This window comes from Chryseobacterium sp. 27AL (assembly GCF_057815395.1).
The window spans coordinates 1-57671 of record NZ_JBYRIW010000009.1; the positions used below are offsets into that span (position 1 = coordinate 1).

At 35.5% G+C, this 57671-nt stretch carries 58 protein-coding genes (1 of these 58 running past the window's edge); 21 read left to right on the plus strand and 37 right to left on the minus strand.

Going from position 1 to position 57671, the window contains the following annotated elements:
• The 6 genes from AC3WV0_RS12885 to AC3WV0_RS12910 all read left to right on the plus strand — a co-directional run.
• Nucleotides 1-1091: RHS repeat domain-containing protein (locus AC3WV0_RS12885; RefSeq protein ID WP_488846504.1), on the plus strand; the 1091-nt coding region annotated here is incomplete at its 5' end.
• Nucleotides 1088-1615: a hypothetical protein gene (locus AC3WV0_RS12890; protein WP_488846505.1), complete on the plus strand. Its 528-nt coding sequence runs from the start codon at nt 1088-1090 to the stop codon at nt 1613-1615. The genes AC3WV0_RS12885 and AC3WV0_RS12890, both read left to right, overlap by 4 nt.
• Entirely contained in the window at nt 1615-2139 is a 525-nt protein-coding gene (locus AC3WV0_RS12895) for a hypothetical protein (RefSeq protein ID WP_488846506.1), read from the plus strand. The genes AC3WV0_RS12890 and AC3WV0_RS12895 overlap by 1 nt, the downstream gene beginning before the upstream one ends.
• 83 nt (nt 2140-2222) lie before the next feature.
• Nucleotides 2223-3152: an RHS repeat domain-containing protein gene (locus tag AC3WV0_RS12900; RefSeq protein ID WP_488846636.1), complete on the plus strand. Its 930-nt coding sequence runs from the start codon at nt 2223-2225 to the stop codon at nt 3150-3152.
• 446 nt (nt 3153-3598) lie between these two features.
• Nucleotides 3599-3784, plus strand: a complete 186-nt coding sequence (locus AC3WV0_RS12905) for a hypothetical protein (protein WP_488846508.1) — start codon at nt 3599-3601, stop codon at nt 3782-3784.
• Nucleotides 3785-3886: 102 nt separating this feature from the next.
• Complete coding sequence (locus tag AC3WV0_RS12910) at nt 3887-4351, plus strand: hypothetical protein (RefSeq protein ID WP_488846509.1); 465 nt, start codon at nt 3887-3889, stop codon at nt 4349-4351.
• Here the strand turns inward: AC3WV0_RS12910 and AC3WV0_RS12915 are convergent.
• The 6 genes from AC3WV0_RS12915 to AC3WV0_RS12940 form a co-directional block, all read right to left on the minus strand.
• On the minus strand, nt 4344-5255 hold the full coding sequence (locus tag AC3WV0_RS12915; protein ID WP_488846511.1) for a TIGR01777 family oxidoreductase: 912 nt from the start codon (nt 5253-5255) through the stop codon (nt 4344-4346). The genes AC3WV0_RS12910 and AC3WV0_RS12915 overlap by 8 nt on opposite strands.
• Nucleotides 5256-5329: 74 nt before the next feature.
• Entirely contained in the window at nt 5330-5752 is a 423-nt protein-coding gene (locus AC3WV0_RS12920; RefSeq protein ID WP_488846513.1) for a hypothetical protein, read from the minus strand.
• 137 nt (nt 5753-5889) lie between these two features.
• Entirely contained in the window at nt 5890-6273 is a 384-nt protein-coding gene (locus tag AC3WV0_RS12925; RefSeq protein WP_488846514.1) for a hypothetical protein, read from the minus strand.
• An 81-nt stretch (nt 6274-6354) separates the two neighbouring features.
• Nucleotides 6355-6858 (minus strand): GbsR/MarR family transcriptional regulator, encoded by a 504-nt coding sequence (locus AC3WV0_RS12930; protein ID WP_089860010.1) that lies wholly within the window; start codon nt 6856-6858, stop codon nt 6355-6357.
• Between the two features lie 276 nt (nt 6859-7134).
• Entirely contained in the window at nt 7135-8241 is a 1107-nt protein-coding gene (locus tag AC3WV0_RS12935) for a hypothetical protein (RefSeq protein ID WP_488846516.1), read from the minus strand.
• An 11-nt stretch (nt 8242-8252) separates the two neighbouring features.
• Entirely contained in the window at nt 8253-8771 is a 519-nt protein-coding gene (locus tag AC3WV0_RS12940) for an RNA polymerase sigma factor (protein WP_488846517.1), read from the minus strand.
• Between the two features lie 336 nt (nt 8772-9107).
• On the opposite strand from AC3WV0_RS12940, the gene AC3WV0_RS12945 reads away from it, so the two are divergent.
• A complete protein-coding gene (locus tag AC3WV0_RS12945; RefSeq protein ID WP_488846518.1) occupies nt 9108-9383 on the plus strand; it encodes a hypothetical protein in 276 nt (91 codons plus the stop codon).
• 104 nt (nt 9384-9487) lie between these two features.
• Entirely contained in the window at nt 9488-10690 is a 1203-nt protein-coding gene (locus tag AC3WV0_RS12950; protein WP_312902255.1) for a C1 family peptidase, read from the plus strand.
• 469 nt (nt 10691-11159) lie between these two features.
• Here AC3WV0_RS12950 and AC3WV0_RS12955 read toward each other — a convergent pair whose 3' ends face one another.
• Nucleotides 11160-12221: an NADH:flavin oxidoreductase gene (locus AC3WV0_RS12955; protein ID WP_488846519.1), complete on the minus strand. Its 1062-nt coding sequence runs from the start codon at nt 12219-12221 to the stop codon at nt 11160-11162.
• Nucleotides 12222-12542: 321 nt separating this feature from the next.
• Between AC3WV0_RS12955 and AC3WV0_RS12960 the strand changes: the two genes are divergently transcribed.
• Nucleotides 12543-12932, plus strand: coding sequence for a winged helix-turn-helix transcriptional regulator (locus AC3WV0_RS12960; RefSeq protein ID WP_488846520.1), 390 nt, complete (start codon nt 12543-12545; stop codon nt 12930-12932).
• 35 nt (nt 12933-12967) lie between these two features.
• Here AC3WV0_RS12960 and AC3WV0_RS12965 read toward each other — a convergent pair whose 3' ends face one another.
• Together AC3WV0_RS12965 and AC3WV0_RS12970 are read right to left on the minus strand one after the other, a co-directional pair.
• Complete coding sequence (locus AC3WV0_RS12965) at nt 12968-13714, minus strand: HNH endonuclease (RefSeq protein ID WP_488846521.1); 747 nt, start codon at nt 13712-13714, stop codon at nt 12968-12970.
• Nucleotides 13715-13817: 103 nt separating this feature from the next.
• Nucleotides 13818-16250 carry an alpha-ketoacid dehydrogenase subunit alpha/beta gene (locus tag AC3WV0_RS12970; RefSeq protein ID WP_488846522.1) on the minus strand — a complete coding sequence of 811 codons (2433 nt, stop codon included), beginning with the start codon at nt 16248-16250 and terminating at the stop codon, nt 13818-13820.
• A 137-nt stretch (nt 16251-16387) separates the two neighbouring features.
• On the opposite strand from AC3WV0_RS12970, the gene AC3WV0_RS12975 reads away from it, so the two are divergent.
• The gene (locus tag AC3WV0_RS12975) at nt 16388-16681 is read left to right on the plus strand and encodes a hypothetical protein (protein ID WP_488846523.1); all 294 of its coding nucleotides are present in this window, start codon (nt 16388-16390) and stop codon (nt 16679-16681) included.
• Between the two features lies 1 nt (nt 16682).
• On the opposite strand, the gene AC3WV0_RS12980 is transcribed toward AC3WV0_RS12975, so the two are convergent.
• The 6 genes from AC3WV0_RS12980 to queA all read right to left on the minus strand — a co-directional run bounded on the left by AC3WV0_RS12980 (nt 16683) and on the right by queA (nt 22575).
• Nucleotides 16683-17660 (minus strand): polyprenyl synthetase family protein, encoded by a 978-nt coding sequence (locus AC3WV0_RS12980; RefSeq protein ID WP_488846524.1) that lies wholly within the window; start codon nt 17658-17660, stop codon nt 16683-16685.
• Between the two features lie 188 nt (nt 17661-17848).
• A complete protein-coding gene (locus tag AC3WV0_RS12985; protein WP_488846526.1) occupies nt 17849-18727 on the minus strand; it encodes a hypothetical protein in 879 nt (292 codons plus the stop codon).
• A 310-nt stretch (nt 18728-19037) separates the two neighbouring features.
• Nucleotides 19038-19976, minus strand: a complete 939-nt coding sequence (locus AC3WV0_RS12990) for a sterol desaturase family protein (protein ID WP_488846527.1) — start codon at nt 19974-19976, stop codon at nt 19038-19040.
• Between the two features lie 74 nt (nt 19977-20050).
• Nucleotides 20051-21085: a dual-specificity RNA methyltransferase RlmN gene (gene rlmN / locus AC3WV0_RS12995; RefSeq protein ID WP_488846528.1), complete on the minus strand. Its 1035-nt coding sequence runs from the start codon at nt 21083-21085 to the stop codon at nt 20051-20053.
• Nucleotides 21086-21127: 42 nt separating this feature from the next.
• Complete coding sequence (locus tag AC3WV0_RS13000) at nt 21128-21475, minus strand: four helix bundle protein (RefSeq protein WP_488846529.1); 348 nt, start codon at nt 21473-21475, stop codon at nt 21128-21130.
• A 50-nt stretch (nt 21476-21525) separates the two neighbouring features.
• Entirely contained in the window at nt 21526-22575 is a 1050-nt protein-coding gene (queA, locus tag AC3WV0_RS13005; protein ID WP_066439669.1) for a tRNA preQ1(34) S-adenosylmethionine ribosyltransferase-isomerase QueA, read from the minus strand.
• A 174-nt stretch (nt 22576-22749) separates the two neighbouring features.
• On the opposite strand from queA, the gene AC3WV0_RS13010 reads away from it, so the two are divergent.
• Complete coding sequence (locus tag AC3WV0_RS13010; protein WP_488846530.1) at nt 22750-23442, plus strand: AIM24 family protein; 693 nt, start codon at nt 22750-22752, stop codon at nt 23440-23442.
• A 52-nt stretch (nt 23443-23494) separates the two neighbouring features.
• Here the strand turns inward: AC3WV0_RS13010 and AC3WV0_RS13015 are convergent, their stop codons facing one another.
• From AC3WV0_RS13015 to AC3WV0_RS13045, 7 genes are all read right to left on the minus strand, one after another.
• Nucleotides 23495-23986 (minus strand): DNA-deoxyinosine glycosylase, encoded by a 492-nt coding sequence (locus tag AC3WV0_RS13015; RefSeq protein WP_488846531.1) that lies wholly within the window; start codon nt 23984-23986, stop codon nt 23495-23497.
• Between the two features lie 83 nt (nt 23987-24069).
• Nucleotides 24070-26064 carry a S9 family peptidase gene (locus AC3WV0_RS13020; RefSeq protein ID WP_488846533.1) on the minus strand — a complete coding sequence of 665 codons (1995 nt, stop codon included), beginning with the start codon at nt 26062-26064 and terminating at the stop codon, nt 24070-24072.
• A 149-nt stretch (nt 26065-26213) separates the two neighbouring features.
• A complete protein-coding gene (locus AC3WV0_RS13025) occupies nt 26214-26558 on the minus strand; it encodes a phage holin family protein (protein WP_090002394.1) in 345 nt (114 codons plus the stop codon).
• Between the two features lie 70 nt (nt 26559-26628).
• Complete coding sequence (locus AC3WV0_RS13030; protein ID WP_488846535.1) at nt 26629-27051, minus strand: PaaI family thioesterase; 423 nt, start codon at nt 27049-27051, stop codon at nt 26629-26631.
• Nucleotides 27052-27107: 56 nt separating this feature from the next.
• Nucleotides 27108-27884 (minus strand): alpha/beta fold hydrolase, encoded by a 777-nt coding sequence (locus AC3WV0_RS13035; protein WP_488846536.1) that lies wholly within the window; start codon nt 27882-27884, stop codon nt 27108-27110.
• Between the two features lie 150 nt (nt 27885-28034).
• Nucleotides 28035-30152: a type IA DNA topoisomerase gene (locus tag AC3WV0_RS13040; protein WP_488846537.1), complete on the minus strand. Its 2118-nt coding sequence runs from the start codon at nt 30150-30152 to the stop codon at nt 28035-28037.
• A gap of 433 nt (nt 30153-30585) precedes the next feature.
• Nucleotides 30586-32202: a reverse transcriptase/maturase family protein gene (locus tag AC3WV0_RS13045; RefSeq protein ID WP_488846538.1), complete on the minus strand. Its 1617-nt coding sequence runs from the start codon at nt 32200-32202 to the stop codon at nt 30586-30588.
• Between the two features lie 455 nt (nt 32203-32657).
• Between AC3WV0_RS13045 and AC3WV0_RS13050 the strand changes: the two genes are divergently transcribed.
• A complete protein-coding gene (locus AC3WV0_RS13050) occupies nt 32658-33854 on the plus strand; it encodes a hypothetical protein (protein WP_488846539.1) in 1197 nt (398 codons plus the stop codon).
• Nucleotides 33855-33934: 80 nt separating this feature from the next.
• Here AC3WV0_RS13050 and AC3WV0_RS13055 read toward each other — a convergent pair whose 3' ends face one another.
• From AC3WV0_RS13055 to AC3WV0_RS13095, 9 genes are all read right to left on the minus strand, one after another.
• Nucleotides 33935-34810, minus strand: coding sequence for a pirin family protein (locus AC3WV0_RS13055; protein ID WP_488846540.1), 876 nt, complete (start codon nt 34808-34810; stop codon nt 33935-33937).
• Between the two features lie 338 nt (nt 34811-35148).
• The gene (locus AC3WV0_RS13060; protein ID WP_488846541.1) at nt 35149-35733 is read right to left on the minus strand and encodes a Crp/Fnr family transcriptional regulator; all 585 of its coding nucleotides are present in this window, start codon (nt 35731-35733) and stop codon (nt 35149-35151) included.
• Between the two features lie 10 nt (nt 35734-35743).
• Nucleotides 35744-36055, minus strand: a complete 312-nt coding sequence (locus tag AC3WV0_RS13065) for a hypothetical protein (RefSeq protein ID WP_488846542.1) — start codon at nt 36053-36055, stop codon at nt 35744-35746.
• 322 nt (nt 36056-36377) lie between these two features.
• The gene (locus AC3WV0_RS13070) at nt 36378-37988 is read right to left on the minus strand and encodes a Na+/H+ antiporter (RefSeq protein WP_488846543.1); all 1611 of its coding nucleotides are present in this window, start codon (nt 37986-37988) and stop codon (nt 36378-36380) included.
• A 143-nt stretch (nt 37989-38131) separates the two neighbouring features.
• On the minus strand, nt 38132-38479 hold the full coding sequence (locus AC3WV0_RS13075; protein ID WP_488846544.1) for a cupin domain-containing protein: 348 nt from the start codon (nt 38477-38479) through the stop codon (nt 38132-38134).
• Between the two features lie 42 nt (nt 38480-38521).
• Nucleotides 38522-39142 (minus strand): alpha/beta hydrolase, encoded by a 621-nt coding sequence (locus AC3WV0_RS13080; RefSeq protein WP_488846545.1) that lies wholly within the window; start codon nt 39140-39142, stop codon nt 38522-38524.
• A gap of 3 nt (nt 39143-39145) precedes the next feature.
• Nucleotides 39146-40099 (minus strand): VOC family protein, encoded by a 954-nt coding sequence (locus AC3WV0_RS13085; protein ID WP_488846546.1) that lies wholly within the window; start codon nt 40097-40099, stop codon nt 39146-39148.
• 53 nt (nt 40100-40152) lie between these two features.
• On the minus strand, nt 40153-40449 hold the full coding sequence (locus AC3WV0_RS13090) for a GNAT family N-acetyltransferase (RefSeq protein ID WP_090002045.1): 297 nt from the start codon (nt 40447-40449) through the stop codon (nt 40153-40155).
• 110 nt (nt 40450-40559) lie between these two features.
• Nucleotides 40560-41489, minus strand: a complete 930-nt coding sequence (locus AC3WV0_RS13095; protein ID WP_488846547.1) for a ring-cleaving dioxygenase — start codon at nt 41487-41489, stop codon at nt 40560-40562.
• A 438-nt stretch (nt 41490-41927) separates the two neighbouring features.
• Between AC3WV0_RS13095 and AC3WV0_RS13100 the strand changes: the two genes are divergently transcribed.
• From AC3WV0_RS13100 to AC3WV0_RS13115, 4 genes are all read left to right on the plus strand, one after another.
• Nucleotides 41928-42956: a methionine ABC transporter ATP-binding protein gene (locus tag AC3WV0_RS13100; protein ID WP_488846549.1), complete on the plus strand. Its 1029-nt coding sequence runs from the start codon at nt 41928-41930 to the stop codon at nt 42954-42956.
• Nucleotides 42949-43605 carry a methionine ABC transporter permease MetI gene (locus AC3WV0_RS13105; RefSeq protein WP_488846550.1) on the plus strand — a complete coding sequence of 219 codons (657 nt, stop codon included), beginning with the start codon at nt 42949-42951 and terminating at the stop codon, nt 43603-43605. Before AC3WV0_RS13100 ends, AC3WV0_RS13105 begins: the two co-directional genes overlap by 8 nt.
• Nucleotides 43606-43767: 162 nt before the next feature.
• A complete protein-coding gene (gene metQ, locus AC3WV0_RS13110) occupies nt 43768-44577 on the plus strand; it encodes a methionine ABC transporter substrate-binding lipoprotein MetQ (protein ID WP_488846552.1) in 810 nt (269 codons plus the stop codon).
• 204 nt (nt 44578-44781) lie between these two features.
• Nucleotides 44782-47046 (plus strand): glycoside hydrolase family 3 C-terminal domain-containing protein, encoded by a 2265-nt coding sequence (locus tag AC3WV0_RS13115; RefSeq protein WP_488846554.1) that lies wholly within the window; start codon nt 44782-44784, stop codon nt 47044-47046.
• Nucleotides 47047-47288: 242 nt separating this feature from the next.
• Here AC3WV0_RS13115 and AC3WV0_RS13120 read toward each other — a convergent pair whose 3' ends face one another.
• On the minus strand, nt 47289-48038 hold the full coding sequence (locus AC3WV0_RS13120) for a metallophosphoesterase (protein ID WP_488846555.1): 750 nt from the start codon (nt 48036-48038) through the stop codon (nt 47289-47291).
• 70 nt (nt 48039-48108) lie between these two features.
• A complete protein-coding gene (locus AC3WV0_RS13125) occupies nt 48109-49500 on the minus strand; it encodes an MFS transporter (protein WP_488846557.1) in 1392 nt (463 codons plus the stop codon).
• A gap of 143 nt (nt 49501-49643) precedes the next feature.
• Here AC3WV0_RS13125 and AC3WV0_RS13130 point away from each other — a divergent pair, with 143 nt between their 5' ends.
• Nucleotides 49644-50114 carry an Lrp/AsnC family transcriptional regulator gene (locus AC3WV0_RS13130; protein WP_488846558.1) on the plus strand — a complete coding sequence of 157 codons (471 nt, stop codon included), beginning with the start codon at nt 49644-49646 and terminating at the stop codon, nt 50112-50114.
• Between the two features lie 146 nt (nt 50115-50260).
• A complete protein-coding gene (locus tag AC3WV0_RS13135) occupies nt 50261-50896 on the plus strand; it encodes a response regulator (protein WP_488846559.1) in 636 nt (211 codons plus the stop codon).
• Here AC3WV0_RS13135 and AC3WV0_RS13140 read toward each other — a convergent pair.
• Complete coding sequence (locus AC3WV0_RS13140; protein WP_488846560.1) at nt 50893-53835, minus strand: sensor histidine kinase; 2943 nt, start codon at nt 53833-53835, stop codon at nt 50893-50895. The genes AC3WV0_RS13135 and AC3WV0_RS13140 overlap by 4 nt on opposite strands.
• Before the next feature lie 431 nt (nt 53836-54266).
• Here AC3WV0_RS13140 and AC3WV0_RS13145 point away from each other — a divergent pair, with 431 nt between their 5' ends.
• The 3 genes from AC3WV0_RS13145 (at nt 54267) to AC3WV0_RS13155 (ending at nt 55336) form a co-directional block, all read left to right on the plus strand.
• Nucleotides 54267-54461 carry a hypothetical protein gene (locus AC3WV0_RS13145; protein ID WP_488846562.1) on the plus strand — a complete coding sequence of 65 codons (195 nt, stop codon included), beginning with the start codon at nt 54267-54269 and terminating at the stop codon, nt 54459-54461.
• 343 nt (nt 54462-54804) lie between these two features.
• Nucleotides 54805-55032, plus strand: coding sequence for a hypothetical protein (locus AC3WV0_RS13150; protein ID WP_488846563.1), 228 nt, complete (start codon nt 54805-54807; stop codon nt 55030-55032).
• On the plus strand, nt 55013-55336 hold the full coding sequence (locus tag AC3WV0_RS13155; protein ID WP_488846566.1) for a helix-turn-helix domain-containing protein: 324 nt from the start codon (nt 55013-55015) through the stop codon (nt 55334-55336). Before AC3WV0_RS13150 ends, AC3WV0_RS13155 begins: the two co-directional genes overlap by 20 nt.
• A gap of 256 nt (nt 55337-55592) precedes the next feature.
• Here AC3WV0_RS13155 and AC3WV0_RS13160 read toward each other — a convergent pair whose 3' ends face one another.
• The 3 genes from AC3WV0_RS13160 to mnmE all read right to left on the minus strand — a co-directional run.
• Nucleotides 55593-56762, minus strand: coding sequence for a cation:proton antiporter domain-containing protein (locus tag AC3WV0_RS13160; RefSeq protein ID WP_488846567.1), 1170 nt, complete (start codon nt 56760-56762; stop codon nt 55593-55595).
• A 90-nt stretch (nt 56763-56852) separates the two neighbouring features.
• Nucleotides 56853-57308: an Hsp20/alpha crystallin family protein gene (locus AC3WV0_RS13165; protein ID WP_488846568.1), complete on the minus strand. Its 456-nt coding sequence runs from the start codon at nt 57306-57308 to the stop codon at nt 56853-56855.
• A 151-nt stretch (nt 57309-57459) separates the two neighbouring features.
• A protein-coding gene (gene mnmE / locus AC3WV0_RS13170; protein WP_488846569.1) for a tRNA uridine-5-carboxymethylaminomethyl(34) synthesis GTPase MnmE crosses the window boundary here: on the minus strand, nt 57460-57671 show its final stretch. Its footprint extends 1174 nt past the window's final position; the window shows 212 of its 1386 coding nt (coding positions 1175-1386); its start codon lies off the right edge, out of view; its stop codon occupies nt 57460-57462.

The window sequence follows — 57671 nt, forward strand, 5'->3', positions numbered from 1 at the left end:
TGCGTTTAAGCTACTTTAAAAACACCAATGGCAGCGTAGAAGTTCTTGAAGAAAACAACTACTACCCTTTCGGGCTGAAGCATGACACCAATATTCTTTCTGTCAACAATTCTTCCTATAAATACCAATACAATGGGAAAGAATACCAGACGGAAACCCGATGGAACGATTTCGGGGCCAGAATGTATATGCCCGATATCGCAAGATGGGGTGTCATTGATCCGTTAGCAGAGCAAATGAGAAGGTATTCTCCGTATAATTTTGCTTTTAATAACCCGATTAATTTCATTGATCCGGATGGGATGGCGCCAAGACAATTAACAATGGCTACGGATGGAGGTGCAGTAGATTACCAGCCTGGATGGACAAACCCTAACTGGTTGGGGTTCGGAGAAGGAAATGATGTACTTGGAACTATATTTTCTGGAGGCGGAGGTAACTTTTCATTAGAAGATTTTGGTGATGTGTATGAAGGAAAGGCTGCTATAAATGCTTTTATGAAAATGATTAATCCACAAAATTACTTCAATGGAATTGATTTTTCGCAGTTTGGTAGTGATATAGGGCCTGGACCTGGAATAGATTTGCTTAGCTTAGTACTTAGCATTGCTGGAGTAAATCCTAATGCCCCTGCAAATATGCTAAGTTTAGGTGTTATTACTTCATTATTTGCCCCAAAAGATGCCTGGATTGCTGTTGGTAATACAAATACTATGAATGAATGGTCCCAAGGGTATATCAAATTTAAAACTGATGGGAAGGGACTTTTTATAGATCCAGGTGATCCACAAGGAGATAGGATAAAGGGAATAACAAATCCTAATACAGGAAAAATAATATTAGCCCCAGGACTATTTGACGGTCAAAGGACAAATTACGGATTAGGTGATGTTATAATACATGAAGTAGATCATTTTAACAATTGGAAAAACGGTAAGCTTCAAGGAAATAATCCTTTAGTAGAAGCCTTAAATGAAGTTTCCGCATATAACTCTGCGGGAGAGTGGACAGGAATTGTAAACTCAGGAGTTAACACATATCTACGAATAATTAACAATTATATTTTCAATTTAAATACATCTATAAAATGAGAAAGAATATTATACTACTAATTTCGTGTATTAATTGTATTTTTTGTTCTACACAAACAAAAATAAATAAAAATAAAGAAATCGATATTATCGTATCGACTCCAATAAATTTAGCTACACAAACCCCTATAAAATATACATTATCAAACAATAGTAAAAACACTTATATTATTGACCCTTATGGTTTTACTGGGGATTCTTATTGGTTATTTGAAAAGAAAAAGCTTAATCCAATTTATTTTTCTAAAGGGTATTATGCCCGTGAAGATGTGGATTGTGAAAATGACCTGATAATATTAAAACCCAAACAAAAAATTGATACAATTTTAAACTTGAACTATATAGATAAAGGAAGATATGATCTTTCTCAACAAGGGAATTATTTGTGGAACGTTAAATCAAAACATGATAGGAAGAATGGTATGCCGTTGAGCTGTAAAAAATATATTAATGATTTAGAGGTTAAAGGATATCATTTTTTAGAAGATAGTATTGTAGCAAAAATTCCTTTTGTAAGAGAGTAATGAAAAAAATAACATCAATAATGACATGCTTTTCTTGTATCATTTGTTCAACTCAAATAAAAATAAATAAAAGTAATGACGTTGACATTCTTATAAAAACACCTGTAAAACTAGTTCCAGAAAGTCCAGTAACCTACACTATTAAAAACAACAGTAAAAAAACATATATTATTGATCCTTACGGTTTTACTGGAAATTCTTATTGGATGTTAAATAATAAAAAATTAAAACCATTTGAATTTTCTAGAGGGTATTATTCGCGTTATACAGATGATGAGTGTAGAAATGATTTGATTATACTGAAACCGAAACAAATAATGGATACTTCTATAGTTCTAAACTATATGGAAAGAGGAGTATATGATTATTCCGAGTCTGGAAATTACGTAATGAATGTTAAATCAAAACATAATAAACAGAATGTTATACGCTTAGGATGTTCATCATACATTCGTACTTTGGAAATGCAGGGATATACAGTGTTGGAAGATAGTATTGTGGCGAAAATTCCTTTTGTGAAATAGAGATATGTGTTGGTTTTCTTTATTGATCAACATAACTGAGAAAATTTTAAATAAAATTAAAAACAGATGGTCATTTAGATCATCTGTTTTATTACCACAAAAAGTATCAGACAGAAACAGGTTGGAATGACTATGGAGCAAGGATGTATATGCCCGATATCGGAAGATGGGGTGTCATTGATCCGTTAGCAGAGCAAATGAGAAGGTATTCTCCGTATAATTTTGCTTTTAATAACCCGATTAATTTCATTGATCCTGATGGGATGGCGCCTAAACGACTAACAATGGCTACGGATGGAGGTATAGTAGATTACCAACCCGGATGGACAAATCCTAACTGGTTGGGGTTCGGAGAAGGAAATGATGTACTTGGAACTATATTTTCTGGAGGCGGAGGTAACTTTTCATTAGAAGATCTTGGTGATGTGTATGAAGGAAAGGCTGCTATAAATGCTTTTATGAAAATGATTAATCCACAAAATTACTTCAATGGAATTGATTTTTCTAAATTTAGTAATTTTGATCCAACACCGAAAAGAAAATATTTAAAAAATAAAAGTGTTTTCAATGGATGGGGTACTGAAACGACAGAAGTACAATATCAGCTAGACCATGCAAATGCTATTTTAGAGATGAAACAAATAATTAACCAAACAGAAGAATTTACTGATAAATTAGATAATGTGATGGATTGGACACCAGCAATAAGTGGAATTAAAGGATTTTATGATTACGTTAAAGAAGGTGCAAAAAGCCTAAATCCAACTACTCTAATAGTAATGTTAGGGTCTACAACTATTTCAATTGAAAATTCTAAAGCCAAAGATTTTCTAGAGATGTATAGAACCGTTCAAAGTAATTATATTGATATGCACGCTAAAAACCCAAGTAATATGAAAGGAATTACTGTAAACATCGATATGATCAAAGGTCCTCAAAACCATATTTGGTCAAGATATAGTTTTTATAATATTAATACTCATCGGTATTTGGGTGGGAGAATATTTGAATAAAATAATTAATATGAGATTAAAATTAATTGTACTAGCTTCAACAATTCTAATATTTTTTATTAGAATATTCTGGAAAGAATCGACTGATTTGCTTAATAAAAATTTTGACTATTTATTTGGAATAACTTTAGATAAATTAGTCATTTATGTATACCAAATAATAGTGATACTTAGCATTACTTCTATCAAAAAAATTAATTTGATAATAATAATATTATTATTGTTAATAAATTTATTACTAATTACTTGTTACTTAGTTAACATTTCTGAGTTAATAATAATTTAAAAAAATTAATAGCTGAAATTAAATATTAATAAAAGCAAACAAGAGTAGAATTCTCTACTCTTGTTTATTTAAGGATAAGATATATTTGCAAACGAGTAGAAGAAACTGTTATGGAGAACAAGGGTAATTCAGTATGACTAAATCATTAGAAATATAAATAATGACAACGCATAATTCCTTGATATCAGATCTCGGAAGATGGGGTGTAGTTGATCCGTTAGCAGAGCAAATGAGAAGGTATTCTCTGTATAATTTTGCTTTTAATAACCCGATTAATTTCATTGATCCTGATGGTAGAATTGAACGTTCTGATATTGATAAAATGCTTCCTTTAGATTTGCAATAGAAAAAATAATAACTTTAGAAAAAGAGAAAGCATTTAATTAAACTAAGAGTGCCTCCTTTAGATAAAACTTTCAGACATTAGTCAATTAAAAAACATTAAATTATGATGATAACAGAAATAGAACAACAAACAATGGATATGGATTGGTTTTTTACGGATGGTGAATATGTGGGATTTATAGCTTCTGGTGGTGGAAAGTTACCTGATTCAGTAGCGAAATCTGAAGAAAAGCGTCAAATATTAGCACGTTATTTTAGAAACTTACCTGAAATATCAGAGGTCATGATCAATCCAAAATTAGACAATATATTGATTAAAATATTTGGTTCAGGGGTTAATAAAAGATATTTAGAAGACTATGTATCTATGACAAAAAAAGGACTATATTCTTTTGATAAAACGTATCCAAATAATTTCTCAGAGCCACATTACCACTTAGTGGCGAACCCAAAGAATCCATTAAAGTTAAAAGAACTGCCACAGAATATAGTTGATGTACTTGAACAAACTTACTATAATAATAACTTGGCAAATGTTGATGAAATAAACATTTCGGAAATCAATTAATCTTTCTGGGTGATAATAAATCCTTAAACACACTTTCAATATCAGGATACGAAAATCTAAAACCATTTTGCATTAACTTTCCAGGATAAACATTTCTGCTTTTTAATAATAATTCGGTTTCGGTTTTTAAAAATAGGGAGGCAAATTCCAACTGCCAGACGGGAGCATTTAAGCCAAACGGAATCTTCATTTCATTTCTCAGCTTATTCATGAAAAGCTCATTGGATAATGAATTCGGAGCAGTTATATTAACGGGACCTGACATAGTTTCACAATCAATGATAAACTCAACGGCCCTGCAGAAATCATGAATATGGATCCAGCTTACTATTTGGTTCCCTCTACCCTGCTTTCCGCCCAGACCTAATCTGGTAATCATTTTAAGTTTTTGAAAAGCACCGCCGTTATTCCCTAGCACGATAGAAGTCCGTAAAGCAACTTTCCTGACATTTTCTGTTTCCTGTTTGAAAAATTCTTTTTCCCAGCTTTTACAGATATTCATCGAAAAATCATCACCAATAATTCCATTTTCTTCAGTATTCAGATGCGTTTCCGAATGGATATAAATTGTTGCCGAACTGGCATTCAGCCAAACTTTGGGTTTATTGATGCATTGATCAACAGCCTTTTGAAGAATTCTTGTACTATTGATTCTTGAATCATAAATTTCTTTCTTGTTCCTGTCAGTATATCTGCAATCGACTGATTTTCCTGTCAGGTTGATTAAAACATCTGCATTTTCAAAAAGATTTTTCCATGCTCCTAAGGTTTCTCCGTCCCAATGATATTCATTTGGGCGTTTTGGACTTCGGGTAAAAATAGTAACCTCATAGCCTTTGTCTGTAAAATATGTTTCAAGGTTCTTGCCGAGAAAACCTGTTCCGGCAGCGATGATTATTTTCATTTTGATTTAGTTTTATGAGTACAGTATTAAATTCCTAATACTAACTGTTTCGACGCTCGCTTCGCTCGCGTTATTTAGCAGTTTTTATTTTCTGCGGTTGTCTTTAAATTTCTGCTTTCCCGATCAGAAAAACTAATGCTTAAAGACAATATAATCAATACAGGCGACGCAGCGAGCCAGGAAACAGGCGTCCATTCAAGGAAATTGTTAAAAGCCGTATACTTGAGACTAAGGCACAAAATAAACAGTAAAAAAGTGATTACCACATACGTGGAAACAAAAATATAAACGATTCTGGAATGCGTTCTCGCGTAATTTTTATTGCAAAATTTCACTATGTTTAAGGTATATTGAAGAATCGCCAGAAGAAAAAATTCAATCTGTACTAACGTAATCAAAGATTCATTTTTCGTTATGGCAAGCATTAATAATGTTATTATAAAAAGAAGAATTATTGTCTGCTGAATGCGTAAATCATATTTCAGTAAAGTTTTCATGGCTATTGATTTTAAAGGTTTAAAAAATCTCCTCTTGTTCGTTTATTCTGCACTTTGAATGTAAAATACATCCAGATTTTAAATACGAGTGTTTTCATTTTTATATATTTCTCTATTTATTGCTTGTTTACCACTATTCAAGAGATAAAATCCTGACTTTCTGCTTTATTTTTCTGCGTCACTTTAATAAGATAAAAACCATATAGCAGATAGTAAATGTTAAAAAGTACACCTCCAACTCCCATAAAATAAAGCACCATGTCTATTCTATTTTCAACCGTTAGTATCGATATAAAATATAATAGAAGGAAAAACAAAATAACACCGAAAAAATAGTATTGATTGAATTTGCTTGCGAAAAGAGAAATTCTTAATAAAAAGCCCAATAAATTTGAAATACCAACATAAAAAAGCGCGATAAAAAATTTCATACCAGAATAATCGATAATAACGTATAAAGTACTTACAAGGCTTACCATTAACTGGAATATCACTTCTGCTTTTAAGACTTTTAGTTTCATAATATAAAGTTTTTAATATTATTATATTTTCAATAATTTTTGAAACATAAACTGAAATAAAAAAGGATTTTAAAACCCTTTCTATTTTAATAAATTGGTAATCTTGCCCACCAGCCAATGATCATCACTTTTTATGGCAAGATCCATAATATTGTTTATTTTTCCTGTTACTGAACTGAAGTCTTCCATTAATTTGATGAATTCTTTAGCTTCTTCCGAGTCTTTATCCTCAATATTTTTCAGTTCTTCCAAAAAAGAAATTACCGGTTCGATCTCTCTTTTTCTTCTTTCTTTAGTAATCTGCTTAAACAAAAACCAAACGTCTTTTTCAGCAACAAAATATTCTTTACGATCGCCTTTTACAAACTCCTTCCTTACAATTCCCCAGTCCATTAAAGCACGGAGATTCATGTTGGCATTTCCTCTTGATATTTGCAGTCCTTCCATCACCTCATCGGTAGACAGTGGTTTTCCGGTTGCCAAAAGCAACGCATGAACCTGCGCCATCGTCCGGTTGATTCCCCAGTTGGTAGCAAATGTGCCCCAGGTCTGAATGTATTTTTCTTTTGCTTCTGAAAGTTTCATATTGCTTTTAAATCTTACACAAATATAATTAAATATTTTGAACTTTCAATAATTATTGAAAATATATTAAATAAAAACAGTTATCCTTCTTTGAATTCCTGCTAACACTAATTTTAATTTCTATTTATTATATTCCTATATTTCCGAATCATCTCAACAAATTCTGTTTTGTAACTATTCAGAAGGTTGCTCTTTATCGGAAAAAAAAGAAACTTCCGTAGAAATTTCTTATAAGATTTATATTGAATGAGTATTAGTTGTTAAAATTTTTCAGCATTATTCTTTCAGGAGTTTCTCATTAAAGAGCTTTTTAAGCCTTTTCTTTTCTTTTTTGGAAATAGATTTGGTAATAACGACAATCACACCGTTACGCGCTTTTTCCCCTGAAAACAATGGAGCCGCCTGCTCGGCTTTCAGAACCGTCACCGCCTCAATCTTTTTAGAATCTAAATTTTTGAAAGTCTCCATATCAGATACTTTACCGTCAATAACGACCATCGGATTCTGATTTGACTGGGCTCTTCCACGGATAATGATCGAACCATTTACCTTATTTGATATTCCCGATAAAACATTGGTATGTAACCCCGGTGTGAGTTTAAACATACTCGTATCTGCTTTTTCAGCCAAACGGTTTCCTGTAACGGGATTAAATGCTAACGGTTTTTGCGCTTTTGTGTTGACTTTATTATAAGATTTAATTTCCGTTTCTTTTTCCTTAAGATTAAATGCCAGATTTGGATAAGAAGATTCCGCAGAGTCTCCTACCGTATTAAAACTTGAAACTTTCTGGCTTGATGCAAGAGCAGCACCCATAGAAGCCTTTTCTTTCTTTATTCCCATAGCAACGACTTCTTCTATGTTCTGACGTCTTATACTATCCATCGCCATCATTTTCTGTTCAACGACCTGCGCGGCCTCTTCATGAGATACTGCAGCAGCGCTCATTTCAGAAATCGGAGAAGCCGGAAGATCTGCCTTCAATTTTGGAGCTGACTGGTACGCTATTATTTTTTCAGAAGGAACAGGTAAGGTTTTATTTTGAATATTCATCTTTACCATACTGTCAATCTTCTGCACCTGTACTAAAGGTTCAGCAGAAACATCCTCTTTACCACTCGTTTGAGTCGCTATTATTTCCTGCTGCATTTGCTTACTTTGTTTTTTGTCCGTGAAGTAAAAAATTCCGGATGCAATCAATAGGCTGGCTGCTATCCCATAAGGAATCCAGACCGGGATCACTTTCCGTTTCTTTTCTTCTTTTTTATCTAATCTTTCTTCAACCTTCGCCCAAACTTTATCAAAACCAGGAAAAGTCGCAGGTTCTTCTAAGTTTTTAGAAGCCTCATTGAAAGCTTTATCGATATCGTGATTATTTTCCATTGTTTTAAGATTTAAATATTTTGGTTGACAAGAAGTTCCTGGAGCTTTTTCCTTGCGAAATTGAGCTGCGATTTCGAGGTTCCTTCACTGATGGAAAGCATGGTGGCAATTTCCTTATGAGGATAACCCTCAATGGCAAACAGGTTGAAAATTGCCCGGCAGCCCTCCGGCAGAAAATTCAGGAGGCTAAGGATATCCTTTTCAAAAGAGACGTTTTCTGTAACAATATCAGAAGTGATTACGTGATTCTCTTCCAGTGATATATGCAGATGTTTGGAGGCTCTCAGCTTTTGCAGGCATTCATTGACCGCAATCTTTCTTGCCCACACTTCAAAAATTTCAGACTGATGAAGCTGGTCTATTTTAGTAAAAATCTTATAAAAAGTATCGGCCATAGCTTCTTCGATATCTTCATCACGTTTAAGGTATCGTTTGCAGACCGAATATAATTTTCCCGCCATCTGTTCGTAGACTTTCCGCTGCGCATTGCGGTTGTTCCGCTGACATTCCAATAATAGCTCTCGTTCCATAATCAGGCTTTATATCTACATAGATGCAGAAAGTTTTAAAAAGGTTGGAAACATAATAAACTTTTTTTAAAAATAAATGTTTAAACTAAAATTTAAACCATCACTCAGCTTTCTTTTCTAATTTTTTAACACAAAGATTTCTATTTTTTATACATATTGAGAGCGAGCAAAGGAAGGATCAGTAAACTGAACTGATTAAGCATAAGGCATCATACGTATGCTTAATCAGCGGCTTTGCGCCACACTTTGCTCCCTTAAAAAATAAACGAAGTGATAATTAAACTTTGCGTTAATACTATGATTTTATAAATATGGTTTAAGTTAACAGATTTATTGATGAAATCTCCAAAATATCATTTGCATTTTAAAAACAACAATGCTTTGTCTGAAATATTTGAAGCACCGGGCAGAATATATATGACACCGGACAAAGTGTATAAGCCTTCCGCCAAACTATATAAGGCATCCTCCAAACTATATGAAGCACCGGACAAAATAGATATGACATGTTCCAAAATAGATAAGGCTTTGTCCAAAGTATATGAAGCTTTGTCCGGAATGTATAAGGCACCGGAAGAAATAGATGAAGCATTGGCTATGAAAATTTTTTAAATCTATTTTACCTTTTCATAAAAAATCATAAACAGATTTAACCTTTTTGTTTGTAACAAATCTTTACTATACACGACTATTCGTGTAAATAATCTTTTACAGTAATGAAAAATACCAGATTTGTATCATTACTTTTTGTTTTGTCTGCAGGAAGTATGATGTTTGCTCAGGATGACTTAATCAACAAGTTAAAAAACAATCAATCTCAAAATGCTAATTTCCAGTTCACTACACTGAAGGATGTAGGCGCAACATCGGTGAAAAACCAGGGCTCTTCAGGAACATGCTGGAGCTATTCAGGGAACTCATTCCTGGAATCTGAAATGCAGAGAATGGGTAAAAAACCCGTTGATCTTGCAGAAATCTTTACCGCAAGGAATTCTTATCACGACAAAGCAAAATTATATGTTTTAAACAATGGGGCTATCAGCTGGGGCGATGGAGGAGAATTGCACGATGTCATCAATATGTATAAAAAATACGGAGCAGTTCCTCAGGATGTTTACACCGGTTTAAAGCAAGGACAAACCTTGAATAATTTCTCTGAAATGCAGGGCAAACTGAAACCTGTTTTAGACAGTCTTGTTCAGGCAGGATCTAAAGGAAAACTGACTGATAACTGGATGTCTTCCGTAGATGCTATTCTCGATCAGTATTTAGGAAAAGTTCCTGCTAACTTTACCTATGAAGGAAAATCTTACACTCCTAAAACGTTTGCTAAAGAAGTGGTAGGCATCAATCCCGAAGACTATGTGGAAATTTCTTCTTACAAAGATTACCCGTATTACCAGAAGTTCGTTGTTCCGATCCCGGACAACTGGAGCCATGATTCTGACTGGAATGTTCCGATGAAAGATTTAACGGCAATTATCGATAATGCTGTGAATAAAGGATATTCTGTGGGCTGGGCAACTGATGTTTCGGAACCTTATTTCTCTTACAAAAACGGAGTAGCTTACGTTCCGGATATGGATCTCGATCAAATCAACAAAGACAATAAAGCAACGCTTTTCACAGAGCCTAAAAAAGATAAAACCATCACTGAAGATATGCGCCAGCAGGCTTTGAATAACCTGTCAACAACTGACGACCACGGAATGCATATCGTAGGACTGGCAAAAGACCAAAGCGGAAAAGAATATTACATGGTGAAAAACTCATGGGGTGTAACGAATGATTTTGAAGGATACATCTATGTGACAAGACCTTACGTAGAATATAAATCTACTGCAATTCTCGTTCACAAAGATGCTCTTCCTAAGAGTATCAAAAAAGAGCTGAAGCCAACAAAAAGTATCGGCCTGTAACAATTGATCATTCTTGTCATGCAAATGGCAATTTTAGATATTTAGATCTGTTAAAAAACCGTTTTCAAATTGAAGACGGTTTTATTTTTAGCTTAAATCAGTTAAATATTAATCTGTTTAAAACGGATCAACAGGCATTATGATAAATGACGTACGGTCAACACCTCGTTGACCGCCCGATAGAGGGTGTGTTGACCGGTGCATCAACGGTGCCTTGACCGCCCGAGTGATGGTGTATTGACAAAATATCCTTAATGCTAAGTTTTATGATACTATTTGAAAAAAAATTACAATAAAAATAACCCCGGCTCAGAACTTTGTTCTGAGCCGGAGCTGTTAAAAAATTTAAATAGGTAATCAAGATATAAGTAAAATAATCAACAGTGACGTCTTCTTCGCAGTGAATAGTAATTGTCAATTCTGAAATAAAATTGACGGCGAAGCAGATTCACACTATCGACCCTTAACTTTAGTATAATACACCCAGGCTTTCAGCTGAGAAATCCAGCAATGCCTCGGTATTGTTTTCTTTAATTTTTTTAGCCCATTCCGGATCCTGAAGAATAGCACGGCCCACTGCAACAAGATCGAAATCTCCCCTTTCAAGTCTCCTCGTAAGCTCTGTAAGGTCTGCTTTTTCAGTTCCTTTTCCGCCGAAAGCAGCCATAAAATCCCCTTCAAGCCCTACAGAACCGACCGTAATCGTTGGCTGACCGGTAATTTTCTTTGCCCAGCCTGCGAAGTTCAGATCAGAACCTTCAAATTCCGGCTCCCAGAATCTTCGTTGTGAACAATGGAAGATATCTACTCCAGCTTCTTTTAACGGTAACAGCCATTCTTCCATTTCTTCAGGAGTATTCGCCAGTTTTGTTGAATAATCCTGTTGTTTCCATTGGGACAGACGGATGATAATGGTAAAATCTTCTCCCACGGCAGCTCTGATTGCTTTAACGACATCTACTGCAAAGCGGCTTCTTTCTTTAATGGTTTTTCCACCGTATTCATCTGTTCTGGTATTGGTTACTTCCCAGAAAAACTGATCAATCAGATATCCATGCGCTCCATGAATTTCAAGCACATCGAAACCAAGATCCTTAGCCGATTTCGCAGAAGCTGCAAACTGAGAAATCGTATCCTGAATATCTTCCAAAGTCATTGTCGAAGCTTTTTCCATGTCTTCTAGTGGATAATCCGGCGTGCTTCTCGTATCACCTACATGCCAAATCTGAGGTCCCATTTTTCCTCCATGTTCATGTACGGCGTCGATCACATTTTTCCATCCGTTTAAGGCTTCCGTTCCGTAAAAATCAGGGATGTTCTGCATATTTTTTGAAGCCGGCCTGTTGATCACCGTTCCTTCAGAAATGATCAATCCCACTTCAGCAGCTGCTCTTCTCGCATAATAATCTGCAATCTGTTGCGTCGGAACTCCGTTATCTGATTGTGCCCTTGTCATCGGGGCCATTACGATTCTATTTTTTAGTGTTAAATTCTTGTATTGAAAAGGCTTAAATAATGATTCTGTGCTCATTTTTTAATTTGTATTTAATAATTGTTACACAAAGTAACTAATAATAGTTCGTATTTGTGTCTTTCGAAGAAAAAAAGTGGTAACTTTGCGGTAACTGATGATGGTAACGTGGAGGTAACGGTGAGGGTAAGGTTGAGGTTGAGACTAAGGCTAAGAGAACTCAATAGTTTCAGCTAGAAATGTTGAGAATGGAAAATGGAAAATCAAAACTCTGTGCATTCTTATAAGTAGAACGGCTTTGTGAGCCTAAAACAGAACATATTTAAAAAAAACTTTGTGACCTGTGTGTTCAAAAAAGACCAACAATTTAAAACAAACTTTATGAAAAAGAACGAATTAATGCAATATAGCTGTCCGCTTGGCAAAGCAATGTCTGCCTTGGGAAGCAAATGGAAACCGATCATTGTTTTGGTTATTAAAGACCGGAAATTGCGTTTTGGGGAACTTGCGGCGCGTATTAATGTGATTTCCAGAAAGGTTCTTACCGATCAGCTTCGGGAGATGGAAGCCGATGGATTGGTCGTTCGTGAAGAGTTTAAAGAAATTCCTCCAAGAGTTGAGTATTCACTTACAGAAAAAGGATTAGCATTGCTTCCGATTTTGTACCAGCTTGAAGAATGGGAAATGAAATATCATGTATATGATCCGGAAAAAGAGAAAGCTTGTAAAATGATTATGGAAGGGAAGAAGGTGCAGAAGACTGTTGTTTGATTTTTCTCTATTGTTTTTACAAATTAAAATAAATATTACAAATTGTTCTTTATGCGCTCAATTCCTATTTTAATATTATTCTCAATTCTTTTTATATAATCTTCCCTAGAATCAAAATCAGACAGCAATCCGACATCAATTAATGGATATAAAGAATAATCTAAATGAGGATCAAGTCCTTTATGACAAGTATGGCATAAAGTTATTAAATTCTTCTCTTCTGTTAATCCTCCAACAGAGTGTGGAGTGATATGATGTAAATGTAATTCGATGTGTTCATTATTTTGAGGTGAATTGCCACAAATTTTGCATCTAAAATTATCTCGTTTTAAGATTTTCATTCTAAGCTTTGGATTTGCAGCTCTATTAAATTTGCATTTTGGCACTGATCCAATCTCTTGATATCCTCCATAATAAGTTTTGATATTTTTTTGCGGCTTAATTATTTCCGATAAAAATTTTTCACAAATTTTTTTTGTGATTAGTCCATTACCACCAAAAAAATTCATAAATAATATAAAATCTTTATCATTATTAATAATAAGTAAAGGCTCATTTATATCTTTAAATAATTGAATTGCAATTTCTGGAACAATTAATGATGGCTCTCTAAGTTCAATTAATTGATTTTCTTCATCAAAGCCACACCAATTTGTTATAAAGCTATAGGTAAATTTATTATTTTCATCAGAAAAAAGTGAAAACTGAAAATATTCAGTATCATCCAAGACATGTTGATGCATCAGTCTTTTTAATTCTATATTTAAATTATTTTTTCTCATATCATATACATGCGAAAACAAATTTACACATTATTATATTTATTGAACATAAAAAAAACCGCTCCCAAAGAAAGCGGTTTCAAAATTTATCTAAAAGTTCCGGTTAAAATATCGCAGGATATTTCTGAGGATTTGTTTCATTAAACAGGGCGTAGATTTTCTCTACCATATCATCTGCAGATGGCTTGCTGAAGTAATCTCCGTCACTGGCGTACGCCGGTCTGTGATCATTGGCAGATATCGTCAACGGATCAGAATCTAAGAATCTGAATGCTTTCTGTTTTTCTAAAATCTGCTGTAGAATAAACGCTGAAGTTCCTCCTTCCACATCTTCGTCGATCACTACCAATCGGTTTGTTTTCTTTACAGATTCAGCAATTTCATGGGTTAAATCAAAAGGAATCAACGACTGAACGTCAATTACTTCCGCAGAAATTCCCAATTTTTCCAGCTCTTCTGCGGCTTCCATGACAATTCTCCAGGTAGAACCATATGTCACCAAAGTAACATCTTTTCCTTCTTTTGTCACCTCGATTTTTCCGACAGGAACCGTGAATTCACCTAAGTTATCCGGTTGTTTTTCTTTTAATCGATAGCCATTCAAACATTCAACGATTACCGCAGGATCGTCACTCTGAAGCATCGTATTGTAGAACCCGGCAGCTTTTGTCAGATTTCTAGGAACCAATACCAAGATCCCTTTGGAAAGGTTAAGAATTCCCGCCATCGGAGAACCGGAATGCCATACGCCTTCCAGTCGGTGACCTCTTGTTCTGATGATTACAGGCGCTTTCTGACCTCCTTTTGTTCTGTACTGAACCGTTGCCAGATCATCACTCATTCCCTGTAAACAATATAAGATATAATCTAAATATTGGATTTCAGCAATTGGTCTTAAACCTCTCATTGCCATCCCAATACCTTGTCCTAAAATCGTAGCTTCACGGATTCCGGTATCGGCAACACGAACTTCACCATATTTTTCCTGCATTCCCTCAAGTCCCTGGTTTACGTCACCGATGTTTCCGGCATCTTCGCCAAATACTAAAGTTTCAGGATATTTTTCGAAAATCTTATCGAAATTATTTCGTACCACTACTCTTCCGTCAACATCTTCAGAATTTTCAGAATAGATAGGTTTTACTTCTTTTACGTTTTCAGCTTTCCACTGCGATTGAGAATAAAGATGAGAAGAATAATTGTCTTTTTCAACCTCGAAAATCTCACTATACTTCTGCATCAACTGGTTTCTTTCTGCAGAATTTGTTCCTCTTGTCGCCAGTAAAGATCTTCTCACCAGATGGAAAACATCTTTTTTCGCCTTAGAAACCAATTTATTAAACTGGCTGATATATTTTTCAATTTCAGCATTCTGACCTTTAAGGTTTTCAACTAAAGGCAAAACAGCATGAACTAAATCCGTGATGGTTTTCTGATAATTTTCCCAGGCGGTTTTCTGTCCGGCCTTTACTGTTCTTTTAGCCTCTTCATCGATGGCGTCAAGTTCTTCAGCAGTTGCCAAAACTTCTTCATGACCGTCAATTTCAATGGAATAATTTAAAATCCATTCTTTAAATTTAACCAAACCGTCGAATTGAGATTCCCAGGCCAGACGATCTTCATTTTTATACCTTTCGTGAGATCCGGAAGTCGAATGCCCTTGAGGCTGTGTCACTTCAACAACATGAACTACCACGGGAACGCTTTCTACTCTCGCAAACTGCTCTGCTCTGGCATAAGCATCCAGTAATGAAGGATAATCCCAAGCTTTTACCTGAATGATTTCACATCCCTGGAATTCACCTTCTTTTCTCTGGAATCCGCTCAGCATTTCCGCAATATCTGCTTTAGCTCTTTGCTTCATGGTAGGAACAGAAATTCCATACCCATCGTCCCAGATTGAAACAATCATCGGAACCTGAAGCGCACAGGCTGCATTCAACGTTTCCCAGAAGTGACCTTCTGCAGTAGAAGCATCTCCGATCGTTCCAAAAGCGATCTCGTTACCGTCTTTTGAGAATTTTTCTGAACCTTCAAATTTTACTGATTTATATATTTTGGAAGCCTGCGCCAATCCTAATAATCTTGGCATCTGCCCGGCTGTCGGAGAAATATCAGAAGAAATATTTTTCTGCGCCGTTAAATCTTTCCAGCTTCCGTCTTCATTTAAACTTCTTGTAGCGAAGTGGCCATTCATCTGTCTTCCCGCAGAGGCAGGCTCTCTTTCAACACTTGTGTCTGCATACAGCTGAGCAAAGAAACTTTCAACAGTTAATGCATTGACAGCCATTGCAAAGGTCTGATCTCTGTAATATCCCGAACGGAAGTCTCCATTTTTGAAAACTTTCGCCATTGCAAGCTGAGGAAGTTCCTTACCATCCCCAAAAATACCAAATTTAGCTTTTCCTGTAAGAACTTCTCTTCTGCCTAAATAAGACATTTCACGAGAAATCCTTCCTAACTTATAATCTTCAAGTATTTGATTTTTAAAGTCTTGAAAGGAAATTTGCTGTGTTTCAATATAGGTTGTCTGCATAGCCCGATAAAAAATTTTATAATTCGTGAAGTATTTTGCTAATATACACTTTTTAAATTAATTTTAATTTTTAATAATCTTTTTTAAAAATTTGATAATAAAAAAAATTGTATTTATATTGAAAAAAAATTGTAGAAATGGAAAAGAAGTCCACTCATATTCTGAATGCTTCCAGCAATTTATTGGGGTTTTCACTGGTCATTATCACTTCCTTAAAGATCACTAAGATCAGTCACAGCACGCATTTGGACGAATTTGCAGGAGTTGCCTGCTTATTTTTCGCCTTCAGCTGCTTCTTTTCTTTTCTGGCGATAAGATCCCAGCGGGAAAAGCAGGGGTTCCGATTTGAAACTATTGCGGATTATTTATTTTTAATCGCTTTATTTTGTATAGTTTTAGCTGTAATCATTGTAACAATGGAAATAATTTAATTTAAAATTTTCGCTCAATTACGTAATCCAGCATAATATGTAAAGATTTTCTGGCTTCGGAATCGGGAAATTCGTTAAGGATGTCTTTGGCTTTTTGTTGAAAATCTTTCATTACTGAAATAGCATAATCCAGCCCACCGGAACTTTTTACAAAGCTGATCAGCTCTTTTACACGTTTCTGATCATTATTGTACCGTTTAATAGTATTAAAATAGTACTTTTTGTCTTTTTCGTCAGCATTTCTCAACGTAAAAATCAGTGGCAGTGTCATTTTCTGTTCTTTGATATCAATTCCTACCGGTTTTCCGATCACATTTGAGGTCAGGTAGTCGAAAAGATCGTCTTTAATCTGAAAAGCCATTCCGGTATAGGTTCCGAAATCCATCATTTTTTTTGCCAAATCTGCATCAGCATTGTTCGACAATACGCCAATCTCGCAACATGCGGCGATTAAAGTAGCTGTTTTCTGACGAATAATTTCGTAATATACTTCTTCCGTAATATCCAACTTTCTGGCTTTTTCAAGCTGTAAAAGTTCACCTTCAGACATTTCACGGATCGTTCTGGAAATTACACCCAACAGATCATAGTCTTTGTGGTCTGTTGAAAGTAAAACCGATTTCGACAAAAGATAATCTCCTACCAGAACCGCAATTTTATTTTTCCACAGGGCATTGATTGAAAAAAAGTTGCGCCGTTTAAAGCTTTCATCCACCACATCGTCATGAACCAAAGTTGCAGTGTGAATCAGTTCGATCATCGAAGCACCTCGGTAGGTCTTTTCGTTAACATCTCCTACAAGCTTTGCACAAAGAAAAACGAACATGGGGCGCATCTGTTTCCCTTTTGTCGTAACGATAAAACGCGTGACTTTATCTAATAAAGGTACTTTACTCTGCATGGATTCATAAAACTTCTGCTCGAAAAGTTTCATTTCCTCATTGATCGGTCGCTTGATTTCTTCTACAGTGTTCGCCACAATCTTTGGATGATGGATAAATTATTAATTACAACAAAGATAATTTTTTTCAGTCAATTTTAAGGTAATTTAATACGAATATCAATTTTTTAGTTTTAACGTAAAGTCGTAGAGAATTATATAATTATTGAATATTTTTACGTTAGAAAAGGTGCTTAGTTCAGCAAATGATACAAATGTTTAAATTATTAATCTTTGAGCCTGTCATTTGGAATAAAATACAGACTCTGCTTTGATCCGCCTATTGGTGAATGAAACTTCTCACCGGAAATATACATTCCACTGTCATCCACTGCAATTCCTTCGATCTGGCCAATGGATAAAGCGCTTCCTAAATAATATCTTTTGGGAGCCTCATCGAAAAACATTCCTGGAGCGGATTCATTAAAGATATTTAAAAAGACCTCTGTTTTCTTTGTATAGCCGATGAGGTATAGTTTTTTATTGAAATAAGAAGCATCGGTAACTACAAAATTCGTTTTGAAAGATTCTGTTTTCTGGGCTTGCTGCTTATCCGGATGGTTAGGATCAATTATATAATGTGTTGTCGATTTTGAACTCCATTCCTTGGTAAAAAGGTGGATTTTTCCATTCAGATAAATCATCGCTTCGGCATCAAAATAAGTAAAAGTATTTCTGGAAATAAACTCTTTCTGCTCAGGATATTCAAAGGAAATCAAGCTCATTGAAGCATGTTCAGATAAATTGTCATTAAAAGATATCTTGTAGATTTCCAGATCTTTTCTTGTTCCGCTGTTATTACCGAAATCGCCGATATAAAAATTCTGTCCGTCATTGGTTAAAGCTTCCCAGTCTTTATTTTTACCGTTGATTTTTATTGTATTTACAATTGCTCCTGTTGCTTTATCCAGTTCGAAAAGTTCGGGAAAATTTCCGCTGTCATTGAATGTGTAAAGCTTTCCGTTCATCAAACTAAGACCAGACGTTTCCTTAATTCTTTCATCGAGATAACTTATTCTGTATTTTCTGATTTTAAAAATAGCGGACTGCTGAGCAGGCGAAGGAGTGGAGATTGTAATAATAAAAGTCAGAAATATTTTTTTCATTTTGTAAAAATATTATAAATGACCTTAATTTTTGTGTTAATTCAAGTTTATATAATAAAGAATCTTTTTTTACGCAACGGGCGCAAAGCTTTATTGTAAATGATTGCGTTTATTTTTCGTTCGCAAAGGCGTTAACACTCAGCAAATGATAGCAAAACCTAATATTGAATTATAATTTGTATCTTAATAAGCGACTTTCACTCAATAAAAGGTTTGAAGGATTGATATGCATAAGCCAATAAAAAGACTAACAAAATCCGCCTGAATTGATTATATAGATTTCATTGAAAATTAATTAATATTATAAAAATTAGGCCGATTTCTTTCCCATCTGTTCTTTTTTCTTATTTTTCTTCGCCAAATAATCCTTTTGATATTGTCTTACTGTTTTTCCTGTTCCGTCGTGTCGCCATCCGGGAGAATTAAAAATATAATTAATTCTGTCTGACAACTTTAAACCCGGCTGTTTAATATCTTTCCAGATTTTTCGCCATTCATAGAGAAGAACGGTATCCGGTTTATTGTCAGGCATTTTAGGGTAAATTCCGTATTTTACGGGTACATTCGGATCTTCTTTTTCAAAAGTTCCGAAAATTTTATCCCAGATAATCAGGCACATTCCCATATTTCTGTCCAGATACTTGATATTGCAGGCATGATGCACACGGTGATGAGAAGGAGTAACCAGTATATATTCCAAAATACCCATACTTTTTACGGTCTGGGTATGAACCCATGTTCCATAAACCTGTCCGATCGCATAAACGACCATAATATGCCATGGATTAAATCCTAAAAAAGCTAACGGAGAAAAATACAAGTATCTGTAAAGAGGCTGCAGAACAGGACTTCTGAACCCTGTTGTCAGGTTGAAATATTCGGAGTTATGATGCGTAATATGAACTGCCCAGAATGCTCTGGAATGATGATCGACGTAGTGAAGAACATAGTACGCAAAATCGGTCACCACAAAACAGATCAGCCAATACCAGATGGTATAATCCCACGAGAAAAGTCTGTGATTGAAAAAGAAAAACATGACCCCCATGGCAAAAGCCTTCATCACAACGTCCAACCCAAAGTTGAGTACCGCAAGATAAACACTTGTAGCAACATCTTTACCATTGTACAGTTTAGCTTCTGCAACATGACTGTAGATCATCTCTGCAAGAATAATTGTAGCATGAACCGGAATTGACCAGGCATAAACGTTTTCAAGGCCGTCTTTGCCTACAAAATAATCCATCATTGTTACCTGATTTTGTACAAAGTTAGGATTTTAAGAAAACGTTAAGGATTTTTTTTGATTTTTTTAATGAAATTTTAATCCGCTGTTTTATTGGCGAGTTGGCCGCATGCGGCATCAATGTCCCCTCCACGGCTTTTTCTTACGACACAGACAATACCTGCATTTTCAAGCTGACGAATGTAATTTTCTTCCGCCTGTTTGTTGCACTGGTCATATTTGCCGTCACCAATAGGATTGTATTGAATTAAGTTAACTTTAGAAGGAACCTGTTTACAATATTTGATCAATGCCTTGATATCTTCATCCCCATCGTTGATTCCTTTCCACACACAATATTCAAACGTGATCACTGAGCCTGTTTTCTGATACCAATATTGAAGCGCTTCCATAATTTCGGTCAAAGGAAACTTATCTGAGAAAGGCATGATCTCATTACGTTTTGATTCAATCGCAGAGTGAAGTGAAAGAGCAAGCTTTACCCTCAAATCATCATCAGCAAGCATTTTGATCATTTTGGGAATTCCTGATGTAGAAACGGTAATCCTTCTCGGAGACATCCCTAAACCTTCCGGCTGGGTAATTTTCCTGATGGCCTCTACCACGTTTTTGTAGTTCATCATCGGCTCGCCCATTCCCATAAACACAATATTGGAAAGCGGCCTGTTGAAATACATTTTACTCTGGCTGTCGATCAACGCAACCTGATCTACGATTTCGGCAACTTCAAGGTTTCTCATTCTTTTGAGTCTTGCCGTTGCGCAGAATTCACAGTTTAAAGAACATCCAACCTGTGAAGAAACGCAGGCTGTGGTTCTGGTTTCTGTCGGAATTAAAACGGATTCCACGAGCAGCCCGTCGTGCAATTTTACGCCATTTTTAATAGTCCCGTCCGTACTTTTCTGAAGAAGATCTACAGAAACGGGATTAATCGTATATTCCTCGGAAATTCTTTCGCGAAGACTTTTCGAAAGATTCGTCATTTCATCAATCGAATGGAGGTTTTTACTCCACAGCCAATCGTACACCTGTTTCGCACGGAAAGGCTTTTCTCCCAAAGAAACAAAGTAATCTTTGAGCTGGTCGAGTGATAAAGTTCTGATGTCTTTCATAATTATTTAAAGAACCAAGTTAAAAGTAAAAATTAAAAGGTTTTATAACTTTGTGTTGTTAACTATTGCTGCTAAAATATTTTTTAATTCAGCGCTTTCATTCAATAATAGTTTAAATTCTTCAGAATCATAACCTTCCAGTTTTTCTAAAACCCGAAGCCAGAAATTACTTTCTCTAGCTTCTCTCAAAGCAATTTTTACTTTATTTTTAAAATCTGCTTTTGAAGATCCTGCTTGTGATTCTTCATAATTTGCCCCTATCGAAGTGGCTGATTTTCCAAGTTGAAACCTAATTAACTTACTTTCAGGATCATTCGGCAGTGTTCTTAAAAACTTAAGACAGCTTACTCCAAACAAAAAAGTTCTTGTAAGTAAATCATTTTGTTTCATTTTGTGTTCTTTAACTTTTTACCTTTAACTTGGCTCTTTTTACTTTTTTATTATAAAATTAGCATGGCATCCCCGTAAGAGTAGAATTTATACTTCTCTTTTACGGCTTCTTCGTAAGCGTGCATTATAAAATCTCTTCCTGCAAACGCTGCAATCATCATTATTAATGTTGATTTCGGAGTGTGGAAGTTTGTGATCATACAGTTGGCAACCCCGAATTCGTGTGGAGGATAAATGAATTTATTTGTCCATCCGTGGAATGCAGAGATTTTCTTGTTTGAAGATACCGAAGTTTCTAATGTTCTCATCGTTGTTGTACCTACAGCACAAACTCTTTTATGAGCATCTACAGCATTGTTGATGATCTGAGCATTTTTCTCATCGATGAAAATCTCTTCAGATTCCATTTTATGCTTGGAAAGATCTTCCACCTCAATCGGATTGAAAGTACCTAAACCAACGTGAAGCGTCACTTCAGCAAAATCAATTCCTTTGATTTCCAGTCTTTTCATCAAATGTTTTGAAAAGTGAAGACCGGCAGTAGGTGCAGCAACAGCTCCTTCCACTTTTGCATAGATGGTCTGATATCTTTCAGCATCTTCAGGTTCAACATCTCTTTTGATGTATTTCGGAAGCGGAGTTTCTCCCAGTTCTTTCAATTTAGCTCTGAATTCTTCGTACGAACCATCGAATAAGAATCTTAATGTTCTTCCTCTTGATGTCGTGTTATCAATAACTTCAGCAACCAAAGATTCGTCCTCAGTGAAGAATAGTTTATTTCCGATTCTGATTTTTCTCGCAGGATCTACCAAAACGTCCCAAACGCGGGTTTCTTTATCAAGCTCTCTTAATAAGAAAACTTCAATTTTAGCACCCGTTTTTTCTTTATTTCCATAAAGACGTGCCGGGAAAACCTTGGTATTATTGAAGATAAAAAGATCCCCCTCATCAAAATAATCAACAACATCCTTAAACAGTTTGTGCTCGATGGTTTCAGTTTTTCTGTCTAAAACCATTAATCTCGCTTCGTCTCTGTGTTCGGATGGATGTTCTGCCAATAATTCTGCAGGAAGATCAAAATTAAAATCTGATGTTTTCATTTTTTAAATTACGGTTTAAAAATTATCAAAATTACAGAGTGTAATTTTCGGACTGCAAATATACGACATTAGATACCCCTTTGTCAAGTATTATTTACACTGAAGCAAAAAACCGTGATTTCAAGGTGAATATTAAACATGAAAATTGTATTTTGCGATTAAAATTTTACACCTATGAGCAAATATTCACTAGAATCTTTCGTCAACGAGACAAAAGAAAAACCTGAACAGAGGGACTATTTTGAACTTGAAAAACCAGCCCTTTTAGAAATTAATCTTAATAATCAATCCGTATGGACGAAAACGGGAAGTATGGTCGGCTATGTGGGAAATATTAATTTTGAAAGACAGGGAATGCTTTCCGGCGGTCTGGGAAATCTTTTAAAAAAAGCAATCAGCGGTGAAGGAGCAAGACTCATGAAAGCTGAAGGTTCCGGAAAATTATATGTTGCCGACGAAGGTAAAAAAGTGCGTATTCTTTATTTAAACAACGAATCGGTATGTGTCAATGGAAACGATGTATTGGCTCATGAACAAAGCATAAAAAGTGATATTACGATGTTGAAAAGTATTGCCGGGGTCATGTCTGGCGGACTTTTCCAAGTACGTTTATCCGGAACGGGACATATTGCAATAACAACACACGGTGAACCACTAACTTTAATGGTTACCCCTGACACACCGGTCTTTACAGATCCGAATGCCACTGTAGCCTGGTCTGGAAATTTAACTCCGGATTTAAAAACCAACGTTTCATTTAAAAGTCTTATCGGAAGAGGAAGCGGCGAAGAATTCCAGATGAAGTTTTCCGGAAACGGATGGGTTTTGATTCAGCCGTATGAGGAAGTTTACAGGATCGAGAGATAAATGATTTATAGATTAAATAAATTTTAGCAGAGATACTTTTATTTCTGCTTTTTTATTTTAGAAATTCCAAAATCCTTTTCCATTCGTCCAACTTTTTTTCAAAAGAAACTGTATGAAGCGGGCTTGTCGAAGGCATCTGATAAATTGGAATTTTGAAATTTTTACCTAAAATTTTCTGTAAATTTTTGAAGGATTTTCCGCCATTGCAAAATATTGCTTCTATACCAGGATAATTTTCCAATAAATCCGCAATTTGGTTAGCTTCTTCATTTTTAATTTCCGAATCAAGGCTGCCTTTCCTTTCGCAGGAATCGATGACATCCCATAGCGCAATATGATTTTTCTTTAAAATATTAATTCTTTCCTGATAATCTTCCGTAAATTTTTCATGAAATAATTCAAATATAATTTTCCAGAATTTGTTTTGCGGATGAGCATAATATTGTTGTTTTTCTAATGATTTTACTCCGGGGATGGATCCTAGAATTAAAATTTTAGAATTACTGTCGATAATCGGAGGAAAAGAAGAAATTCTGTTTTGCATACTCTGAATTTTATAGATTTTGGCTAAAGCCGTTTCTGATTCTGAAAACAAAAAGCGGGCTAAAGCCCGCTCCTATTGATATTTTACAATGTTTCTTTCAGCCATTCAAAGAATTCTCTCTGCCAAACCAAACCATTTTGCGGATGAAGTACCCAGTGATTTTCGTTCGGGAAATATACTAATTTGGATTTCAGTCCTCTCAGTTTTGCAGCCTGGAATGCTTCCTGACCCTGCTCGTAAGGAACCCTGTAGTCGATTCCGCCCTGAACGATCATGATCGGTTTATTCCATTTATCAACAAAATTACTTGGATTAAATTCAGTATAAGCTTTCGGAAGAGGCTTTTCCCAAGGAGAGCCTAAATCCCAGTTGGCAAACCATAGTTCTTCTGTCGTCAAATACCATGATTTCATATCAAATAATCCGTCATGCGCAATAAATGTTTTGAATCGGTTTTCGTGAATTCCGGCAAGCATGAACACGCTGTACCCGCCATAACTTGCGCCGACTGCAGCTACTCTTTCCCCATCAACATAAGGTAATGTTTTCGCATAATCGGTTGCAGCAAGGTAATCCTTCATCGGTTGTCCGCCCCAGTCTCTTGATATTTCTTCATTCCATTTTGTTCCCCAGCCAGGCATTCCTCGTCTGTTTGGCGCGACAACGATGTATCCGTTGGCAGCCATTAAAGCAAAGTTCCATCTTGTGCTGAAGAATTGGGTTAAAGCAGATTGCGGTCCGCCCTGGCAATATACCAAAGTCGGATATTTTTTAGTCGGATCGAAATTTGGCGGATAATGAAACCAGACACCCATTTCTTTACCATCGGTGGTTTTCACCATTTTAAGTTCAGATTTTCCCTGAGAAAGACTTGCGTAGGTATCTTTATTAACATCGGTCACCTGCTGCATTTCTCCGTTTTTTACATTGACAGAGAAGAGTTCTGTCGCGTGGTTGATATCTGTTCGTCCGACTAAAAGTGACTTTTTCTGGTCAGCAAAAATTTCATTAACATCAAAATCACCTTTTGTGATCTGCTGAACTTTAGCATTTTTCGGATCTAAAGAAAACAGCTGTTTGGTTCCTCTGAAAGCTGCCGTAAAATAGATCATTTTTGAATCTGCGCTCCAGAATACATCTCCGGAAACGCTTTCGTCCCAACCAGAAGTAAGATTTGTTGTTTTACCGGTTTTCCAGTCAAGGATTTTCACATCATTTTTATCAGCTTCATAGCCGTCTCTAGCCATACTCTGCCAGATCAGGGATTTTCCGTCCGGGCTGAATTTAGGGTTGACATCATACCCTTTATTAGATTCCGTTAAATTTTTAGTGGTTCCTGTAGCAAGATCATATGCGAAGATATCGGTATTGGTGCTTGTAGAATATTCTTTTCCGCTTTTAGGTTTTGTAACATATAAAAGCTGGGAAGAATCCGGACTCCAGATGAAGTCTTCTGCTCCACCAAAAGGTCGCTGCGGAGAATCCCACATTTTGCCTTCAAGAAGATCTTTTGCAGATTCAGCTTTATCAGAAATGTTTACAACAAAAACATGGTTGTATTTTCCTTCATTAAAATAATCCCAGTGTCTGTGATTCAGGTCTGTATACACCTGTGCGGTAGTTTTTGGGGTATCGGTATATTTATCCTTTCCCATTACTTTTTCCACCAAAACCTGTTTGCTGAAGGCTATTTTTTTACCGTCCGGAGAAACTACGATGTTATCAGCTTCACCTATGGTATAAAACTCAGTCCATGTTTTGGCATTATCTTTAGAAAGAAAAATTTTATCTCCTTCCTGGGCGTAAATTCCGTTTTTGTCCCACTGGATCAATGCTTTTTTACCTAAGTCGACTTTAGCGGACTGGTTATTAATCACATTCAGGAAATAGTTTTCATTTTTCGTTTTTTCGGTTGTAAGATCTACCTGCCCTACTTTATAAATAAGTGAAGACTGATCGGGTGAAACGGCCTGTACCCCTACTTTTTTTAAAGTCCATAAAATTTCAGGCGTCATTACTTTTTGTGCATTCATTAAGAGCGGAGCTGCCAAAGCCAGCAGACTGTACTTAAATTTCATATTATTGATACATTTTTTTGATTATGAAATATAAAACTTCATAAATTTTGTTTAATTCAAAGGTTTCAAAGGTAAGATTTATTTATCATTTTTAAATAAAAAGAGTGAACCACAGTCCACTCTTTATCAACCTTTGATATGTATGAGATCTAGTCTCCGTCGGAGAACATAGAATTGGCTAAAGAAGTAATTATTGAAAGGAGAATACTGAAGATCAGTGCCCACCAGAAACCGTCAACCACCATACTATCGATGAAATAATCGGCAATAAGAATGATAATTGCATTGATCACCAGGGCAAATAATCCCAAAGTAATGATCGTTAAAGGGAGTCCGAAAAGATTAAGAATTGGTTTTACAATCAGGTTTAAAATTCCCAGAACGATAGAAAAAATAATAGCCCCTCCAAATCCTGAGAAATGTACTCCAGGTAAAATCATGGTAAGAAGATAAGCAACAATTGCTGTTATCAGCAGACGAATAATTAAGTTCATAATGTTATTTCTTTAATTCATTGATTTGTTCAAACTCGTTACATTAAATATAACAAATTTTCTGTAAAGTTTACTTTATTTTCATCATGGTTACCAATGAAGTAGCCACGTGACTTTCAGATTCACCGTTTTCGTCTATAGTGTAAATTTCTGTGCGGATGACACTTATTTTCGCACCACCTTTGATGACATAGGATTTTGAAACAAGAGCATCGCCAATCGCAGGGCGTAGATAATTGACCTTTAATTCCACCGTCACGACATAGCAATCTTCTTCATAATGGCTCACCGCGGCATACCCGGAAGAAACATCCACAAGCGAGGCAATCATAGCACCGTTGAACATTCCGGCTTTTCTGGTCATCAGATCCATTTTAGGAATTTTCATGGAAATATAGTCAGTCTCAACTTCCAAAAGTTCAGCCTTGTAGAATTTTAAAGTTTCCGAGCGGTGAAAACTATCGGTAATGAGTTTCTTTTTTTCTGATGTCATAGAAGTATTTAATCTCAATAATAATTTTTAACATGAATAAAGTATGCCGGAACTTATTATTTAATAAATTCAATCACATCTTTACTGAGCTCATCTGCCCGTTCAACAGGAACACCATGTGAAGCTCCTTTATAGATTTTTAGTGTAGATTTTGGAATTTCACTGGCAATATATTCGGTGTGAGAACGGAGGATCATATCATTTTCCCCGGCTACCACCAGTACTTTTGCCTTAATGTTGTTCAACTGTTCTTTAGTAATTTTCGGCTCATCAATCATAAGCTGAATAAGCCTGATTTCGCTTTCAGGTTTTTGCTGTGCTCTTTTTTCGGCAACATCATTCTTCATGGCCAGCACTTCACTTTCACCTAAACCTTCCGGGAAAACATTGGCGCCGCTCGTAATCACCTTTTTTACACGATGAGGATATTTAATAGCAAATTCAAGTCCGGTAATACCGCCGTCGCTCCATCCGAGAATATTTATTTTCTTTAACTTCAATTCGTTGGCAAGCATTTTTATATCATCGGCAAACTTTCTGTAGGTCAGCGGTTCTTTGGAGGCATCAGTACTTTGACCTTGTCCGCGTGTATCCATGGCGACTACCATAAAATGCTTTGAGAGCTCGGGAATTTCCTTGGAAAATGCATCTATGCTTCCTCCGTTTCCGTGAAGTAAAAACAATGGTTCACCTTTACCGTAAACTTCATAGTAGATATCTGCATCTGCCAGGTGTAGGATATTTCCTGCTGTTGGATTTTTTCCGAAATTATTATTTTGCGCAAAGCTGATACTGTAAATAACAAGGGTAATCAGTACAAATACTTTTTTCATTTTGCCAATATTTAATTGAGATTAAAGGTAGGAAATTTACCCATATTAAAAGAGACTCTACACTATTGCCTCTCGCTCAGATTATCCTGATTATGCAGATTCTTTTTGTTTTAAATTTTTAATGATTCTATAAATGGATCTGAGTAAAATTTAAATAAGAACTACTGCAAAATTTTCATCCATAGATAAAACGCCTTCCGTTAAGCTTTCCTGATGCGAACTGAAACCCTTCAGTTTTGAGGTTTTTCCTTTAAGGACAAGATCCATTAATTGTTTATCGGAGAGTTTCTTACCAAAAATTTCGAATGAAACTTTAAATCCGCAGTTTTTGAAATCTGAACATCCAACAGCTGTTTTTCCTTTCATCAGATGATGTTCTTTACATTTCGGACACTTTGTATCTTCCCAGGACTGCATTTCTTTTTTGGCAGCGGGCTCCCGTTTTTTCTTTTCCTTAACTACTTTTTCTTCTTCCAGACTGATCACTTTTCCTTTTCCATAGACTACTTTTTCGGTAAGCTCTGTTACCATCTGGATCAGTTCTTCTTTAAAATGATTGGCTTCATATTCCCCGCTTTCGATCTTACGGAGCTTGAGTTCCCACTCTCCCGTAAGCTCGGGACTTTTGAGAAGTTCGTCCTCAATGGTATCGATCAGTTGAATTCCTGTTTGGGTGGCGATGAGGTTTTTCCTTTTCTTTTCGATGTATTTTCTTTTGAAAAGCGTTTCAATGATATTGGCACGGGTAGACGGTCTTCCTATTCCGTTATTTTTAAGCAATTCACGAAGTTCTTCGTCTTCCACTTGTTTGCCGGCGGTTTCCATGGCACGGAGCAGCGTTGCTTCGGTGTAAGGTTTCGGTGGTGAAGTCTTTCCCTGATGAATCATCGGATCGTGCGGACCGGTTTCTCCTACGGTAAATTCAGGAATAGTCTGTTCTTCCTCTTTATCTTTATCTTTTTCGGTTTCATCTTTCGGCTCTTTGGCGTAAACAGTTCTCCAGCCAGGCTCAAGAATCTGCTTTCCGCTGGTTTTAAAGGGGATGGTTCCTACTTTGCCTTCAACAAGAGTATTGGAGATTTTACATTCAGGATAAAAAACAGAAATAAACCTTTTAGCAATTAAATCATAGATCAGTTTTTCTTCGCGGCTGAGATTCTGGGAAGGCGGAACTTCCGTGGGAATAATCGCATGGTGATCCGTAACTTTCGTGTCATCGAAAACTGCTTTTGATTTTGGAATGGGCGCTTCCAACAAAGGAGAAACAAGCTCCTGATAGAAAGTCATTTTCCTGAGGATACCCTCTATTTTCGGATATAAGCTTTCTGATAAATAGGTGGTATCTACACGAGGATAGGTGACATGTTTTTTCTCGTAGAGACTCTGAATATAGTTCAGTGTATTTTCTGCAGAGTAGCCGTACCTTTTATTGGCTTCCACCTGTAGACCGGTAAGATCAAACAGTCTCGGGTTCTTTTCTCTTCCTTCTTTTATTTCAAAAGAAACGATTTCAAAAATATTTTCTTTTAAATATTCAAGACCTTTTTCGGCGCGTTCCAGGGTTTTTAAACGATCAATAGCAGCATTGAAGATCACGTCTCTGTACCGGGTTTTGAGTTCCCAATATTCTTCTACGGTAAAAGCATCGATCTCTTTCTGACGTTGGACAAGCATCGCCAATGTCGGAGTCTGTACTCTTCCTATGGACAATACCGCTTTATTTCCTCCGAACTTTTTGGTGAAAAGTCTTGTCGCATTGATCCCTAAAAGCCAGTCGCCCACAGCTCTGGCATTTCCTGCTAAGTAAAGATTTTTATAGTCTTCGGCTGGTTTCAAGCTGGCAAAACCTTCTTTAATCGCTTCTTCGGTCAGTGACGAAATCCAGAGACGCTGAACAGGTTTATTGCATTTCGCTTTCTGTAGCACCCATCGCTGGATAAGTTCTCCCTCCTGCCCGGCATCCCCGCAGTTGATGACCTCATCACATTCGGCGACCAGTCTTTCAATGACCTTGAACTGATTTTCAACACCTTTGTTGGGAATTAATTTAATTCCGAAATTATTGGGAATAATCGGCAGCAGAAACAGATTCCAGGATTTGTACTGCGGACCGTAGTCGTGGGGTTCTTTGAGGGTGCAGAGATGCCCGAAAGTCCATGTCACACAATAGCCGTTCCCTTCCATATAACCTTGTTTGGGAGTGGTGGCACCCAACACTTTGGCGATATCTCTGGCAACACTTGGCTTTTCGGCAATACAAAGTTTCATGAATGTTCGGGGATTTTGAAGAGGGACAAAAATCGGGATTTTTTTTGGATTCTGCTAATTTGTTGGTGGCTGATAGTGGAGCTTTGTTGGTTGATCGTTGAGGGTGTGAGTGATAGCTTGCAAGCAATATCCTGATTTTACAATGATAGAAATAAAGTTTACATCGTTCCAAATACAAATTACATCACAAGAAAGTTATTTGGAGTCGCAAAAATGTAACATGAAGTCGCAAGAATGTAACTCGCCGGTGTTAAAATTATATCTGTACCCGCTAAAATGTTGTTTACTTATGCAAGAATGTAACTTGCGGATGTAAGAATGTTATCCAAAGTTGCTAAAAGTATGTTTGCAGTTATCAGAATATACTTTACAGTTCTTTATATTATATTTTGAGTTTGTAGGTTCTTAACCCAAGTTGATATTCTACATTAAACTACTTTTTATTAAGATGTCTATTAATTGCTGTAAAGACAACGTGTTTCCTTTTTCGAATCTGATTCATAAAATGATCTTCTTCAAATATTGTACAACACCGTTTGACGTAAGAATAATAATTTGATTCTTTTTTATTATTAGGAGAATAATGAGAAAACTCATAAAAACCTCTATCATTTTTTACTAATGAATAACGCTTCCTTGTTTGTTTTTTAAGTTCCGTACTTTCAGAATCGTTAATTTTTAAAGGCTTATTATAAAGCTTTTTAATTTGATTAATATAAACAGCTTTTTTCGCTTCAGGATTTTTGTCGAACAAAGTTTTAGCTCTTTTGCAGCGTCTTTTTGTTATGGAAATAATTTTTCTATAATAGCGAGATAAATTCGCCGATTTTATGACTGTTTTATATCCTCGAAACTCAAAACCTAAATATAATAATGGCGTTTCTCTTTCCTCTCCTGTAATTTTATTTACCTTGAAACACGCTAATCTTTCACTATCATGCTTTGGAGAATATCGAACCTTTTTAAAAATAAATTTTTCAGTTTTATTTTTACTTACTTCAACTTTACTTTCCTCTATTAAATTATAAATAAAATTTTCAATAAAATCAGCTTGATTGGGTTTACAGATAACAACAATATCATCGGAATATCTTTTGTAATAAGCGCCTAGTTTCTGAACAAGATATTGAACAATCTTTAGGTCAAAATCATATAAATAAATATTTGCCAATAATGCACTTATAGGAAGACCTTGGGGAATTCCTATATTCTTTTTATCCTTTGAAAAAAAAGGGTTACTGTATATTCGTAGTTTTCCTTCTTTAATTATTTTTCGAAATTCTTGATTGCTTTCAAAAAAACACTTGAAGCCATTTTCTTTTCTTATTTTTGCGAGCTTTGACTCATCAAAACCTAATCTTCGTCCCTTGTTACTTTTTCTCTGAATTCTTAAATCATCCAGAAGAACATACCGAAATTTTGTGCAGGCCTTAAAAACATTATAGTGATCTTTAGGTAATTCGTCTACATCTAAGAGCCACTTCCACTTTTGTTTTAAAAATTGATGATTCAAACTTGGAAAAAAACTTTTTAAGTCAAAAGTTAAAACACAAACCTCATCTTCATTTCCCCTTTTTTTTATTTCGTCAAACGCTTCTTTCGCAAAATGGATGGTACTTTTACCTTTTTCATTTTCTTCGGAAATACGAATTTTACGATAAGCGTTTACACAAGAGTCTAATATAGGATTTTCTTTTAATTTTTTTTCATATAAATCATTGAGAATCTCCTTATAATATCCGTAAACGAGAGCATCCATATGGCTTGCATAATGCAATGGCCTCAACTTATGTGTTTTTTCCGGCTTATTAGTATCCTTATGAAAATGACAGTGTCTTCTATCCTGTTTATGTCTATGTACTTCCGAATCTCCTTTTTTATATTTTCTATCTTTTAAAATAGTATGAATCAAGGGATAAAATGCATATTTAGCTACATACTTTTCATTCGTAATATTTTTATAATACAGTTCCCAATCCTCTCCTATTTTAAGAGAAGGTGAAAGATGTAAATAACCTTTTTCTTTTATCCAATCCGGTTTTTCTATCATAAAAATGCTTGCAGAAAACAATAGCGATTTTATAATTACATACGCAAAGCCAGATAAGTACCCAGTAAATGAGTCATTGATAAATCCGTAATATGTATGGACATGTATTGAGCTCACTCAGAAATTGGTGAGATGCCTGAATATAAATAATAGTAAATCCAGTAATGAAGATGAAACAACATCATAGATTAACAAAATTCTTTAGGTTCTTTGAAATTAATCAAATAAGCCTTATCTTAGCAACATGTTTCCTACTATGCTCCTCCAGCCTAAACCATGACTGGATTGATGCATTGCAATTAAGCTACCTTATAAACCAATTTTTATAAGTAAATCTTTTAAATTATTTAAGACCTTTTATCTTTTACTAGTCGTAATTAAACTTTTTCTACAAGCACTCAAAAATAAGTATTTATTATTATATTTGCATTAATAACCTTGAAAATAATTAAATAGTGGAAGACTTTTCTATTGGTGATTTTGTTTGCTTCAAAAACCATCCTTACTTCGAAAATAATACTTTTATTAAAATAGCCTCAAATGCCAGCATTACTCCTCCAGTAATGATAGTCGGAGAAACTTTAGATAAAAAAGAATACGATAGTTTAACTGGTAAACCTATTGAAAAACAATTAAGATGCTATTATTATTCACATAAAGATGGAAAATTTAACAATAATTGGTTTAAACAAAGTGAGCTAAAGCGACTCGTTAAAAAAGATAGTTATTTAGATCTAGATCGCTTCGAGTCAATTGAAAAATATGAGATCGATTATTTAAAGGAGATGTATCTACATAATCTTGTATGTTTAAAAAACGTTGATTTTGAACTTAATAAAAAGAAAGTTTTCTTTGAGAATTCCGATGGCCTTAGATCTAACAAAGAGCAAAATCATTTAGATTTTTTACCTCCTGTAATGACAATCATAGATATTGTCAAAAATAAAGATGAAAAAAGGTTTTCAACTAAAGATCCCAAGTTCAGTGAAAAGGACTGTTCGAAATATATGTTTAAATGTAGGTGGTATAACCCTCAAACAATATCTTATTCAGAAGACTTTCTTCCCTCAAGTATTCTAGGTTTAGTCGTTTCCCATGATCAAGCTTTAACGACTATTAAAAATTTAAAGCAAAAAGATGTTTTCTATCTTTATCCATTTGATAAACCATTAGAATTAGAAGATTCATCTGTTAAATTAAAAAATTCTTTAATAAAAGTAAATGAAATTATATTTAATCACTATTACTATAAATTTGAATATTTTGATTTACTACTTCAGAAGAGAATAGCAAAACCAATCATAAAAATAACCTCATTCATAGAAGATACAAATACTTCTAAAGATTGTTTAAGTAATGAAATGGTTTTTGGAAGAAGTTATCCTAGTTATAAAAGAAACTATATTCACATTGATTCTAACATTTTCACTAACAATGAATATTTTTTAATTAATTACACAGATAAATTAAAAAATTCAACTAAAAGAATTATTAAAGTGATTGGAATTGACACTTTTACAGATACTGAGGGGCAAGATTATAAATTTGTTATCGCTAACTGCCTATTAAGAGAAGGACGTATTAGACATTTTAATATAGACAAAATTACAAAAGTTGTTGAAATTAGAAACGGAACTACTTTTTTTGAATAAAAAATAATTTAAAAAGCTCCCTTAAAAAAGAGAGCTTACCAACAATAATTATAAAGCTAGTTCATGAATTTATTTTTAAATTACATCGTTATCGGAACATCCATTAGGAGGATTTCAGTATTTTCTGAGGTTGCTTTGATCTGAAGATTTTCAATATTCCAAACCCCGAAGCCGTCTCTTTCTTCTAAATGCTGTCCTTCGATTTCGGCATTTCCTTTAATGATAAATGCATAAACACCGTTTCCTTTTTTCTTAACCTGATAACTTACTTCTGTATTATTCTCAAAGTCTCCTAAATGAAACCATGCGTCCTGATGAATCCACACGCCTTCATCATCGGGATTGGGAGAAAGGATCTGCTGGAATTTATTTTTGCTTTTTATTTTGTCGAGTGTAATCTGATCGTATCTCGGCGTAACGTTTCTTTTGTTCGGATATACCCAGATCTGAAGGAATTTTACCGGTTGATCATCATTTTTGTTGAACTCACTGTGCATAATCCCGGTTCCGGCGCTCATTACCTGGATATCTCCGCTTCGGATGACTGCGGTATTTCCCATACTGTCTTTATGTTCAAGGTCACCTTCCAAAGGTATACTGATGATCTCCATATTATCATGCGGATGGGTTCCGAAGCCTCTGCCAGCCTCTACTTTATCATCATTTAAAACTCTTAACACTCCAAAGTGCATTCTTTCCGGATTGTGATAATTGGCAAAGCTGAAGGTATGATTGCTCACCAGCCAGCCATGGTCGGCCTTTCCTCTGGAATCCGCTTTGTGAATAACGGAATTGTCTTTAATCTTGGATTCGGGATTAGAAAGATGGTTGTAGCCTATCGGCTCGAGAGGTTCGATCTCATCGATGTCATTCTTCATGGTATTTCCCAGGGATGCTGAGGCCACGAACATGCCTGTTCCCAATAATCCTTTCTTTAAAAAATCTTTTCTGTCCATATCTGGTGTTTGTTTATTTGTTTTGATAAGACAAATTTAGGATGATTGGAGTTGGTGTACATTTAACTAGTTTAATAAATGTGTTATTTTTCTTTTGTCTTGAAATCGAAGATTATCTCCTTTTAGTCGATGAATGTTATTTCGACGTAGTCAAACAATAGAAACAAAAGTTCAAGACCTGGAATCTGAAGGCTAAAAAATAGTTTTATTCTCTAAAAATCCCAAAACTCGTGCGAATCGGGAATTCGTTCTTCGATTCAATATTTGTATCGCACTCAAACAGTGGGATTTTCTTAACGCTTCAGTTTCCTATGTCGGTTTTTAAGTATAGAGGACGGTTATTTTTCTTTCGTGGCGAGGCGTTTTCTGATGGTGCTTACAAATTCTTTGGAGACACCGAGATAAGATGCAATATAGTACTGCGCTACTCTCTGCGGGATGGACGGATATACTTTAATGAATTCGAGATAGCGGTCTGATGCACTTTTTGAAATGGTATTCACGAGCCGGTGCTGAAGTGTGGAAAGGTTTCGCTGGACAAGCATTCTGAAAACTCTTTCAAATTTGGGAATTTCGGTTAATAATTTTTCTTTGGTTGCCGGATTCAGCATATAGATCTCCGAATCTTCCAGTGTTTCAATATATAAATTGGAGGGTTTCTGATCCTGAAAAGACGCAATATCACTAATCCACCAGTCTTCAATAGCAAACAGGATGGTGACTTCAAAACCGTTATCATCAAGATAGTAGACTCTTACACAACCTTTCTGGATATATCCTTCAAACTGGCATATCTCTCCTTCACGTAACAGAACGGTCTTTTTGGGAAATATCTGAAGGGTAAGCAGATCCGTGAAAAATTGTTCTTCTTTGGAGTCGAGCTTAATAAATCGTGTTACATTTCCGATGATGTTTTCAGACATAGTTTGCAGTTTAAGGCTGCAAATTAGGAAAAAGTGAGTAAACTTCGTTCTTTAATAATCCACTTCCTCCGCCATAATGGTCAATGATCTTTATATTTTTATCAAGATTTTCACAAAATACTTTAATGTCTTTCTCGAATTGCTCTTCCAGACCGGAGCTCAGGAGAACGATATCAAATTGCTTATTCCGGATGTCATCATAGCTGGCTTTTTCATCGTTCTGAATGTCTGCTTTCCAGCCTTCATTGTTTTCAATGACTCTTTTCAGGGTATCGAGAATCTCCTGATTTTTACCGATGACTAAGAAGTTTAAGGTATTCATTTTTGATTGTTTATTTTATGTTGGTTTGAACACTAAGGGCACTAAGTTTTTTTTAAATATTTACTGTTTTAAGGTTCACAAAGCCGTTTCACTTAAAAGAGACCACGAAGGTTTTATTTGCTTGCCTGCAATCTTGTCTTTTTCTTAAACTCCTTAAATGGCCTTAATGGTTTGCTTTGAGTACGAAGTTCACTAAGATTTTTTACTGCTAATTGCTTCAAGTTTCACAAAGCCGTTTCACTTATAAGAGCTGGAAGAGATTTTTGAATTAATTTTTTCGAATCCTTTCAACCTCAACCTTAGCCTTAACCATCGATTTACTCTACAAATGCTTACTTCCCGTGATTTTTAATTCATTCAAATCCAATTGTGATTCTGCTTTTCGGATCTCATCATCACTGAATTGTTTTTCTCTTTTCATTTTAAAGAGCTCTTTCCGCTGTAAGGCGAAAATATCCAGCATGATCTGATGATATTCATTAAGGTCATTCTGCCTGTTGGTACACATTTCAATAGAGTTCAAATGATTTCTATGAAGCTTGATATCATTTTCAATGGTATTTTTAAAGTTCTCTACAAGGCTGTTGGTATTGATATTCAACTGATATTTTTCGTGCAGTGTGTTGAGTGCAAGCTTATCAAGTCTTATCTGAATTCCGGCCTGCTGTTCATGTGAGGGCTGAATAGGGTCGATCTCTCCGATTTTAATAAGCTTAATAATTAAAGGAAGGGTGAGTCCCTGAAAGACGAGCGTTACAAATATAACGACAAAGGTTATAAAAATGATGAGGTTTCGCATCGGAAATTCCGACTGTTCATTCATCATAACGGGAATAGACAGTGCCGTTGCCAGGGAAACAACTCCTCTCATTCCTGCCCAGCCTATGATTAAGGGATTTTTCCAGCCCGGAGTGGGATCTTTACGGATATTTTTGCTGAGCCATCTCGGAATATGTGCTACGGGATAAATCCAGAGCATTCTTACAACGATGACAATCGCGCTGATGATGAGACCATATTTTATTCCTTCCATTAAAGAAGTTTCTCCCAATCCGCCGATGATGTCAGGAAGTTCGAGACCAATGAGTACAAATACCAATGCATTCATCACAAAAATCAGGGTGTTCCACACGCCGATCATATTGACTCTCGTGGTTCCTGTTTTAAATATTTCATGTGCACGGAATGACATAAATAGACCGCCACTCACGACAGCCATCACTCCGGAATAATGAAAATGTTCTGCAGAAAGGAATAAAATATAAGGTGTAATCACAGTAAGCGCCGCATCGATCGCCGGCGTTGTCGGCAGAAACCGGTGGATAGCATAAAAAACATGGGCTCCTGCAATTCCAATGACGACACCCATTCCAGCAACGAGAAAAAACTGTCCGGTCGCCTCTTGCATAGAGAATACGCCGGTCATGACCGCCGCCAGGGCAAACCTGAAAACAATAAGTGATGAAGCATCGTTGATCAGACTTTCTCCTTCCAATATCGCTACGGTACGTTTAGGAACTTTCAATCCTTTTAAAACAGTAGTGGCAGCGACAGCATCAGGTGGTGAAACGATACCACCTAATAAAAAGCCCATAGCCAATGTAAAGCCCGGAATTAAAGCCTGTGAAGCAAATGCTACGACGAGTGATGTAAGAAAAACCAGTCCGAACGCTAATAGTCCAATCGTTCTTTTCCACTTCCAGAAGTCATTCCATGAGGTGTACCAGGCTGCTTCATATAAAAGTGGCGGAAGAAAAATAAGGAATATGATATCCGGATCTAATTTTAAAACAGGAACTCCCGGAATAAGACTGATCCCCAATCCGGCCAACACCAGAAATATGGGATAGGCTATTTTGATGCGCTGTGCCAGCATGACAAGCATCATGACGATGAGGAGGAGGCCTAGTATAAGAAGTAGTTGTTCGTGCATGGTTTTTATTTTATATTTTTCTTTTGTCTTGAAATCGAAGATTCGATACACTTAAACAAGAGATAAAATAGAGGATAGATATTGTAGTCTTATTTACATCAATCATCTATTTTCTATTCGTCTATTATCTTACTGTCTTTTTCTTACAAATGTATGAATAATGAGGTTCTTTCTCTTTTTTCCAGGTTTTTGGTTTTATGCCCTTTTCCTGTTATGTCTTCGACCAGAAGAATTTCACCGGTCTGGAACTGACGGATTTCACCCAGGGATGTTTCTATCTCCACACCTCCATCCAAAAGTATGATGTACTGTTTTTGTGGAGCATGATGAAAATCGTAATCATAATCTGCGGAAACTTTTCTGAACTGTAACTTTTTAACTTCTACATCTTCGGATAAAAATCCTATTTCTCCCTGATCAACTAGAGGAATTTCAAGATCTTCAAAATGAGATTCCCCTTTTTCATCACTAAATATTCTTGTGATTTTCATGATATTTTCTATTTAAAGCAAATCATTAAAATAATCTTCTATTTATACAAAGATCAATGAATTTGCCAGTTCAATTTCTTCCTGATTGATAGAATGTCCGAAATTTTGGTATACTTTTTCGGTCACATCGGCATTCATTTCCCTGAAAATATTTGCCGTGGCATACACTCTTTCTACCGGAACATGAAAATCGGGATTGCTGGTTCCCAGGAAAACAGGAGTTTGTGCAAAATCTCCATGATAATTTTCACGGTTAATCTTTTCACCTATTACGCCACCAATAATAGCTGCAGCACCCCCGAATCTCTGTGCATTTCTTGCCAAAAACTCAAGCGTAAGACAGGCGCCCTGTGAGAATCCGAAGAAGTAAATATTTTCAGGTTTAATTCCTTCAGCTAAAGCTTTTTCCACGGTTTTACCAATGGTTTCCACTGCTGAAGAAAGCCAGGGTTCGTTTTGTTCAACCGGAGCGATAAAGGAAAAAGGATACCAGCTCCCTTTGGTTGCCTGAGGCGCAAGCAATGCGTAGTCTTTTACATTTAAATATTGTGATAAACTCAGAATATCCTGCGCGCTTCCACCTCTTCCGTGAATCATGATTAAAGCTTTTTCTGCTTCATTCAATGGTTTTCCTGCTGTTTTTATATCTAAAATATGGGCCATGATTTATCTGTATTTTTCTGTTGGATAATTAAATTTCGGGAGAACTTCCAACAAGTGTTCTCTTTTCTCTTCAAACTGTTGAGGAAGATTTAAATGTTCCCCCAAGGATGCCAATTCTTCATCAACATCAAACCCGGGTCCTGAAGTGGCAATTTCAAATAAAATACCTCCAGACTCTTTAAAATATACGGATGTGAAATACTTCCGGTCCTTTATTTCGGTATGCTCCAGTCCGAATTTATTCAGTTTTTCGATCATTTCAAGTTGGGTTTGCGCATCAGGAGTTGCAAAGGCAACATGATGTACGGTACCTCTTCCGGCCAGGCCTTTAAGGGCATTCGGAGTGCAGAAAAGATCTACATATTTTCCGGGTGCATCCTCAGCGGCATATCTGAAACGGTCTGAACTTTCGGCGATAAGCTGATGATCCATCTGAGTCGTAAGCAGAGCCGCCGTTCTTTCGTAAGCATTTAACCAGATTTCCACATGATGAATTCCTTTAATGGCAAAATCTTTCGGGATAAAATGATTGTTGTATCCTTTACGTTCGTCTTTATCATTAAAAACAAGCTCCAAACCAAGTCCGTCAAAATCTTCGAGGTAAATAAAAACTTCATCTGAGAATCTTTGCTGAGGCTGTTTAAAAGGAATGTTAAACTGATTCAGGCGGTTCATCCAATAATCCAGCGCATCCATTGATACGGAAAACGCAGTTGTATTGAGCATTCCTTTACCGTGTCTTCCGTTGACCAGTCCTTTTCCGTACGGAAAAGTCGTCATAATGGTTCCGGGAGTTCCGAATTCGTCTCCAAAATAAAAATGATAAACATCGGAATAATCAAAATTTACGGTTCTTTTTACCAGCCGAAGTCCTAATACTCCGGTATAAAAGTCTATATTTTCCTGTGCGTCGCCGGTAATGGCTGTAACGTGATGAAGTCCTGTGATGAGTGCCATGGGGTTAAGGTTAAGGTTAAGGTTAAGGTTGAGGTTGAGGCTAATTAAAATTTTTAGTTTTCTTCTTTAAACCAGACATCGTTGTACAATTCCGGATTTCTTTTGAACTGGGCATGAACGTATGGACACAACGGAACAATTTTAAGATCATTTTCTCTGGCGTAAGAAACCAGCTTGTCCAATAATATTTTGGCAAATCCTTTTCCTGCGTATTCTTCGCTAACTTCAGTGTGATAAACGGTTAGTTTGTTTCCCATTACCGATATATCCATTTTTCCTGCTTTGTTGTCGTCTGAAAAAAGTTGTATTTCTCCTCTTACGTTTCCTAAAATTACTTTCGTTGTTTCCATAATTTTTTATTGTTGTTGGTTGATAGTTAATTGCTTATTGCTTATTGCTTATTGCTTATTGCTTATTGCTTATTGCTAAGATACTTGGTTTGCCAAAGATCAGTCATGATCTATGATAACTTCGGCAGCACTTCTTCTATTTTCTCGCGTAATCCTTCGTGCTGTTTTGGAAGTTTTAAGCTTGTTCCCAGTTCATTTAACGGCTCATCTACTGTGAATCCCGGATTGTCTGTTGCAATTTCAAATAAAACGCCACCCGGTTCACGGAAATAGAGCGAATAGAAGTAATCCCTGTCAATTTTAGGCGTAATATTCAGACCTGCTGAAAGAACTTTTTCACGGAATTCCATTAAAATATTATCATCCTTTACTCTGAAAGCGACGTGGTGGTTGGTTCCTGCAGCGTTTCTTCCTGCTAATAGTTTATCATTTTCAATAATGTCGACAATATTTGCTGTTTCTACGGCATCTGTAGCAAAACGATATCTTTCACCTTCCTGTTTATTTAATTCATAACCGAAAATATCTGTCAAAACTTTAATCGTAGGTTCTGCCTTTTTCAATGTAAGTGTTACATTATGAAAACCTTTCAATGCATTTTCTTCTTTAATGTCATCTGTTGTCCATACTTTTCTGTCGTCTGTAGAAGATTCGATAAACTGAAGTTGTAGACCGTCCGGATCTTTAAATGAAATCAGCTTTTCACCGAATATTTCACTTTCTTCTACGTTTACATTAAATTGCTGTAGTCTGCTTTTCCAGAAATCAAGGCTTCCTTTCGGAACTGAGTAACCGATATGTGTTGCCAATCCTGTCCCATTGGTCCCCTTCCCTATTCCTTCCCATGGAAAGAATGTCAGAATAGTACCCGGTGTTCCTTCTTCGTTTCCAAAATAAAAGTGATACGTTCCGGGATCATCAAAGTTTACGGTTTTCTTTACCAGTCTTACTCCTAAAACACGGGTATAAAAATCTAAGTTTCTTTTTGCGTCGTCTGCAATCGCTGTGATATGGTGCAGACCTAAAATTCTATTATTCATGTTGTTTAATTTTATATGACAAATGTAGCCTGTTATAAAATCCTGCACATTTAACTAGTTTAATAAATGATGTTTTTGAAAGTAAATTTTAAAATTTCATAAATGGGTTAAGAAAACTTTTCATTTAGTTAAAAAATAAAAATCTAAAAATCAGCCTATTAAAAACAAATTTAAAATTATTTCATAAAAAGTCTACTTTTTTAGTGGACTAATGAAAATTAATATATTATATTTGCAACCGTAAGCAGAATATAAAAAAACAATGAATACAGGTTTGAAAAATATTTTCATCAATCAGCATACCATCAATCATATGATGATGTATTGCTGTATGCCTGAAATAGAGCATTGTGGTGACTGACCTTACTTTTATATGACATATTTTAAAGGCTTTACCACGTTGTAAAGCCTTTTTTTATTTAATGAAGAATCTTAAAAATGATAGAGATTAAAAATATTTCAAAAACCTTTCACCAGAAAAAACAGTCCTTTAAAGCATTGGATCAGATCAGTCTGAACGTCGAAAAAGGTGATATCGTAGGAATTATTGGCTTTTCGGGAGCAGGAAAAAGTACACTGATCCGAACGGTAAATCTGCTTGAAAGACCTGATGAGGGAGAAATAATAATTAACGGAAAAGATTTTACCCAATTAAAATCCAGGGAATTGGCTAAAGAACGGAAAAAAATAGGAATGATCTTTCAACATTTTAACCTTCTTTCTTCAAGAACCGTTTCTGAAAATATCGCTCTTCCTCTGGAACTTGATGGTGTGAATAAAATAGCGATTAATAAAAAAGTCAGCGAGCTTCTCAAAATTGTTGGCTTGGAAGATAAAGCCGATGATTATCCGAAAAGTCTTTCGGGAGGACAAAAACAAAGAGTGGCGATTGCAAGAGCGCTTGCCAATGATCCTTATCTTCTCCTTTGTGATGAGGCAACAAGTGCACTGGATCCGGCTACGACACTGTCGATTTTGCAGCTGTTGAGAGATATCAACCAGAGGCTCGGCATTACAATACTGCTGATAACGCATGAGATGGAAGTGATCCGCACAGTATGCAACCACGTTGCTGTTATCGACAACGGCAAACTCATTACAAAAGGAACTTTACATGAAATTATCTCACAAAAAAATCACCCGATTATCAAACAATTTTTAAACTCAGGAGCTATGAATATACCGCAAGAACTGAATAAAAAACTACAGAAAGAACCACAGGAAGGATTGTTTCCCCTTGTAGAAGTGGAAGTAAATGAAGAGATCTCTGTTGAAGAGCTGCTATCCATTGTATATGATAAATATAAAATTCCTTACAAGCTGTTGAAAGCAGATGTAGAGTATCTTGGAGAAGCCAACTTTGGCAAACTTCTTTTGCAGCTTCAAGGCGAACAGGAGGAAAATCAGCAGGCCATTTATTATTTCAACCAGAATAAAATTCAAAACAGAGTAAGAGGTTATGCTTAGTGATACAGTAATTTCTCTTTTGTCAAAAGGAGTCTGGGAAACGGTTTTTATGACATTTGCATCCGGTTTTTTCGGATTTGTTTTAGGTCTTCCGGTCGGGATTCTTTTATTTTTGACAAGAAAAGGACAGCTTCTGGAAAATGCGTTCTATCATAGATTTTTATCTGTACTGGTTAATATCTTCCGTTCTATTCCTTTTATTATTCTGATTGTCTGGATGATTCCTTTTACGAGAAGTCTGGTGGGAACATCTATCGGTGTGAATGCCGCTTTGGTTCCGCTCAGTATTGGGGCTGCACCTTTTATTGCGAGACTTGTTGAGAACAGTCTGCTTGAAGTTCCTCAAGGACTCATAGAAACAGCCAGGGCATTAGGAGCAAATCCGATGCAGATCATTCGGAAAATTTTGCTTCCCGAAGCACTTCCCTCTTTGATAAATAATGCAACGATCACCTTGATCACATTGGTGGGCTATTCAGCCATGGGAGGCGCCGTAGGAGCAGGCGGACTGGGCCAGATCGGCTATCAGTACGGCTATATTGGCTATGATGCGGTCATTATGAATCTCGTTCTGGCTTTACTTGTGGGAATTGTGTTTATCATTCAGTTTTCTGGTGACCGGCTGGCTAAAAGATTTGATCACCGTTGAATTTACAAGTGAAATAATGATATTAATATAATGTGAATGTGAAATAGTGTGGTGGCTTTGTTATTCTTTGTCACCTGTGGTAAAGGGCGAATTTCCGGAATACCCTGAGATTAAAACGTTCCGTGATTTTCGCTTTTTTACCATTAAATTAGAAAATTAACAATGAAAAAATTAAAGATTTTTGGCTTATTGGTTGTAGGAATAATATTATCATCCTGCAATTCCGGAAAAAAAGAGGATCCGAATTACATCAAGGTGGGTATCACTTCAGGACCAGAACAGGAAATTGCAGAAACCGCTAAAAAAGTGGCAAAAGAAAAATACAACCTTGAAGTGGAACTTGTCGCCTTTAATGACTATGTCGTTCCCAATGAAGCGCTACACAACGGAGATATTGATGTTAATGCGTTTCAGCATGTTCCTTATCTTAATGAACAGTCAAAACAGCGGGGATACAAACTGGCAGTTGTAGGAAACACTTTCGTCTATCCTATTGTGGCTTATTCCAAAAAAATAAAAAATATTGGTGAACTACGGAACGGCAGCACCATCGTAATTCCTAATGATCCGACGAACGGTGGCCGCTCATTATTGCTGCTGCAGAAAAACGGTTTGCTTAAACTAAAAGACGGCATTGGCCTATTACCCAAAGTTACCGATATTGTTGACAATCCGAAACAGTTGAAGATTCTTGAAATCGAGGCTCCGCAACTGCCCAGAGTACTTGATGACAAAGAAGTAGTACTGGCGATCATCAATAATAATTTTGCTGCACAGGCCGGACTTGACACCGAAAAACAGGGAATTTTAAAAGAAGACAAAAACTCACCATATGTAAACGTCATTGTTTCAAGAGAAGATAATAAAAATTCTGAAAAGGTGAAAAAATTCGTGAAAGCGTATGAGTCTGATGAGGTGGCGAAAAAAGCTGAAGAAATATTTAAAGGGGGCGCTATCAAAGGATGGAACTGAAAATATAATGTGATATTAGTTTAAAAAATTCTGTTATTTACGGTTATTTATGTGTATGTTTTAGGCATCATTTCAATTTTGAAATGGTGTCTTTTTATTTCAAAAATGGTCAGAAATAACCATTTTTATTAAAATTATATTTTCTCAATTTGAGATAATAAAATAATTTCCTATTTTTGTTTTCAATCAAAAAAAAGGCTTCTTATGTTAAAGAAAACCGCCATTGTAAGTTTATTTACTATAATTTCCGCTTCGTATATGGCTCAAAATACCAAAGCAATTCCCGTTTATTTAGACGAATCAAAACCTGTTGAACAGCGTATTCAGGATGCTCTTTCCAAAATGACACTTGAGGAAAAAATTGCCATGCTTCATGCACAGTCGAAATTCAGTTCTCCTGGTGTACCAAGATTGGGAATTCCTGAATTCTGGACCACTGACGGCCCTCATGGTGTTCGCTCTGAAGTAAAGTGGGACGAATGGGACCAGGCCGGCTGGACCAATGACTCTATCATCGCCTACCCTGCGCTTACGGCACTTTCTGCAACGTGGAACAAAAATATGTCATGGAATTATGGTAAAGCGCTTGGTGAGGAAGCCCGTTACAGAAAAAAAGATATTCTTCTGGGACCCGGAGTCAATATTTACAGAACTCCCCTAAACGGAAGAAACTTTGAATATATGGGGGAAGATCCTTTTTTAACATCAAAAATGGTAGTGCCTTATATCAAAGGAGTTCAATCAAATGGCGTGGCGACTTCCGTAAAACATTACGCTTTAAATAATCAGGAAATGTTTCGCCATACGAGTAATGTGATCATTGATGACAGAACATTATATGAAATCTATCTTCCGCCATTCAAAGCAGCTGTGACAGAAGGAGATTCATGGACGATTATGGGCGCATACGATATGTACAAAGGACAGTATGCCAGCCAGAACCAATATCTTCTTAATGATATTCTTAAAAAAGAATGGAACTACAAAGGTGTTGTATTATCAGACTGGGGCGCTGTCAATAATACCGAACAAGCCATTCACAATGGACTTGATCTTGAATTCGGGAGCTGGACAAACGGCTTATCAGAAGGACATTCCAATGCATATGACAGTTATTACCTTGCACAGCCTTATTTAAAATTAATTAAAGAAGGAAAAGTTGGAACCAAGGAACTTGATGATAAAGTTACACGACTTCTACGTCTCGCATACAAGACGACAATGAACAGAAATAAGCCTTTCGGAAACATTGCTTCTGAAGAACACAAAGCAGTCGCTAAAGAAATAGGTGAAGAAGGAATTGTCCTGCTAAAAAATAAGGGAAATGTACTTCCGATTGATATTAATAAAGCTAAAAAAATTGCTGTTATCGGTGAAAACGCCATCAAAATTATGACAGTAGGGGGAGGCTCCTCTTCTTTAAAGGTTAAATACGAAACCCTTCCCCTGGACGGGATCAAAGCAAGATTTGGAAAACAGGCTGATGTACAGTATGCAAGAGGCTACGTGGGAGATATAGGCGGCGAATACAACGGCGTGAAATCAGGACAAAATCTGAAGGAGGATCGTTCTCCTGAAGCTCTTTTAAATGAAGCTGTAGCCTTGGCAAAGTCTTCAGATTATGTAATTTTCGTGGGCGGACTAAATAAAGCTGATTTTCAGGATAGTGAAGGCAATGACAGAAAAAGCTATGGACTACCATATAATCAGGATAATGTAATTTCGGCACTGGCAAAAGCTAATAAAAATCTGGCCGTAGTACTCGTTTCAGGAAACGCTGTTGCAATGCCATGGGTGAATGAAGTTCCTACCATCGTTCAGGCCTGGTATCTCGGTTCTGAAGCCGGGAATTCCTTAGCTGCAGTTTTGGCCGGTGATGCCAACCCTTCCGGAAAATTACCGTTCACTTTCCCTGTAAAACTTGAAGATAACGCTGCTCACCAGATGGGTGAATATCCGGGGAATAAAGAGGAATTGGCAGCCGGAAAAGGAAAAGATCAGAAAAATCCTATCAATATCAAATATAATGAAGGTATTCTGGTGGGTTACCGTTGGCATGACACTAAAAAGATCAAGCCTTTATTCAGCTTTGGACATGGTTTGAGCTACACAACTTTTGAATTCGGGAAAGCAAAAGCGGATAAAAAGACGATAACACAGGATGACAAAATCACCTTTACCGTTACTGTAAAAAATACCGGTAAAAGAGCTGGAGCCGAAGTGGCACAATTATATATCAGCGATCTGAAATCCTCTGTTCAGCGACCTACAAAAGAGTTGAAAGGTTTTGAAAAAGTATTTCTGAATCCGGGAGAAGAAAAAGAAGTGACTTTTACGATTGATAAAGCCGCCTTAAGCTTTTTTGATGCTAATAAACACGACTGGGTAGCTGAACCCGGAGATTTCGAAGCACTTATCGGAAACTCTTCTGATGCTATAAAAACAAAGGTGAGATTTACACTCAAGTAGTTTTACTTATTTATATTTCTAAAACGTGAATGCCCGGATTTTATTCGGGTATTTTTATTAATATAATTAAATTACTTAATTAAAATGTACAATGATTTAATATGAATAAAGAAATATCTCTGATAAATTTGATAAGGTGCGTAATGCTGAAATAGAAGCAATAAACTTTAATATCTTTTCTGTTACAATATAAGGTGGTCTCAAAATGTTATAGTATCAAATGATAGTATCAAATAGTATTTTTAATTGATTTCAATAATTAATTCCTTTTCATATCCGTTGTACTTCTCGCTAATATATCCATGTGGATTACAGATAATTTCCGTTTCTCCAATTTTATATCTGGAAGGAGTATGTATATGTCCATGAATCCAGCATAAAGGCTGATATTGGCGAATAAGATCTTCAAGATCTGAAGCATATGCCGATGTCAGCGGATCTTTTTTGAAATGCTCCGGTACAGATTTAATACTGGGAGCATGATGTGTAACGACAATATTTTTAAAATTTTTAGAGCATTCCAAGCTGTCCTCAAGCCATACTCTGGAAATCTGATGGATTTTAAAGATGTCGATCGATCGCATTTTTGAATATGAAGGATCGCGCCTGATCTGCTTATAATCACTCATTCCATTCTGACACAGAAATCCATAATATCGAGGATTGCCGAATATTGAGAAGTCAGTCCACAATGTACTTCCATGGAACCTTATACCTTCAATATCTACGCTGGAATCTTCCAGTACAAATACATTAGAATTTTTAGCCGCTTCTTTAATTTTATTTAATGTTTTAGGATATGAACCTTTATAATATTCATGATTTCCCAAAACATAAATCACCGGTTTATTTTGAATTTTAGTTTTAATCCATTCAATCCCTTTAGTTCCAAGATTCACATCACCCGCCAACACAACAACATCAGCCTTGTCAAAAGACAAGTCTGTCATTCCAAACTCCTGATGTAGATCACTAATAATCTGCAATTTCATATGGCTAAAATAAAAAAAGAACCGATACTTTCATATTGGCTCCATTAATTTGTTTTTAAACTAATCTTTTTTAGTATGATTCAGCGGTCATTTTAGCTTTACTCACCTTTACATTTTTTATGATAAAATAAAACAATGTGCTCAGTGCAAACAGTGAATATCCCAGCAGAATAATCAGACTTAAATTTCCAACTGCCCATTCTGAAGGAAAAAACTGACTCATCAACGTCATAAAAGATAATCCAATGCCGGCCCCTAAAAAATAGCTCGTGGAACCTACGCTGGCGGCAACTCCATAATCTGAAGAGCTGATCTCCTCAATTCCAAGCACCGAAAGTGCCGTAAAACAGAACGTCATTCCTATTCCTGAAATACAGGCAGCACCCATTAAAACGAATACTAAAGGATGACCGATATATAACGCAATCAAAAGCAACAGAGATCCGCTCAACATAAAAAGCCATCCGAAAACTGCCATCTGAGCAGAATTCAATCTCTTTGAAATATGAGGCAGAATAAGTTTTGCAACTAATGCCGACATTATGCTGAAGGGTACCAGTAATAATCCCGCTTCTGCCGCGCTGTAATCCATATCTTTCTGCAGCATCAGGGATATTAGAAATAAAAATCCTATAAAAAATGCTCCTAATGCTAAAAAGCTCAAACCGGAAACTTTTAACGATCTGTATTTCATTAATGATAAGTCAATCAAAGGCTGAGAAACCGATTTTAACCGATAAAACAGAATCATTAATAATAAAATAGCGATGAACAGAGAAGATACGATCATTAACGGATTTTCCTTAATGTGAATTAATTCATGTGTTCCGTAAGTAAGGCTCAGCAATCCCAATACCAGCAAAACACCTGATAAAAAGTCTGTTTTGTATGATTTTTCTGAAATCTCATCTTTAGGCAGATAATAATAAGCGAAAATCAATGCCACTGCAAGAACCGGAACATTAATGAGGAAAACCCAGTGCCAGCTCAGATAAGTACTGATAATTCCTCCCAACGACAGACCGCTCCCGGAACCGATGGCTGCAAATGAACTGAAAATCCCAACGGCACGGTTTCTCTCCTGATCTCCTGTAAAAGTATTGGTAACAATCGACATCGCAGAAGGCATAATGAAAGCTGCGCCCAAGCCCTGTAATGCCCGGAATATTGCAAGAGATTCAAAACCGGAGGATAATCCCGCTCCTAAGGAAGTCAGCATAAAAATAAATGAACCTAAAAGAAAAATTTTCGTGCGCCCAATCTGATCAGAAAGCTTTCCTCCGATAATCAAAAATCCTCCAAAAAAGAGCACATACAAAGTCTGAAGCCACTGTACGGTTTCGGTACCGATGCCAAATTGCTTCTGGATAGATGGAATGGTGAGATTTACAATGGCAATATCCAGAGCTTCTACAAAAGTTCCAACGGACGCCAGGATCAGTATGATATTTTTTCTATCCATATAGGTCATTTATTCCGCAAAATTAACATTCACAGAACGCATATAAAAATTATATATTAAATTTGGAACATTATTAATAATTTCACTTTAAAATAAGAACAAATATTCTTTTGTTAAATATTAAATCAAATAAAACAGAACATATGACTACCGAAAATTATGCTCCGGATGAAAAAGATCTTGCCATCTTGAGAATTTTACAAAAAGATGCCAAATTGAGTGTACGTGATATTGCAAACAGAATCAACCTGAGCTCCACTCCTACGCACGAGCGTATCAAAAGAATGGAAAGGCAGGGAATCATTAAGGAATATACGACTGTCGTGGATCGTAAAAAGGTGAATAAAGGAATGATGGTAATTTGCATGATTGCATTAAATGTCCACAATAAAAAAACAGCCGGAAAATTCATCGAAGAAGTTACAAAACTGAAGGAAGTAACTGAATTTTACAATATCAGTGGTGATTTTGATTTTATGCTAAAAATTCTTGCTCCGAATATGGATGAATTTCATGAATTTTTTGTGAATAAATTATCTGAAATTGAAGGAATCGGGCAGACAAAAAGCATCTTTGTAATGAACAGCATTAAGGAAAGTGTTCAGATTCTTTAACTTTCAAACAGCAATTCTAATTTTTGAGTTTATCCATTATGTGAAAAAATCATGTATCAGAAGGAAAATACGGAAATTCAACACACTTATTTTCTAAAAAATATTAATATATTTGAATTATATAAAACATGATGAAAACTATATAAATGGAAACCAATAAAAAAAACGTATTAGTCATAGATGATCACAGCATTGTAAGACAAGGAGTTTATTTACTTGTTAAAAAGCATTTTCCAAATGTAAATATATTTGAAGCCTCAACATTAAATGAAGGAAAAGCAATCATAAAAAAAGAAAAAATAAATTTTATCATACTCGATATTAATTTTCCTGAGGGTAATAGCTTAAACTTTGTTGAAAACCTTTCTATAGAATATAATGACAGTATAAAAGTGCTGATATTTTCTGCTCTGGAAGAAAGCATTTATGCCTTTAAATTTATAAAAGCCGGCGCCAATGGTTTTTTAAGTAAGCTTTGTGAGCAGGATGAAATCATAAGAGCTTTCAATAGGTTTTTCGAAGCAGGCAAATATTTAAGTGATGACCTTAAAGAAAGGCTGCTGGATAGTATGATCCGAAAAAGTAGCGTTACTCCTATCGAAATGTTGTCAATACGGGAACTTGAAATTGCCAGACTTCTGGTTTCAGGCTTATCAAACAACGAAATCGCATCCAAGCTTTATATTCATAAATCCACTGTGAGCACTTATAAAACCCGAATTTTTGAAAAACTCGGTATTAATAATATTCCTGCTCTTTTAAATTTTTTCAGTTTGAATTAAAGAGTAAAAGTCAAAATAAATTTTGTACCGGCTCCTTTTTTGCTCTCAATTTCGTAGGGCACGTCTATCATAGGAAGCAGTTCACTGATAATTCTCATTCCCAATTTTGAATCTGAAAAAGATTCGTTTTCTTTTAATTTAGAAAGCTCTTCTTCAGACATCCCGACTCCCGTATCTTCGATCACCAAATGGAATTGACGCTCATCTGTTATTCCATATATATAGATGAACCCATGATTGGTATATTTTACAGCATTATCTAAAATATTGTGGATCACAATGCTTAAGACGTCAGGATTACTGAATATTATATCATTTAAACCGATATTATTTTGTATCTGAATGCATTTAAATTCTGCTCCGTTCCTGAACAATATAATCCTCTGACTGATAAAATCTCTGAGCATAATATTTTCCCTGGTCTTATAATTGTCATAAATGAAAATCTTGTTATATCTGATCATAGAATCTATGAACTCAAGAATTTGAGCGGAAGATTGATTAATCGAGTCTATCACTTTCTTTTCATAGGCTTCGTCATCAATAGTATCCAACAGAATTCCTGTGCTAATATTAATAAAATTAAGCGGGCTTTTGATATCATGACTTATCGCAGCCACAAGCTTTTTTTGCCTGGAAAGTTGTGCATAGAGCTCTTCCCGTGTTTTAGACAATGAATTTATGGTATCTTTAAGCTCAGCGGTACGTTCATCAATTTTAGTATTAAGAATAACAGACTCTTTTGCTATTTGTTTTAACCTAATCCTATAAAATGAATAAAAAATCAACAGTACCAAAATAACGATCAATAATTTAAAAACAGCTGTTTCCCAAAACGCCGGCTGCACATAGATCTGTAAGGTTTTATAATTGTAATCGGATGAAAAGTTTTTCAGCTTCCTGACCTGAATGAGGTGCTCTCCGAAGGTAAGAGCGTTAATGCTTATGATTCTATCATCAGGTAATGCCTGCCAGCTGTTATCATCGATTTTATAGTCAACATAATTATTATGCTGGTTTCCAAAATTTACATAATCTACAAAAATCTTTATATAACCAAAGTTTCTTTTTAAATTTAAAATACCGGAGGTCAACTTCTCTTTTTCGTTAATGGCAACTCTGTCAATATAACAATTTTCAGAAGGTAAAACCGGAAATGCCTTTTTTGTATTAATATAGATCATACCATTCATGGACGGGAATACAACAAAACCGTTATTAAAAACGCCATTAATATTTGCGCCCCCGTTAAACTCAGAAGTAAGAATACCATCTTTCGTATTGTATTTCTGAATATAGAAATCTGTATTGCTATGTAAATAGCTATTTATAAAACTTCGTTTTTCTACCTGGAAAAGACCTTTATTTGATGACAGCCAATAATGCCCCTTGCCATCATCAATCACACTGTGCACCGATGATAAAATAGATTTTTTCTGCTGTGGTTTATAAAGTCTCCCATCTTTGTAGAGGTAAAGTCCTTTCCCATAACTTTGTATCCAGAAAAGGCGATCTCCGTTAGTATTGATGCTTCTGAAACTTATATTCGCAATAAGTGTTCTGTATATTTTTTTCTTCTCATTAAAAATATAAAGCCCTTCATTTGCAGCGAGTAGTAGTTCTTCACTATTAATTCTGGCAATTCCTTTTACTCCAAATTTAGTAATATAATATACCTCTTTTACAATTTTATGGTTTTTAATAGTAAAACAACCTATCCAGTTTTTCTCTTTAAACATCATTGAAAGCCATATTTCATTAACGTTAATTTTATTGATAGACCAAACTGAAGATTCTTTTCCAAATGATTTTACTATTTGAGCTTTATTATCAGACCACAATACGATATCATGCTCTCTTTTGAGAAGAAAATCATTATGCCCCAAAGAAACAATACCATATTGATCTTTATTTGGAAAAGGAAGCGTCTCAATATAACCATCCGGACCAAAAACATCTCCGTCACTCGTTACCACCTTTCCGTCGCCATAGTTATCAAGAGCATGGAAAACATTCTTTTGCGGCGTATTAAAAGCATCAATAAATTGCTCCCTTACAAGTAAAAACCCTTTAGAGAAAGTACCCAAAATAAGCGTTCTGATAGAATCATCATAATACATGCAAGTAATACCAAGATTCTGCATTGCCTTACTGCTGTAGATTAACTTAGATGCTAACCCATTATTACCATATTCAACAAAATAAATTTCATTATTATTTTTCAGCAACAGCTGTTTATTGGCATTATTAATAAAATAGTCAAAATCTTTGGCTTCCTGGATTCCCGTAGCGTATTCTTTTATTTCTCCTGTTTTTTCTATTTTCTGTATGACCGAACTATCCTTCAAATAAAAAAGCTGGTTTCCCAAAAGAAAAAAACGAAAAAAAGAGTACCTGCTTACATCTCTGATATAATGACTCTTACCGTTCTTATGATAAAACAGCCTGTAATTGTCTATATAATAAAACTCATATTTCGAAATGTAGTAATAAAATCTTTTTTTCTTTATATCCTCGGATTTCTCTCGTGTCAGTTTCCAGAGATTTTCGCTACCGTGTGGTATCAGCTCTTTAAAGGTATCAGACTCTGTTTTATCTATTACCGAATACCTTCTGTTAGTAATCAAAGAAGGTAATTTTCCTGAATTGTAAAAGGTGAATAGCCAGTCGTCATCTGCCGATCCGTCTATCATTAACGTTCTGTTTTCAACAGAAAAAATACCTACATCGTGTACCAGAAAATGGCTTCCGTCAAAACGCACTATCCCATCTTCTGTCGAGAGCCATAAAAATCCGTATTTATCCTTTACAATTGATTTTATTGTATTCTGAGGAAGTTTACTATAATCAGCATTATACCATTTTTCATAGTAGCTGCTCTGTTGTGCAGAGAGCCGGATGAGTAGGAGGATAAAAAAAAGTGCCCAAAGATATTTCATACTGTACTACAAAAAAATAAAATACAACAACCATTAATTGTAATACTAATACTACATAGAGTAGAACAAATACTTATTAAATATTAAAATAGTATTACATATTTTATCTTTTCATAAAAATAACTTTGTGCTTGTAGATATTACAGATAAATAAACAGAATAATTACTGTAAATCCTATATCAAAAGTACATTTTTTATGGCATTATGCAGGTAATAAAACACCTTAAAATTATAATGCTTCATAAAAAAATAAAATTAAAATTGAAGACACCTAAAAAAAACAGATGATAAGAAAAAATTAAACTTCGTGTTCCGGATCTGCGATGACCTGTTAAGAAAGTGGAATCCTTAAAGGTCATCTGTGATACGGATAACAATTGCCTTGAACTGAAACATCAGAAATAGTTAACCACAAATAGGATAAGGATGTATGAAAACTCTCTATAATTTAAGAACAAATGTTTTGATTTTCACAGCCTCTTTAACGCAAGTTTCTGAAAAATCGCATCAAAGTAATACGAAGTCTAAAAAAAATAAATATACGGGCAAAAAATTAAAAAATGACCAGAATTCAAATATAGATATTGAAGAAAACCTAAAGTTGCAAGATTCTAAAAACACATAATGATTATTAAGGTTCAGAGTTTGCAGAGAATCACCTCTGCAATTCTGAAACCAAAAAGGAAAACACAAACTCATCATACAATGGCACATTGATGAAAAAAAATAACTTAAAGATAACCCATATAGAGTGAAGAATGTTTCTTTAAGAAAGTTTTGAGATGCATTTCTAACGGTTTTATAAGTTTTAACATATGAGAAATGCATAATGCGGAACGGTAAAGATCAATTCCAGAACACTTCGTTCCGCAACTCAAAACTAAATTTTGAAAGCAGATAATTTTTGAAAATAAGACTAATCATAGAACACAAACAGAGGCCGGAGCAATAAAAAATGATCAGCCATCGTGACGAATAAAAAATTAAAACTTCAATATCAATTTCTTTTTGGCAAAACCAAAAAGGAAGTTTCCTTAGAACTTGGTCTTGAATACAACTATTATCCGTCTGATATCTGGTTTTATGAGCTAGCCATAACATTTTATTTTAGAAAGACAACTCTGGTCATTTTTTTTAAAGAAGGAGTTGTTGCAGATATCAGTATAAAAAAACATTATGGAAAGATCATTACCTGATTACAAAAAAATCTACGAGGACATCATCAGCAAAAAATGTCCGGAAAAATATGAGCAATGTGCATCATTATTAAATAAGAGGGAAATTTCAACAATGGATGTTTTATATCTGAATGAGATTGTTTTTGGAAAAACAAAAGAATCAGAGATCATCAACAGAAAACACAAAAGTTATGACTACGATTCTATTATTAAAATTCTTGATTATCAGAAAAAAAACAAACTCACTAATGTTGAGGTATCAAAGCAATTCAATTTATGCAGAAAAACAATAAGTAAATGGAAAAAAGAATTCTCTTGCTGAAAATTACATCTTACTTATAATTTGTTGAAATAGAATAGATTTAATATAGCCTTACAGAACAGGTTCTTTACCGTCAAATAGTTTATCAGTACAGTCAGAGTTTCAGCGATGTACACAAACAGTATAGAACGTAAAATATCCATTCACTTTTTTATATTTTACCGGGAATAATTTTGGTTGATAGTTAATATACCCGCTGTTCTAAAAAGGCTTCTCAATGTATCCGTAACCATAAGCGGCTTAAAAAGAATTGTTTTTAAAAATGTTTTTTTGTTGATGTCTTATTTATCAAGCTATTAAGAACAGCTATCCAAATTGTAGAAAGTAAAAGTGAAAGACAAGTAATGCCGAGCCCAGATTTATAAAGGCTATATTCTATAATACCTGATTTATAAGCCACAGACAGGGCTAAAATCCCAAATTCTCCTGTTTGTGAAAGTAAGGCGCCTCCGTACCAGCTTTCCTTCCAGTCAAATTTCAATAGGCGAAAGGTTACTGCAGACATAATACTATTGCTGATAAGAACAAAAAAAGTTCCCAGAAAAATAATACTGATATTTGCAAAAAGATAGGGAATATCAAGCCTTAGCCCAATAGAAACAAAGAATAATGTAACAAAAAATACTTTAAAGGGGATTAACGAATGTTCCAGCCAGCCGAAAGTTTTTACTCTCCCTACAATAACGCCGGCCATGAAACTCCCAAGCGCACTGCTCATTCCAGCCATTTCAGATACTAAACCGGAAATTAGGCATATGAATAACCCTGAAAAAACCTGAAGATCATGATCTGTTTCAACAGATGCGAAGAGTTTAGGCAACTTGATTTCCTGAATATTTCTAATTCTTTTCAAGATTAGAAAAATAATAACGCACAAAATGACTGGAAAAAGAATTCTGATGAAATGAAAATCATTTGTTTCCCATGCTTTCAATAAAGTAAGCACAGGAGCAAGGAGCAAATCCTGAAATATTAACATATTAAGTACGGTTAATCCGAAAGTGGTCTTCAGTTTGTGATGTTTGCTTAAGAACTCACTCACAACAGCAGTACTATTGAAAACAAATAAAACAGCAATAAGTGTGATACTTTTCAAAGAAAATTCTGCAAAATACCCTATCAAAAATGCACAGCCAACACTTAGGATGATTTTAATAATCTGTGCTACAACAGGTTTTACAAGCATGCTATTATGATCTGGAACATTAATTTCCATACCTAAGAAAAACATCAGAAGCAGAATTCCGATCTCGCCTATTGTCTCTGCTTGTTCAGGATCTGTAAAGACACCGGAAATATGTGGTCCAAGGACAATTCCAACTACAATATACGCTATTAGATAAGGCTGATTAAATCTCTTCAGTATAAACATCATTCCTAAAGTCGTAAGACATAAAATGCATACCGACCAAAGTAATTCATTCATAACTTTAGTATGTTTAAGAATAAGGTAAAACTGGCATGAAAAAATTGGCTTTCCTGTAAGGAAAACCAATATATAAACTAAAATAATTGATTACTGAATCTCAATGATCCGGGGTGCCTGCTTTTTGGCTTTTTCCGATTTTGGGATGGTCAGTTTCAAAACGCCGTTTTCATATTTTGCTTCAATATGCTCTTCATCTACTACATTTTCAGCAAGCTCAATACTTCTGCGAAACGACTGGTAACTAAATTCTCTTCGGACATAGCTTTCTTCTTTCTCCTCTTTATGATTTTTTCGGGAAGACGAAATTGTAAGCATGTTGCCTTCAAGGGTGATTTCGAAATCCTGTTTCTCCATTCCCGGAGCAGCTACTTCCACTTCAAAACTTTCGGCATTCTCTTTAATATTTACCGAAGGAAGCGTAGTAAGTGTTGATGAAAAATTGTTATTGCCCCAATTAAAAAGTTCGCGGCTAAAAAAGTCATCGAACAGCGTACGTGGATTTGCAGGGAGCAAACTGCCATTGTTTCTTTTAACGATTGACATAACTAACGAGTTTTTAAAGGTTAAACAATATATTCAATGATCGTAACATGTTAATCACAAGCACTATGCCATATTATAAATATGAAATTTTGTCATTTATAATGGAAAAAATGACACATTATTCTGTGGTTATTCTGGGCTAACTATAACTTTACTTTCCGATACAAAATTTCGAAAATATATTACCCAATACTTCATCATTTGTCACCTCGCCGGATATTTCTCCAAGATGCTCCAGAGCATTTCTCAATTCATAAGCCAGAAGTTCGGTAGAAATCTGAAATGATATGGCCTCATTTACTTTATGAACAGCATTCAGGGATTTTTGTAACGCTTCAAAATGACGCTGATTGGTAATAACAA

Excerpts from the sequence above, each read along its gene's own strand:
- AC3WV0_RS12890 (WP_488846505.1), top strand. The coding sequence starts at position 1,088 with ATGAGAAAGAATATTATACTACTAATTTCGTGTATTAATTGTATTTTT.
- AC3WV0_RS12895 (WP_488846506.1), top strand. The coding sequence starts at position 1,615 with ATGAAAAAAATAACATCAATAATGACATGCTTTTCTTGTATCATTTGT.
- AC3WV0_RS12905 (WP_488846508.1), top strand. The coding sequence starts at position 3,599 with ATGACAACGCATAATTCCTTGATATCAGATCTCGGAAGATGGGGTGTA.
- AC3WV0_RS12910 (WP_488846509.1), top strand. The coding sequence starts at position 3,887 with ATGATGATAACAGAAATAGAACAACAAACAATGGATATGGATTGGTTT.
- AC3WV0_RS12915 (WP_488846511.1), bottom strand. The coding sequence starts at position 5,255 with ATGAAAATAATCATCGCTGCCGGAACAGGTTTTCTCGGCAAGAACCTT.
- AC3WV0_RS12920 (WP_488846513.1), bottom strand. The coding sequence starts at position 5,752 with ATGAAAACTTTACTGAAATATGATTTACGCATTCAGCAGACAATAATT.
- AC3WV0_RS12925 (WP_488846514.1), bottom strand. The coding sequence starts at position 6,273 with ATGAAACTAAAAGTCTTAAAAGCAGAAGTGATATTCCAGTTAATGGTA.
- AC3WV0_RS12930 (WP_089860010.1), bottom strand. The coding sequence starts at position 6,858 with ATGAAACTTTCAGAAGCAAAAGAAAAATACATTCAGACCTGGGGCACA.
- AC3WV0_RS12935 (WP_488846516.1), bottom strand. The coding sequence starts at position 8,241 with ATGGAAAATAATCACGATATCGATAAAGCTTTCAATGAGGCTTCTAAA.
- AC3WV0_RS12940 (WP_488846517.1), bottom strand. The coding sequence starts at position 8,771 with ATGGAACGAGAGCTATTATTGGAATGTCAGCGGAACAACCGCAATGCG.
- AC3WV0_RS12945 (WP_488846518.1), top strand. The coding sequence starts at position 9,108 with ATGAAATCTCCAAAATATCATTTGCATTTTAAAAACAACAATGCTTTG.
- AC3WV0_RS12950 (WP_312902255.1), top strand. The coding sequence starts at position 9,488 with ATGAAAAATACCAGATTTGTATCATTACTTTTTGTTTTGTCTGCAGGA.
- AC3WV0_RS12955 (WP_488846519.1), bottom strand. The coding sequence starts at position 12,221 with ATGAGCACAGAATCATTATTTAAGCCTTTTCAATACAAGAATTTAACA.
- AC3WV0_RS12960 (WP_488846520.1), top strand. The coding sequence starts at position 12,543 with ATGAAAAAGAACGAATTAATGCAATATAGCTGTCCGCTTGGCAAAGCA.
- AC3WV0_RS12965 (WP_488846521.1), bottom strand. The coding sequence starts at position 13,714 with ATGAGAAAAAATAATTTAAATATAGAATTAAAAAGACTGATGCATCAA.
- AC3WV0_RS12970 (WP_488846522.1), bottom strand. The coding sequence starts at position 16,250 with ATGCAGACAACCTATATTGAAACACAGCAAATTTCCTTTCAAGACTTT.
- AC3WV0_RS12975 (WP_488846523.1), top strand. The coding sequence starts at position 16,388 with ATGGAAAAGAAGTCCACTCATATTCTGAATGCTTCCAGCAATTTATTG.
- AC3WV0_RS12985 (WP_488846526.1), bottom strand. The coding sequence starts at position 18,727 with ATGAAAAAAATATTTCTGACTTTTATTATTACAATCTCCACTCCTTCG.
- AC3WV0_RS12990 (WP_488846527.1), bottom strand. The coding sequence starts at position 19,976 with ATGATGGATTATTTTGTAGGCAAAGACGGCCTTGAAAACGTTTATGCC.
- rlmN (WP_488846528.1), bottom strand. The coding sequence starts at position 21,085 with ATGAAAGACATCAGAACTTTATCACTCGACCAGCTCAAAGATTACTTT.
- AC3WV0_RS13000 (WP_488846529.1), bottom strand. The coding sequence starts at position 21,475 with ATGAAACAAAATGATTTACTTACAAGAACTTTTTTGTTTGGAGTAAGC.
- queA (WP_066439669.1), bottom strand. The coding sequence starts at position 22,575 with ATGAAAACATCAGATTTTAATTTTGATCTTCCTGCAGAATTATTGGCA.
- AC3WV0_RS13010 (WP_488846530.1), top strand. The coding sequence starts at position 22,750 with ATGAGCAAATATTCACTAGAATCTTTCGTCAACGAGACAAAAGAAAAA.
- AC3WV0_RS13015 (WP_488846531.1), bottom strand. The coding sequence starts at position 23,986 with ATGCAAAACAGAATTTCTTCTTTTCCTCCGATTATCGACAGTAATTCT.
- AC3WV0_RS13020 (WP_488846533.1), bottom strand. The coding sequence starts at position 26,064 with ATGAAATTTAAGTACAGTCTGCTGGCTTTGGCAGCTCCGCTCTTAATG.
- AC3WV0_RS13025 (WP_090002394.1), bottom strand. The coding sequence starts at position 26,558 with ATGAACTTAATTATTCGTCTGCTGATAACAGCAATTGTTGCTTATCTT.
- AC3WV0_RS13030 (WP_488846535.1), bottom strand. The coding sequence starts at position 27,051 with ATGACATCAGAAAAAAAGAAACTCATTACCGATAGTTTTCACCGCTCG.
- AC3WV0_RS13035 (WP_488846536.1), bottom strand. The coding sequence starts at position 27,884 with ATGAAAAAAGTATTTGTACTGATTACCCTTGTTATTTACAGTATCAGC.
- AC3WV0_RS13040 (WP_488846537.1), bottom strand. The coding sequence starts at position 30,152 with ATGAAACTTTGTATTGCCGAAAAGCCAAGTGTTGCCAGAGATATCGCC.
- AC3WV0_RS13045 (WP_488846538.1), bottom strand. The coding sequence starts at position 32,202 with ATGATAGAAAAACCGGATTGGATAAAAGAAAAAGGTTATTTACATCTT.
- AC3WV0_RS13055 (WP_488846540.1), bottom strand. The coding sequence starts at position 34,810 with ATGGACAGAAAAGATTTTTTAAAGAAAGGATTATTGGGAACAGGCATG.
- AC3WV0_RS13060 (WP_488846541.1), bottom strand. The coding sequence starts at position 35,733 with ATGTCTGAAAACATCATCGGAAATGTAACACGATTTATTAAGCTCGAC.
- AC3WV0_RS13065 (WP_488846542.1), bottom strand. The coding sequence starts at position 36,055 with ATGAATACCTTAAACTTCTTAGTCATCGGTAAAAATCAGGAGATTCTC.
- AC3WV0_RS13070 (WP_488846543.1), bottom strand. The coding sequence starts at position 37,988 with ATGCACGAACAACTACTTCTTATACTAGGCCTCCTCCTCATCGTCATG.
- AC3WV0_RS13075 (WP_488846544.1), bottom strand. The coding sequence starts at position 38,479 with ATGAAAATCACAAGAATATTTAGTGATGAAAAAGGGGAATCTCATTTT.
- AC3WV0_RS13080 (WP_488846545.1), bottom strand. The coding sequence starts at position 39,142 with ATGGCCCATATTTTAGATATAAAAACAGCAGGAAAACCATTGAATGAA.
- AC3WV0_RS13085 (WP_488846546.1), bottom strand. The coding sequence starts at position 40,099 with ATGGCACTCATCACAGGACTTCATCACGTTACAGCCATTACCGGCGAC.
- AC3WV0_RS13090 (WP_090002045.1), bottom strand. The coding sequence starts at position 40,449 with ATGGAAACAACGAAAGTAATTTTAGGAAACGTAAGAGGAGAAATACAA.
- AC3WV0_RS13095 (WP_488846547.1), bottom strand. The coding sequence starts at position 41,489 with ATGAATAATAGAATTTTAGGTCTGCACCATATCACAGCGATTGCAGAC.
- AC3WV0_RS13100 (WP_488846549.1), top strand. The coding sequence starts at position 41,928 with ATGATAGAGATTAAAAATATTTCAAAAACCTTTCACCAGAAAAAACAG.
- AC3WV0_RS13105 (WP_488846550.1), top strand. The coding sequence starts at position 42,949 with ATGCTTAGTGATACAGTAATTTCTCTTTTGTCAAAAGGAGTCTGGGAA.
- metQ (WP_488846552.1), top strand. The coding sequence starts at position 43,768 with ATGAAAAAATTAAAGATTTTTGGCTTATTGGTTGTAGGAATAATATTA.
- AC3WV0_RS13115 (WP_488846554.1), top strand. The coding sequence starts at position 44,782 with ATGTTAAAGAAAACCGCCATTGTAAGTTTATTTACTATAATTTCCGCT.
- AC3WV0_RS13120 (WP_488846555.1), bottom strand. The coding sequence starts at position 48,038 with ATGAAATTGCAGATTATTAGTGATCTACATCAGGAGTTTGGAATGACA.
- AC3WV0_RS13125 (WP_488846557.1), bottom strand. The coding sequence starts at position 49,500 with ATGGATAGAAAAAATATCATACTGATCCTGGCGTCCGTTGGAACTTTT.
- AC3WV0_RS13130 (WP_488846558.1), top strand. The coding sequence starts at position 49,644 with ATGACTACCGAAAATTATGCTCCGGATGAAAAAGATCTTGCCATCTTG.
- AC3WV0_RS13135 (WP_488846559.1), top strand. The coding sequence starts at position 50,261 with ATGGAAACCAATAAAAAAAACGTATTAGTCATAGATGATCACAGCATT.
- AC3WV0_RS13140 (WP_488846560.1), bottom strand. The coding sequence starts at position 53,835 with ATGAAATATCTTTGGGCACTTTTTTTTATCCTCCTACTCATCCGGCTC.
- AC3WV0_RS13145 (WP_488846562.1), top strand. The coding sequence starts at position 54,267 with ATGAAAACTCTCTATAATTTAAGAACAAATGTTTTGATTTTCACAGCC.
- AC3WV0_RS13155 (WP_488846566.1), top strand. The coding sequence starts at position 55,013 with ATGGAAAGATCATTACCTGATTACAAAAAAATCTACGAGGACATCATC.
- AC3WV0_RS13160 (WP_488846567.1), bottom strand. The coding sequence starts at position 56,762 with ATGAATGAATTACTTTGGTCGGTATGCATTTTATGTCTTACGACTTTA.
- AC3WV0_RS13165 (WP_488846568.1), bottom strand. The coding sequence starts at position 57,308 with ATGTCAATCGTTAAAAGAAACAATGGCAGTTTGCTCCCTGCAAATCCA.